The 56729-nt window shown below is 65.0% G+C and carries 53 protein-coding genes (1 of these 53 running past the window's edge); 26 read left to right on the top strand and 27 right to left on the bottom strand.

The window, feature by feature from the left end:
* Positions 1-191, top strand: partial view of a hypothetical protein gene (locus HZB53_07070; protein ID MBI5877394.1) — the final stretch only. The gene continues 466 nt to the left of window position 1, outside the view; the window shows 191 of its 657 coding nt (coding positions 467-657); its start codon lies off the left edge, out of view; it ends in the stop codon at positions 189-191.
* Between the two features lies 1 nt (position 192).
* Positions 193-891 (top strand): DUF333 domain-containing protein, encoded by a 699-nt coding sequence (locus HZB53_07065; protein MBI5877393.1) that lies wholly within the window; start codon positions 193-195, stop codon positions 889-891.
* A gap of 210 nt (positions 892-1101) precedes the next feature.
* On the opposite strand, the gene HZB53_07060 is transcribed toward HZB53_07065, so the two are convergent.
* The 3 genes from HZB53_07060 to HZB53_07050 form a co-directional block, all read right to left on the bottom strand.
* Positions 1102-2052, bottom strand: coding sequence for a glycosyltransferase family 2 protein (locus HZB53_07060; protein MBI5877392.1), 951 nt, complete (start codon positions 2050-2052; stop codon positions 1102-1104).
* A 253-nt stretch (positions 2053-2305) separates the two neighbouring features.
* A complete protein-coding gene (gene rfbD, locus HZB53_07055; GenBank protein MBI5877391.1) occupies positions 2306-3127 on the bottom strand; it encodes a dTDP-4-dehydrorhamnose reductase in 822 nt (273 codons plus the stop codon).
* 4 nt (positions 3128-3131) lie between these two features.
* Positions 3132-4952, bottom strand: coding sequence for an alkaline phosphatase family protein (locus HZB53_07050; GenBank protein ID MBI5877390.1), 1821 nt, complete (start codon positions 4950-4952; stop codon positions 3132-3134).
* 173 nt (positions 4953-5125) lie between these two features.
* Between HZB53_07050 and HZB53_07045 the strand changes: the two genes are divergently transcribed.
* The 6 genes from HZB53_07045 to HZB53_07020 all read left to right on the top strand — a co-directional run bounded on the left by HZB53_07045 (position 5126) and on the right by HZB53_07020 (position 11796).
* Positions 5126-6487, top strand: coding sequence for a DUF2029 domain-containing protein (locus HZB53_07045; GenBank protein MBI5877389.1), 1362 nt, complete (start codon positions 5126-5128; stop codon positions 6485-6487).
* Positions 6484-8538, top strand: coding sequence for a hypothetical protein (locus tag HZB53_07040; protein MBI5877388.1), 2055 nt, complete (start codon positions 6484-6486; stop codon positions 8536-8538). Before HZB53_07045 ends, HZB53_07040 begins: the two co-directional genes overlap by 4 nt.
* Before the next feature lie 76 nt (positions 8539-8614).
* The gene (locus HZB53_07035; GenBank protein ID MBI5877387.1) at positions 8615-8878 is read left to right on the top strand and encodes a hypothetical protein; all 264 of its coding nucleotides are present in this window, start codon (positions 8615-8617) and stop codon (positions 8876-8878) included.
* 169 nt (positions 8879-9047) lie between these two features.
* Positions 9048-9302: a hypothetical protein gene (locus HZB53_07030; protein ID MBI5877386.1), complete on the top strand. Its 255-nt coding sequence runs from the start codon at positions 9048-9050 to the stop codon at positions 9300-9302.
* 15 nt (positions 9303-9317) lie between these two features.
* Entirely contained in the window at positions 9318-10658 is a 1341-nt protein-coding gene (locus HZB53_07025; GenBank protein MBI5877385.1) for a S8 family peptidase, read from the top strand.
* 124 nt (positions 10659-10782) lie between these two features.
* On the top strand, positions 10783-11796 hold the full coding sequence (locus tag HZB53_07020) for an ornithine cyclodeaminase family protein (protein ID MBI5877384.1): 1014 nt from the start codon (positions 10783-10785) through the stop codon (positions 11794-11796).
* A 283-nt stretch (positions 11797-12079) separates the two neighbouring features.
* Here the strand turns inward: HZB53_07020 and HZB53_07015 are convergent, their stop codons facing one another.
* A complete protein-coding gene (locus HZB53_07015) occupies positions 12080-12346 on the bottom strand; it encodes a hypothetical protein (protein MBI5877383.1) in 267 nt (88 codons plus the stop codon).
* Between the two features lie 957 nt (positions 12347-13303).
* Here HZB53_07015 and HZB53_07010 point away from each other — a divergent pair.
* Positions 13304-14311: a hypothetical protein gene (locus tag HZB53_07010; GenBank protein MBI5877382.1), complete on the top strand. Its 1008-nt coding sequence runs from the start codon at positions 13304-13306 to the stop codon at positions 14309-14311.
* A gap of 10 nt (positions 14312-14321) precedes the next feature.
* Here HZB53_07010 and HZB53_07005 read toward each other — a convergent pair whose 3' ends face one another.
* From HZB53_07005 to HZB53_06985, 5 genes are all read right to left on the bottom strand, one after another.
* Positions 14322-15008 (bottom strand): hypothetical protein, encoded by a 687-nt coding sequence (locus HZB53_07005; protein MBI5877381.1) that lies wholly within the window; start codon positions 15006-15008, stop codon positions 14322-14324.
* An 89-nt stretch (positions 15009-15097) separates the two neighbouring features.
* Positions 15098-15436: an immunity 53 family protein gene (locus HZB53_07000; GenBank protein MBI5877380.1), complete on the bottom strand. Its 339-nt coding sequence runs from the start codon at positions 15434-15436 to the stop codon at positions 15098-15100.
* Between the two features lie 6 nt (positions 15437-15442).
* Positions 15443-17368 carry a hypothetical protein gene (locus tag HZB53_06995; protein ID MBI5877379.1) on the bottom strand — a complete coding sequence of 642 codons (1926 nt, stop codon included), beginning with the start codon at positions 17366-17368 and terminating at the stop codon, positions 15443-15445.
* Between the two features lie 290 nt (positions 17369-17658).
* Positions 17659-18429 carry a type III pantothenate kinase gene (locus HZB53_06990; protein MBI5877378.1) on the bottom strand — a complete coding sequence of 257 codons (771 nt, stop codon included), beginning with the start codon at positions 18427-18429 and terminating at the stop codon, positions 17659-17661.
* Positions 18430-18483: 54 nt separating this feature from the next.
* Positions 18484-19170, bottom strand: a complete 687-nt coding sequence (locus HZB53_06985; protein ID MBI5877377.1) for an RraA family protein — start codon at positions 19168-19170, stop codon at positions 18484-18486.
* 517 nt (positions 19171-19687) lie between these two features.
* Between HZB53_06985 and HZB53_06980 the strand changes: the two genes are divergently transcribed.
* Positions 19688-20692 carry a hypothetical protein gene (locus HZB53_06980; protein ID MBI5877376.1) on the top strand — a complete coding sequence of 335 codons (1005 nt, stop codon included), beginning with the start codon at positions 19688-19690 and terminating at the stop codon, positions 20690-20692.
* 19 nt (positions 20693-20711) lie between these two features.
* Here HZB53_06980 and HZB53_06975 read toward each other — a convergent pair whose 3' ends face one another.
* The 6 genes from HZB53_06975 to ggt form a co-directional block, all read right to left on the bottom strand.
* On the bottom strand, positions 20712-20918 hold the full coding sequence (locus HZB53_06975) for a type II toxin-antitoxin system MqsA family antitoxin (GenBank protein MBI5877375.1): 207 nt from the start codon (positions 20916-20918) through the stop codon (positions 20712-20714).
* Positions 20919-20944: 26 nt separating this feature from the next.
* Positions 20945-21229: a DUF4258 domain-containing protein gene (locus HZB53_06970; protein MBI5877374.1), complete on the bottom strand. Its 285-nt coding sequence runs from the start codon at positions 21227-21229 to the stop codon at positions 20945-20947.
* A gap of 105 nt (positions 21230-21334) precedes the next feature.
* Positions 21335-21784 (bottom strand): type II toxin-antitoxin system VapC family toxin, encoded by a 450-nt coding sequence (locus HZB53_06965; GenBank protein MBI5877373.1) that lies wholly within the window; start codon positions 21782-21784, stop codon positions 21335-21337.
* Complete coding sequence (locus tag HZB53_06960) at positions 21781-22035, bottom strand: hypothetical protein (protein MBI5877372.1); 255 nt, start codon at positions 22033-22035, stop codon at positions 21781-21783. Before HZB53_06960 ends, HZB53_06965 begins: the two co-directional genes overlap by 4 nt.
* Before the next feature lie 162 nt (positions 22036-22197).
* Positions 22198-23745: an aldehyde dehydrogenase family protein gene (locus tag HZB53_06955; GenBank protein MBI5877371.1), complete on the bottom strand. Its 1548-nt coding sequence runs from the start codon at positions 23743-23745 to the stop codon at positions 22198-22200.
* A gap of 396 nt (positions 23746-24141) precedes the next feature.
* Positions 24142-25770, bottom strand: a complete 1629-nt coding sequence (gene ggt, locus HZB53_06950; GenBank protein ID MBI5877370.1) for a gamma-glutamyltransferase — start codon at positions 25768-25770, stop codon at positions 24142-24144.
* A gap of 186 nt (positions 25771-25956) precedes the next feature.
* Between ggt and mtnN the strand changes: the two genes are divergently transcribed.
* The 3 genes from mtnN (at position 25957) to HZB53_06935 (ending at position 28065) form a co-directional block, all read left to right on the top strand.
* Positions 25957-26673 carry a 5'-methylthioadenosine/S-adenosylhomocysteine nucleosidase gene (gene mtnN / locus HZB53_06945; GenBank protein ID MBI5877369.1) on the top strand — a complete coding sequence of 239 codons (717 nt, stop codon included), beginning with the start codon at positions 25957-25959 and terminating at the stop codon, positions 26671-26673.
* A gap of 162 nt (positions 26674-26835) precedes the next feature.
* The gene (locus HZB53_06940) at positions 26836-27237 is read left to right on the top strand and encodes a RidA family protein (GenBank protein ID MBI5877368.1); all 402 of its coding nucleotides are present in this window, start codon (positions 26836-26838) and stop codon (positions 27235-27237) included.
* Between the two features lie 132 nt (positions 27238-27369).
* Positions 27370-28065 (top strand): VIT1/CCC1 transporter family protein, encoded by a 696-nt coding sequence (locus HZB53_06935; protein ID MBI5877367.1) that lies wholly within the window; start codon positions 27370-27372, stop codon positions 28063-28065.
* Between the two features lie 277 nt (positions 28066-28342).
* Here HZB53_06935 and HZB53_06930 read toward each other — a convergent pair whose 3' ends face one another.
* The 8 genes from HZB53_06930 to HZB53_06895 form a co-directional block, all read right to left on the bottom strand.
* Positions 28343-29284 (bottom strand): hypothetical protein, encoded by a 942-nt coding sequence (locus HZB53_06930; GenBank protein MBI5877366.1) that lies wholly within the window; start codon positions 29282-29284, stop codon positions 28343-28345.
* A 319-nt stretch (positions 29285-29603) separates the two neighbouring features.
* Positions 29604-30962 (bottom strand): class II fructose-bisphosphate aldolase, encoded by a 1359-nt coding sequence (locus tag HZB53_06925; GenBank protein ID MBI5877365.1) that lies wholly within the window; start codon positions 30960-30962, stop codon positions 29604-29606.
* A 339-nt stretch (positions 30963-31301) separates the two neighbouring features.
* Complete coding sequence (locus HZB53_06920) at positions 31302-31994, bottom strand: lactate utilization protein (protein ID MBI5877364.1); 693 nt, start codon at positions 31992-31994, stop codon at positions 31302-31304.
* Between the two features lie 7 nt (positions 31995-32001).
* Positions 32002-33372 (bottom strand): iron-sulfur cluster-binding protein, encoded by a 1371-nt coding sequence (locus HZB53_06915; protein ID MBI5877363.1) that lies wholly within the window; start codon positions 33370-33372, stop codon positions 32002-32004.
* A gap of 4 nt (positions 33373-33376) precedes the next feature.
* A complete protein-coding gene (locus tag HZB53_06910; GenBank protein MBI5877362.1) occupies positions 33377-34111 on the bottom strand; it encodes a (Fe-S)-binding protein in 735 nt (244 codons plus the stop codon).
* 140 nt (positions 34112-34251) lie between these two features.
* The gene (gene opgC, locus HZB53_06905) at positions 34252-35400 is read right to left on the bottom strand and encodes an OpgC domain-containing protein (protein ID MBI5877361.1); all 1149 of its coding nucleotides are present in this window, start codon (positions 35398-35400) and stop codon (positions 34252-34254) included.
* Between the two features lie 43 nt (positions 35401-35443).
* The gene (gene xylB / locus HZB53_06900) at positions 35444-36961 is read right to left on the bottom strand and encodes a xylulokinase (GenBank protein MBI5877360.1); all 1518 of its coding nucleotides are present in this window, start codon (positions 36959-36961) and stop codon (positions 35444-35446) included.
* A gap of 3 nt (positions 36962-36964) precedes the next feature.
* Entirely contained in the window at positions 36965-37504 is a 540-nt protein-coding gene (locus tag HZB53_06895) for a D-lyxose/D-mannose family sugar isomerase (GenBank protein MBI5877359.1), read from the bottom strand.
* A gap of 637 nt (positions 37505-38141) precedes the next feature.
* On the opposite strand from HZB53_06895, the gene HZB53_06890 reads away from it, so the two are divergent.
* The 3 genes from HZB53_06890 to HZB53_06880 all read left to right on the top strand — a co-directional run bounded on the left by HZB53_06890 (position 38142) and on the right by HZB53_06880 (position 40224).
* Complete coding sequence (locus tag HZB53_06890) at positions 38142-38819, top strand: helix-turn-helix domain-containing protein (protein ID MBI5877358.1); 678 nt, start codon at positions 38142-38144, stop codon at positions 38817-38819.
* A gap of 18 nt (positions 38820-38837) precedes the next feature.
* Positions 38838-39641: a hypothetical protein gene (locus HZB53_06885; GenBank protein ID MBI5877357.1), complete on the top strand. Its 804-nt coding sequence runs from the start codon at positions 38838-38840 to the stop codon at positions 39639-39641.
* 187 nt (positions 39642-39828) lie between these two features.
* Positions 39829-40224 (top strand): hypothetical protein, encoded by a 396-nt coding sequence (locus HZB53_06880; GenBank protein MBI5877356.1) that lies wholly within the window; start codon positions 39829-39831, stop codon positions 40222-40224.
* Positions 40225-40359: 135 nt separating this feature from the next.
* Here the strand turns inward: HZB53_06880 and HZB53_06875 are convergent, their stop codons facing one another.
* Genes HZB53_06875 through HZB53_06865 form a run of 3 tightly spaced genes read right to left on the bottom strand, consistent with a single transcriptional unit; the run spans position 40360 to position 45152 of the window.
* A complete protein-coding gene (locus tag HZB53_06875) occupies positions 40360-42492 on the bottom strand; it encodes a DUF2029 domain-containing protein (protein ID MBI5877355.1) in 2133 nt (710 codons plus the stop codon).
* A 16-nt stretch (positions 42493-42508) separates the two neighbouring features.
* Positions 42509-43231, bottom strand: a complete 723-nt coding sequence (locus tag HZB53_06870; GenBank protein MBI5877354.1) for a polyprenol monophosphomannose synthase — start codon at positions 43229-43231, stop codon at positions 42509-42511.
* Complete coding sequence (locus HZB53_06865) at positions 43224-45152, bottom strand: DUF2029 domain-containing protein (protein ID MBI5877353.1); 1929 nt, start codon at positions 45150-45152, stop codon at positions 43224-43226. The genes HZB53_06870 and HZB53_06865 overlap by 8 nt, the downstream gene beginning before the upstream one ends.
* Before the next feature lie 447 nt (positions 45153-45599).
* Between HZB53_06865 and HZB53_06860 the strand changes: the two genes are divergently transcribed.
* Complete coding sequence (locus tag HZB53_06860; GenBank protein MBI5877352.1) at positions 45600-46325, top strand: hypothetical protein; 726 nt, start codon at positions 45600-45602, stop codon at positions 46323-46325.
* Between the two features lie 10 nt (positions 46326-46335).
* On the opposite strand, the gene HZB53_06855 is transcribed toward HZB53_06860, so the two are convergent.
* On the bottom strand, positions 46336-48330 hold the full coding sequence (locus HZB53_06855; protein ID MBI5877351.1) for a hypothetical protein: 1995 nt from the start codon (positions 48328-48330) through the stop codon (positions 46336-46338).
* 268 nt (positions 48331-48598) lie between these two features.
* Between HZB53_06855 and HZB53_06850 the strand changes: the two genes are divergently transcribed.
* From HZB53_06850 to HZB53_06810, 9 genes are all read left to right on the top strand, one after another.
* Positions 48599-49612, top strand: coding sequence for a Gfo/Idh/MocA family oxidoreductase (locus HZB53_06850; protein MBI5877350.1), 1014 nt, complete (start codon positions 48599-48601; stop codon positions 49610-49612).
* 37 nt (positions 49613-49649) lie between these two features.
* The gene (locus HZB53_06845) at positions 49650-50270 is read left to right on the top strand and encodes a transferase (GenBank protein MBI5877349.1); all 621 of its coding nucleotides are present in this window, start codon (positions 49650-49652) and stop codon (positions 50268-50270) included.
* On the top strand, positions 50251-51351 hold the full coding sequence (locus HZB53_06840; protein MBI5877348.1) for a DegT/DnrJ/EryC1/StrS family aminotransferase: 1101 nt from the start codon (positions 50251-50253) through the stop codon (positions 51349-51351). The genes HZB53_06845 and HZB53_06840 overlap by 20 nt, the downstream gene beginning before the upstream one ends.
* A gap of 82 nt (positions 51352-51433) precedes the next feature.
* A complete protein-coding gene (locus HZB53_06835) occupies positions 51434-52441 on the top strand; it encodes an NAD-dependent epimerase/dehydratase family protein (protein ID MBI5877347.1) in 1008 nt (335 codons plus the stop codon).
* A 75-nt stretch (positions 52442-52516) separates the two neighbouring features.
* The gene (locus tag HZB53_06830; GenBank protein ID MBI5877346.1) at positions 52517-53599 is read left to right on the top strand and encodes a DegT/DnrJ/EryC1/StrS family aminotransferase; all 1083 of its coding nucleotides are present in this window, start codon (positions 52517-52519) and stop codon (positions 53597-53599) included.
* 148 nt (positions 53600-53747) lie between these two features.
* Positions 53748-54347: an isoprenylcysteine carboxylmethyltransferase family protein gene (locus HZB53_06825; protein ID MBI5877345.1), complete on the top strand. Its 600-nt coding sequence runs from the start codon at positions 53748-53750 to the stop codon at positions 54345-54347.
* A gap of 376 nt (positions 54348-54723) precedes the next feature.
* Positions 54724-55485, top strand: a complete 762-nt coding sequence (locus HZB53_06820) for a TIGR04255 family protein (GenBank protein MBI5877344.1) — start codon at positions 54724-54726, stop codon at positions 55483-55485.
* Positions 55482-55883 carry a hypothetical protein gene (locus HZB53_06815; protein MBI5877343.1) on the top strand — a complete coding sequence of 134 codons (402 nt, stop codon included), beginning with the start codon at positions 55482-55484 and terminating at the stop codon, positions 55881-55883. The genes HZB53_06820 and HZB53_06815 overlap by 4 nt, the downstream gene beginning before the upstream one ends.
* Positions 55880-56338, top strand: coding sequence for a nucleic acid-binding protein (locus tag HZB53_06810; GenBank protein ID MBI5877342.1), 459 nt, complete (start codon positions 55880-55882; stop codon positions 56336-56338). The genes HZB53_06815 and HZB53_06810 overlap by 4 nt, the downstream gene beginning before the upstream one ends.
* Positions 56339-56729 lie beyond the last annotated feature (391 nt).

The following is a 56729-nucleotide window of genomic DNA, read 5'->3' as shown; positions in this document are numbered from 1 at the left end:
GCTACCTGGGCGTGTTTCTCGGTATCGCGGGTATCCTCACGATGATTCCCGCTTTAGCAGAGATCATGTTTATGATTTTCGGGCCGGGTATGATGGTATGGTCTGCTTGGGTGGGAATCGTCATGCTGCGCCGCAGCGCCGCCGTGCCGGCGCAGCAAGCGAATACGTTCGTGCCGCGTCACAGCACTTGACATGGGCAAATCCACGGGAAATCGAAGAAAAATAGAGTTTTCAAGAATCAGGAACAACAGAAAGAAAGAAAAAATGAAAAGGATCTTTACATTCACAATCATTTTGATGGCGCTGACAGCCTGCACAGCGCCCCAGACGCAGTCGGCACCCGATGCTGCTGCAACGGACATGCCTCAAGCGTCTATGCCGAATCCTGCCTCGGTCTATTGCATACAGAAAGGGAACACACTCGAATTTCGCACTGCTGCCGATGGCAGCCAAAACGGAATATGTGTTTTTCCGGATGGCAGCACCTGTGACGAGTGGGCCTATTACCGGGGAGAGTGTGGCCGGGCAGCACAAAAAAGCCCAACACCTGCCTTTGCCGTTGTCCCAACCGCAATACCAAGTGGTGGCGGCACAGGAGGAAGTATCCCAGGCAGTTTCGTGACACCCGGTACGCCAGAGAAGATAGCTGACTGGTGGGGGATCATCAAGAGCAACAAGCCTGGCGCACAGTTTGATGACTGTTTCGAGCGGAGGGACTTGGGACGGGTGATCTCCTTTGGCATTGACTCCATGGACCCGGCGATAAGGTCCCAGATCCAGGCGCAGCGCGATAGCGGCAGGATCGTTCATCTATATGGCACACTACTCAGCAATGTGCCTGACTGCAACGGTTCGCAGATACAGGTGGATCGCCTCGAGGTTAAAGAGTAGATAACATTCACAATAAGGGTTGAGGGCGAGACATCCTATGGCGTAGAACAACAAAACCTGACATAGCGCCGAACCCTACCGCTATTTCTCTGGGCTGCACAATAGCAGGGCAGAGACATTCCACCTGCCAGGGCGATGAGATTCCGCATTAAGCAGATGCCATGTGGCGAGTAGCAGACCCTTCGGGTTTTCAAAAACCCGAAGGGTCTCTTATGTTAGCAGGCTGTCGATGTACCCGTCGTCCACGACGCGCGCGGCCTGAATCGCTTTGCGCTTGGCCAACATGCCCCGCAGGCCGCGCAGGCCATCCCATTGGCCGCGCAGGCGCGCGCGCGCGGCCTCGCCGCGCCATGCCAGCAATGCATCACGCGCGATGCGCAGTTGCGCGGCGATGATCCGCCCGCGGTACTTGCGCCACAGGCTATCCGGCAGGTTCTTCGCCAGCACCCAGAGCACGTTACGCCCAACGTAGTAGCTCGCCAGCTTGCCGCCGCCGGTCGCGCTCAGCTTGTGATAGACGATGGCGCGCGGCGCGTAGACGCAGCGGTAGCCTGCCAGTTGCGCGCGCCAGCCGAGATCGACATCCTCGCAGTACGCGATCAGATCGTCGTCGAACAGACCGATGCGGTCGAGCACCGTCTTGCGGTAGGCGGCCGCGCCGCCGCACGCCGCGAACACGAAGCGGTCGTTGTCGTATTGGCCCGCATCGGTTTCCCACACACCCCGGTTCACCGGCAGGCCGTCGCGTCCGAAGCTGTCGCCGGCGTTGTGCAGGGTGTCGCGCCGGTCGAACAGCCGCATTTTCGAGGCCGCCATGCCGGCCTGCGGCTCGCCGTCCAGCGCGCCGACCAGTTCGGCCAGCCAGTTTGGCTCGGCCTCAGTGTCGTTGTTCAGCAGGATGATGATCTCGCCGCGCGCCGCGCGGATGCCGCTGTTGACCGCGCCGACGAAGACTTCGTTGCGCGGCAGGGCGACGACGCGCACTGCCGGGAATTCGCGAGCTACAAACCCCACCGATTCGTCGGTCGAGCCATTGTCGACGAGAATCGTCTCGAACGACGGCGCGCCAGCCTGCGCGCGCAGCGACGCGAGGCAGACCGGCAAATGCGCCATGCCGTTGTATGACGGGATGATGATGGATGCGCGCGGGTTGCCGCTCATAGAACAAGCGCGTGGATAGTCACACCACGCTCGATTTTGTCTGTCCTGAAGCACCTTCGCTCAAGAGCCCCAGGCAATCGGTCGTCATTCCGGCGTGGTTTTGGCCGGAATCCACCAGCAGGCGCTACTTGCCTCTGGCCGATTGTCTGACATGGGCGTGGATTCCGGCTAACTACGTGCCGGAATGACGGTTTGGTTGGCGCGTGGGATTTTGGCCCCACCCGGAGTGTTTTAGCTGACACACTGCACATAGTTAAGCCGCCAACGCCTCGTGTAGCGCCGCGCGCCACGGGCGCAGCACGATGCCGAGCGCGGCGGCGCGCGTGTTCGCCAGCACGCCGTAGGCGGGCGGCCTCGCGGCACGCGGGAACGAATCGACCGGGTCGAGCGGGTAGTCCGGGCGGCCATCCTCGCCGAGGATCGCGCGCGCGAAGTCGTAGCGGCTGACCGCGCCCTCGTTGACAAGGTGATAGATACCGTACTGCGGGTGCCGCAACAGTTGCACGATCGCGGCGGCGAGGTCAGGCGCGTAGGTCGGGCAGCCGTGCTCGTTGGTGACGATGCTCAGGCGCGGCCGCTCGTCGGCCAGTTGCCGGATGCGGTTGACGAAGTTGCGCCGCCCGCGCGCGTACACCCACGAGGTGCGAGCGATGTAGTGGCGCGGCGCGATGGCGGCGACGTGCCGCTCCCCGGCCAGCTTGGTGCGCCCGTAGACGCTCAACGGGTTCGTCGCGTCGTCTTCGAGGTACGGCGCACCTTTCAGACCGTCGAACACGTATTCGGTGCTGACGTAGACCAGCGCGGCGTTCAACTCAGCGCAGGCCAGCGCAACGTGCTTCGCGCCCAGCGCATTGGCGCGCTCGGCGGCGGCCGGGTCGCGCTCGCAGCCGTCCACATCGGTCATCGCGGCCGCGTGAACGACCGCCTCGGGAAAGAGCGCAATCAGCGCGGCGGTCGCGCTCGGATCGCCGGTGTCGAGCGTGGCATGGTCGAGTGCGAGCACCGTGTGGCCGCGCAGTGCGGACTGCAGGGCCACGCCAAGCTGTCCACCAGCGCCGGTAATCGCGATACGCATAGAATTATGGGGTGTCGGGCCGCTGGCGCAGGCGCGTGCCGATCCGCTGGATCCACGACAGCCGCGCGATGCGATGCACGATAATCAGCGAAAGCCAGTACACCAGCGCGATCGCGACGGCCACCGGCGCAGCCAGCAGGGCCATGGCCGCGATGGCCGCCAGGCCAAACACGAACGTGAACATCCAGCCGACGTCGCCAATGTACCAATCCGTGTTCAGGCCGTTGAGATAGTAGCCGTACAGCGCGGGCACGGCCAGGAAGAAGACGGCGATCGCGGCCGCGCTGATCAGCGCCACGGCGACGCGCGTGCGCGACGGCTTCGGGTCGCGCCAGTGCAGGATGATGACCAGCAGGCCGCCGAACGCAAGGGCTGCCGCGCCGCGTTCGGCGAAGCCGCGCAGGAACAGCGGGATCGCCTGCACGTCACTGAACGAGTACGCGTGCCCGGCCTGCAAGTATAGAAAATGCTGGACCGTCACCATGCCGAGCGCGATCAGCCCGGCGCCGGCCAGCGGCAGGCCGCGCCGCCACCAGAAGATGACCAGCGGCACGAAGGCAAGCACCAGCACAAGCGGCAGCCGCGCCACGCGCTCCCGCCCGATGCGCGCCGTCTGCGCCACGTCGATGTCGTGCTGGATCTGCACGACGTTCAGGCTGGCCAGATCGTAGGTACTGCCGTAGTTCTTGACCTCAAACGACGAGCGCGCCACGAGCGCATCGTTCAGCGCGTTGTCGCTCAACTGGCCGCCGATGGTCGCCAGGTACGCCGCGCCGAAGTCACGCTGCTGCTGGGCGAGCGCCAGCGCCTTGGCGGCTCGTTGCGCGTCCGTGATGTCGAGCGCGCCGAACAGCACGGACCCCTGCGACGCGTTGGGGATGCTGCCGCCGGCTAGCGCGGCCAGTGTCGGTGCAATATCGCTCTGGCGTATCGCGCCAAGCTCGCCGGGTTTGATGCGCGCGCCGGTCAGCACCAGCGGCACGCGCGCCGCGGCCGGCTCGCCGCCACCATGGCCGCCCGCGTCGGTGTAGCCATGGCCGGTCGTGACGGCAATCGCCGTCTGGCGCAGGTTCAGTTCGGCCGCCAGCGCGCCGAGCAGTTGGTCGGTCTGTAGCGCCGCGCGCCGGTAGGCGTCGCTGGTCGCGCCGTCCGACTGCGCCACCTGTGCGGGCAGAGCGTAATGCACCAGCAGGAAGTTGGGGGCGAAATTGCGCAGGAAGCCGATGGCGGCGTCGTTGGCCCGCTGGTCGGCCACGGCCAGGTCGGCTTCGCTTGAAAAGTACGATTCACTGAGCGATTGCACTGACACGAGCGGCTGCCAGTCCGGGCGCGCAGCGATGGCCGTGTTCAGATTGGCGCGGTGCACGGTGACGAACAGCGACTCGGGCGCGGGGGCGCGCGCTCGCTCGGCGGCGGGGTCCAGCAGCGGCGCGTCGTTGATGTCGGGCTCCGCGCCGGTGACGAGTGTGGTCCAGGCGGGGCGCGTGAACGGGAACGGCACAATCACGCTGGCCGACGCGCCCGCGCGCCGCAGCCGCTGCAGCACGGGCATCTCCGCCGCCACATCCTCGCGCAGCCCATCGATCACAACGAGCACCACTTGCGGCACGACCGCATCGCCGGACTCGCCGGGGGCCGGGTACTTGGCCAGCGGCGAGCGGTACCCCGCCAGGCTGTCGTACCAGCGCACCAGCAGATACGCCGGCGCCAGCCCCGCCGCGATGATCAGCACGGAGGCGAGCAGCAGCGGCGCCACGCGCCGCAACAGCCCCATGTTGGACTCGCGGAAGCGCCGGTAGAACGATTTGGCAAGCGGATCGGGCATAGCTAAGCGATTATAGCATACGGTTTGTAATTCAAATCCCAAGCCCCAAGCACCAAATCCCAATTTGGAACTCCCAACTCCCAACTTCCAAATCCCAATAACACGCGCGCCAACCCCACGCCGGCAGTTGGTTGTTGGGAGTTTGGGATTTGTGATGCGGTATAATCGCAGGCATGAACCTCCGACGGCTCGACGTGCTCCTGCTCGTGGTGCTCGTCACCGCGCGTGTCCGCATCGACACGCTGGCCGACATGAGCGCGCCGCGCCCGGTCGAGACGATCCGGCAGATCGGCTGGCTGGCCGGGCTGCTTTCGCCCGGCGCGTGGAAACTGCTGGAAGACTGGCTGACCGATCCGCTCTCGCTGCTGCTGATCTCCGTCACGTTCACGCTCGTGCTGGCCCACGTCGTCGTTGATCTGTTCCAGCCGGCCGGCGACGCGCCCGCGCCGCGCGTTTTTCGCGCCAAGCTGGCGCTCGTTTTCGCCATTATCGGCACGACGGTCATTGTGCAGTCGCTTTACCTCGTCGGCCTGCGCCATGTGACCGGACCGGCCGCCTACACGCACGACGGCGGCGTGATCCAGACCGAGGAGACGATCAAGTTCATCCTGCAAGGGAAAAACCCGTACGTCGAGGACTACACCAAGACGCCGATGGCCGAGTGGGGGCTGGACCTGCGGACCGCGCTCTATCACTACCCGTATCTGCCGTGGACGTTCCTGTTCTCGACGCCATTTTACTTACTGTCGAATGTGCTCATCGGCTGGTATGACCAGCGCTTTGTGTACCTGCTGCTGTTCGTCGTCATGTTGGCGCTGGCATCGCGCCTCTCGGCGCACCCCACGGCGCGACTGGTGCTGGTGATGACGCTGGGCTTGAACCCGATCATGGGCAGCGACGTGATCTTCGGGCAGAACGACTCGTTTGTGCTGTTCTGGCTGGTCGCCACGCTGTTCGCGCTGACGCGGCGTCACCGCCTGGCGACCCCGGCGGCGCTCGTGCTGTTCGCGCTGGCCTGCGCCTCCAAGCCGACCGCATGGTTCTTCGCACCGTTCATATTCCTCTATATTTGGCGGCGCGACGCGGCCGCTAGCCCCGCCTCGTGGCGCGCGCTCATCGTGCGCTGGCTCCCGTTCATCGTGCCGTTCGTCGTGATCGTGCTGCCATTCGTGCTCTGGGATCCGGCGAACTTCTACGATGATGTGTGGGCGTGGAGCGCGGGCACGTCGCCAACGGCGTATCAGATTCGCGGGTGGGGCCTGTCGAACTTCGTGCTGGCGCTCAATCTGGTGCCGTCGCGGCTGGCCTACTTCCCGTTCTGGGCGCCGGAGTTGCTCATCTGCGCGCCGCTGCTGGCAGTGACGGCGTGGCGGCAGTGGCGCGAAAACACGCTGGCGAATATCGCCTGGCACAGCGCGGTCCTGCTGTTCGCCTTCGCCTACACCTCGCGCTTCCTGAACGAGAACTACCTCGGCTTCATCGTCGGCCTGCTGGCGCTCGGTCTGTGCGCCGCGGAGCCCTCTGCGCGCGAATGAACCGCTCGCCCGTGCGCCGCCATGCCGCCGTGCTGGGCGGTTACCTCGCTTTGGCGCTGCTGCTCACCTGGCCGACGGCCGCTAACTTTGCCAGCGCCATCCCCGGCGATGGCTTCGACGGCCTGCAGAACTACTGGAACCTCTGGTGGGTGCGCCGCGCGCTGCTCGACCTGCAAACGTCGCCGTTCTTCACGACCGAGCTGTTCTATCCGACTGGCGCGAGCCTGCTATTTCACACGCTCAACATCCTCAACGGCCTGTGGGCGCTGCCGGTGCAGCTGCTCGGCGGGCTGGTTGTCGCGTACAACACAGTCGTCATCGCCACGTTCGTGTTGTGCGGCTATGGCGCGTACTTGCTGGCGCGCGACACGCTTCGACGCGCGTCCATCGACAGTGCGGCGCTCGATCGGGCCGCGTTCCTCGCCGGGTTCATCTTCGCGTTCGCGCCGGTGCGCATGGCGCACCTGCTGGGACACATGCAGGTGCTATCGAGCGAGTGGCTGCCGTTCTTCGCGCTGGCGTTCCTGCGCATGGAGCGCCGGCCGGAGCCGCTCGGGCGGCGCGCGATCCTGCCTGCGCTGTTCCTGGCGCTCAACGCGCTGTGCGACTGGTACTTCGCGCTCTACGCGCTGATCTTTGCCGGATTGGTCGTCGCCTGGCGCTGGGGCGTGTTGTGGCGCACGCATTACCGCACGCTTCGCCGTTATCTGTCCCCACTGCTCGACGCGGCCGCGACCGTCGGCCTGTTTGCGCTCTTGCTGTCGCCCTTGCTCGCGCCGATGCTGCGCGAGGCGTCTACGGCATCCTATCTGCGCCCACCGTTCGACGAGACGATCATGCTCTCGGCCGACCTGCTGGCGTTCGTCACGCCGAGCGAGTTCCATCCGTTGTGGGGCGAGGCGGCGCGCACGATCGCCGATCAGTTCACGAGCAGCGCGTCGGAGCGGACGGTCTTTGCCGGGTACACCGTGCTCGCGCTCGCCGCGCTCGGCATTTGGCGTCTGCGTTCGCGCCGGGTGGCATTCTGGCTGGCAGCGGCAGTGGCCTTTTTCCTGCTGGCGCTCGGTCCGGTCCTGCACATTCTCGGCGTGGTGCCGGTCGACCTGCCGCTGCCGTATGCGTGGCTGTACGCGCTCGTGCCGCTGGTGCGCATCACGCGCTCGGTCAGCCGCTACGACATCATGCTGATGCTGGCGCTCGGGCAACTGGCGGCGGCCGGGTTCGTCGCCGTGCCCGCGTTGGCGCGGCGCGGCGGCTTTGCGCTTGCGCTCGGGCTAATCGCGTTCGAGTTCCTGGCCGCGCCCTACCCGCAGTGGCCGATCGAGACGCCGGCGTTCTACGCGCAGATCGCACAGGAGCAGGGCGCGTTCGCCTTGCTGGAACTGCCAATCAACTGGGACCGGCCTGACCCACTGGTGTACCAGACGGTGCACGCCCGGCCACTAATCACGGCGTACACCTCGCGTGCCAACCCGCTATCGATCGCCGAGAAGATGCCGGTGCTGAACCGCCTGCGCACGCTGGAGCCGGATATCCTGGTCTACGACGCGCGCGCCATCGGGCTGAGCGTACTGTCCGATCTCGGCGTGCGCTACGTCATCAATCACCCACTGACGATGGGCGAGGGCGACGAGCGCACCGTCACCAATCAGACGCTGCGCGATCTGTTCGGCGCGCGGACGCCGCTGGTCAACGAGCCGAACCTGGCCGTCTATCGCGTCGAGCCACCGTCGCCGCATCAGCCGTACGTCGCGCTCGGCGACGGCTGGGGCGATGTGACACAGGCCGCTGGAAAGCCGCAGCGGATCGTCAGCGAACGTGCCACGTTGCGCGTAGCGATGCGCGATCCGCAGCCGCGCACCGTGCGCCTCACGCTGCGCGCGCAGGCGCAGGCGGCACAGGTACGCATCAGCGGCGGCGCTGCGCCGCTCACGGCCACCGTCGACCCGGAGGCTGTCATGCTCGACGCGCCGGTCACCGCCGCCGGCGAGATCGTCATCGAGACAGATGCGCCGGTGGTTGTGACGGCGATTGAGATGCGCTGGTCGTGAAGGGAAGCGAGACTGCTTTGATGCACGATGCGGGTTAGTCAAACCTCAATCGCAAAGGTCTGCCAGGAGCGAAGACATGCACATTGTTCTTGGTGCAGTAATCGCTGTGGGTATTTCGATTCTGTTCCGTCGCCAGATTATCGGATTCGTCGAATGGCAAAAGAGCACATACATCGATGCGTATTGGCCAGACGGCTCTCCTCCCGAACTCATCTCTATCTGGCTTGAATCACGCATGTACCAAGCAGTTGGATTTGTAATAGTCGTCACGCTGCTAACGATCATCACTGTCGGCATAATATCGATATGTTGGACAGCACTGACTACGCCATTTGTCTAGCCCCGCATGTAGGCACTGCCGGGCGGCGGCACCGAGGCGGCGACCACCGACACGCAACGCACCGTGACAACCTGAGGTTCGCGCGGTTGGTTTGGGATTTGGGGCTTGGGATTTGAGTTTTGGTAGTTATCCGCCCGTTTGTGCTAACATAAGGGCATCGGAGGCGCTTATGACCGTCATTGATGCGTCGTTCGCCAGAAAACTGAAAGCCGATCCGCGCGCGCGTCATCGCGCCATCGTGCGCACCGCGCCGCCGGCCGCCGACCACACGCCTGACTGCGAGCGGCTCGGCCTGCGCGTGGTGCGCGTCTCCACGCTGATCAGCGCCATCACGATCGAGGGCGTGGCGCAAGTCGTGCTGGCGCTGGAGCGCGAAGCGTGGGTCGTGCGGGTCGAAGAGGACAAAGCCGTCCACACCATGTAACGGGGAGGAATCGCCATGAACGAAGCCAAGCTGGGCCCGGAACTGCGCGCGCAGTATGATATGATGTCGGTCGCCGCGCAGGCCGACGTGCCAGTCATCGTCAAGTACCGCGCGCCGGTTGCCGGTGTCGGCGTGGTGCGCACACTGCGCTTGCCGTCCGACGAGGAGTTTGGCGTGGCGCGGCACTACAGCGTCATCGCCGCCGTGGCCGGGCGCGCCACGCGCGCGCAGATCGGCGCGCTGACCGACGATCCGAACGTCGAGATGGTCTGGTACGACTCGCCGGTGCACGTCATGCTCGACGCGTCGGTGCCGCTGATCGGCGCGCCGAAGCTCTGGCAGAACGGCTTCACGGGTACGGGCATCAAGATCTGCATCGTCGACACCGGCATCGACCCGGACCATCCCGACTTCGCGGGACGGATCGCCGACCTGCACGACTTCACCGGCGAGGGCGTGCGCGACGGCCACGGCCACGGCACGCACGTTGCCAGCACGGCGGCCGGCTCCGGCGCGGCGTCGAACGGCAAGTACAAGGGTGTCGCGCCGGAGGCAACGATCCTCGTCGCCAAGGTGCTCGCCGCCAACGGTTCCGGCTCGACGAGCGACGTGATGGCCGGCGTCGAGTGGGCGGTCCAGCACGGCGCGAACGTCATCAGCCTGTCGCTCGGCTCCGATGGAGCGTCGGACGGCAGCGATGCGTTGTCGCAGACGTGCGACGCGGCGATGCAGATGGGGCACGTCGTCTGCGTGGCGGCCGGCAACGCCGGGCCGGGCGCGGGCACGGTCGGCTCGCCGGGCAGCGCCAAGCTGGCGATCTCGATCGGCGCGACCGACGATCTCGACGCGGTGGCCTCGTTCTCGTCGCGCGGGCCGACCGCCGACGGGCGCGTCAAGCCTGACATCTGCTTCCCCGGTGTGCGCATCGTGGCCGCGCGCGCCAAAGGCACCAGCATGGGCCGCGTGGTGGACGACAACTACACGGAAGCGTCGGGCACCAGCATGGCGACGCCGCACGCGTCCGGTGCGTCGGCCCTGCTCTTGCAGGCGCATCCCGGCGCGACGCCGGCGCAGATCAAGACGGCGCTGATGCAGACGGCGAAGAATATCGGGCTGGACAAGAATACGATGGGCGCGGGCCGCGCGCAGTTGGAGCAGGCCAACTCGGCGCTGACCCCGCCGACTCCGGCGCCAACACCCGAACCGCCGCCGCCCACCCCAACACCGCCGCCTACCCCAACGCCGCCTCCGCCGGCACCGACGCCGGAGCCGCCGCCCGGAGACGGCAAGAAGGGCTGCATGCCGGCTCTGTTGATGCTGCCGATGCTGTTGCTGACGGCGTTCAAGCGGCAGTAGCGCACACCACACAGAACTTGACACGGGCGTTCAAGTGAACGCCCGTCTTGCGTTTCACCACCGAGACTCCGAGGCACAAAGAAGAATTGCTCTCTGTGCCTCTGGGGTTGTGATCGAGGCCCGTATGAAAATCCTGACGCGTTCCGATTTGCAAAAATGTCTCAGCATGCGCGACGCCATCGAGGCGATGCGCGAAGCGTTCGCGCAGGTCACGAGCGGCGCGGCGAACGTGCCGCTGCGCGTGGGACTGCCCGCCGGTGACGGCGTCAGCCTGTTCATGCCGGCGCATCTGCGCGACTCGCACGCGATGGGGCTGAAGATCGTGTCGGTGCATACCGGCAACGGCGCGCGCGGCCTGCCGACCATTCTGGCGCTCGTCGCGCTGGTGGATACTGAGACCGGCGCGCCGCTGGCGCTGATGGAGGGCGCGTACCTGACCTCCATGCGCACGGCGGCCGGCTCCGGCCTGGCGACGGAGTACCTGGCGCGGCCGGATGCGAGCATCGCCGCAATCATCGGCGCGGGCGCGCAGGGCCGCGCGCATGCGCTGGCGATGTGCACCGTGCGCCCGATCAAGGAGTTGCGCGTGCTGGACAGCTATGCGCCGAGCGCGCAGGCGCTGGCGGTGGAAGTGCGCGCGCAATCCGGCGTGACGGTCCGCATCGTATCGTCGGCGCAGGAAGCGGTCGCCGGCGCTGACATCATCTGCTGCTGCACCACCTCCCCGACGCCGGTCTTCGACGGGCGCGACCTGAAGCCGGGCGCGCACATCAACGCGATCGGCGCGTACACGCCGGACACGCGCGAAACCGACGACGAGACGATGCGGCGCGTCAGTCGCATCGTGGTCGATTCGCGCGCAACGGTGGCGCACGAGGCCGGCGACCTGGTGATCCCGATCAAGAACGGCGTCATTCGGGAGATTGACATCACCGCCGAACTGGGCGAACTGGTGCTGGGGCAGAAAAGCGGCCGCCCTTCGACCGGTTCGACAAGCTCACCGACCGGCTCAGGGCGCGACGAGATCACGCTCTTCAAAGCGGTCGGCAACGCGGCGCAGGACGTCGCCGCCGCGACGGCGGCCCTCAACGCCGCGCTGCGTATGGGGCTAGGCGTTGAGGTGGATTTGCAGGGGTGAGCGTAGGTCGCAAAGGAAAGCGATCGCCCCGCATAGAATTTGCCATGCGGGGCGTTGTGTTTCTTGCGCTAGACGCTGGCGCGGAGATGGACGTGGGTTGCTCCTTATCGCACCTAATCCTCAGTCACTTTCAGTCGGGGTCGAGCGCGATTGTCTCCGCCGTTCCTCTGTCTGACACAGAACACATGTACTACGGTTTCTCCCGTATGTCAATTGGTAACGAGGCTATTGGCTACCTCGCGCATGGTGCAATATTTCGGTGGATTCCCGCGTGCGATATCGTTCATCCGTGCTTCTCGTAACTTTTGATCAGCTTGCTTCGCGGCGAATTACACCGTCCCAGGTTGTTTAGGCCAGTTAGTTTCTTGACCAGTTTCCCGATGCGTTTGTTTACCACATCTTGCCCTTTTTCTTTCACAGCTGACTTGTACAGTCGCAATTGGCTTGGGTTGGTCTCAATGGCGACAAATACCTGATCTGTGACATCGATAGGGTATCGTCCCCGAAACGTACGCAGGTTGTAGTCAACTACGCCTATCAGCTCGTCCATGTTTGTCTCCTCAATCTGTGTATTGCTGTGACCTCGCGATTTCTCGAGTAACCATTTGACTACTAAGCTCGCCGTGCTAGATGAGCGTTTCAGTTTTGCTCTCCTTTCCCTGGACCTGCCATTTTTGTCGCTCTGACCGGTTAGGATAGGGCCTCACGGTCGTGCGCCCTGTCGGTCGTCCCATTCGTGTCGATTCGCGTCATCCGCGGGTCGCCTGCCACAAAAGGCGAAGTTCCCGCCCGTCCTCGCACTTGAGACTCGTATTGTACACCCCCCATACTGGCCTAATTCTCCAATGTTCCTCTCACGCCCAAATAGTCAAGTGCACACATCCTCGATCAACTCTGCGCAGTGTGGGCACTTTCTGACACCCGTCTCGCCGGGTCATTCCCTCTCCAATGCCGCATAATCCGACTTGGCCAGCAACGCGGGCAGTCTCGAACCTTCGATCGCACACAGGAGTAATATCTTGGTGGAATTGTAGGCTCCGCGAGTGCGCCTGTCAATCATTCGACAGCCCGCGAATTTACCCGGGAACTGTCGGTACGCTCCAGTCCGTCATGCCGGCATGTAGTTAGCCGGCATCCATATCCGCCTGTGGCAAGCGTGCAGGCCGTGGATGCGCTGCCTGGATTCCGGCTTGCGCCGGAATGACGGCTCCTCCGTGGTGAATGAATCCGATTTGACCACCCGCCGGGCCCGTGCTAAACTGAAGCTAATCTTACGAAAGGAGGCGCACGAGATGCAAACGGTCACTGTTCACATGAACGTCGAATCCATGTTGTTTGCGCGTGCGCCTGAAACCGGCTCGTAAGCGGACTCCGTATCCGTCCGCACTGACGACCACAGGCGCGCGCCGCCCTGTGGTTTTTTTGCGCCTGAACGCCGAGCCACGGGGTACTACCTGCCGTGGCTTTTGCATTTTGACGCGCCCGTCAGGGCGAAAGGATTCCCGCGTTGAGTATCCCGCTTGAACAACCGGACGCCCCGGAACCGTTGAACAACAGCGCCGCTGCCGCGCCCGAATCTACCGACGATTCGTATGCCGACTACGAGGCGTTGTACGGCGAGCAGCCGCCGCGCATCGCCACCGCGAAGCAGACGCGCGCCCGCGCGGTGACCAGCCGCCGCCGCGCTGAGCTGAAGGCCGGGCTGGGCGACACGCGCCGCGACAACGAAATCGTTTTTACCTTCAAGGCGGCGCGCTTCGAGGAAACGTGGCTGATCGGCTACCTGAAGACGTTCTACGATGACCAGTTGATCACGGACGTCCTGCACGAGGTCAAAGGCGGCAAGGAGGCGACGGTCTACTGCTGCCGCGCGCACCCGCGCACCGGCGCCGATCTGCTGGCCGTGAAAGTCTATCGCCCGCGCAAGCTGCGCAACCTGCGCAACGACGCGCAGTATCGCGAGGGGCGCAAGGTGCTGGACGATGCGGGCAAAGAGGTGCTCGCGACGCGCGAACAACGCGCCATGGCAAAGAAAACGCGCTTCGGGCAGGAACTGCGGCACGGTTCCTGGCTGGGGCATGAGTACGAGACGCTGCGCCGCTTGCACGCGGCGGGCGCCGACGTGCCGCGCCCGGTCGCGCAGAGCGACAACGCGATCCTGATGGAGTACGTCGGCGCAGAGAGCGATCCGGCGCCCGCCCTGCACCAGGTGCGCCTGGGGCCTGACGAGGCGCGGCCGCTGTTCCGGCGGATCATGCGCAACATCGGCACCATGCTCGCCTGCGAGCGCATTCACGGCGACCTGTCGGCCTACAACGTGCTCTACTGGGGCGGCGACCTGCGCATCATCGACTTCCCGCAAGCGGTCAATCCGTACGAGAATCCGTCGGCGTACACGCTACTGGCGCGGGACGTGACGCGCATCTGCCAGTACTTCGCGCGCTACGGCATCCAGGCCGATGCGCCGAGCCTGGCGCGCAAGCTGTGGACGGAGCAAGTAGCGGCTAGTCGCTAGCTGCTAGTTGCTAGTACGGCGGATCGGCCGGGCCGGTGTACCCGCACAGCCCGACGCGCGGCGAGTTGACGAGTTCGATCGGCTCGCCATAGTTGTCGTGCGGGTGCTCGCGTATGTGCCGCGCGCACATGACGTTCCAGAGGTTATACTCGGCGACGCACTCCATGCACAGGTGCGTCGCCGGTTGGTCGCACTCCGAGCAAATCGACTCCGGCATCTGGTTGCGCGCCATCAACGCAATCGGGTGTCGCGAGGCGGGGCGCCCCTCGCGCGTTTCGAGCGACTTGATCAGCGTGACCGACTCCGTGCCGAAGTCGTAGATGTGCGTCAGCTTCACGCCCGGCCGCAACACCTCGTCTATGCGCCGACGTTTGGCAATTTCGTCGCCTGTCCAGCCGCCGACCGAAAACTGGCTCATGTGGCCGCAGCACTCCAGCCAGATCGCCCGCAAGTAGCCATCCAGATCCTCGAGGTGTGCCGAGCCGCGCATTTCCAGATCAAGCCAGAACATGGTCAGGCCGTCGGCCTCCACGCGCAGATGATATAGCGTCTCGCGCGGGAGCTTGCCGCGCTCGGCTTTCTGTATCGCCGCCTGGCGATCGGCGCATTTCTTGAGGTGCGCATTGATAGCCGATTTGGCGACCAGCGTGCCGCAGTACGAACAAACGCCTTTGGACATCGGTTTTCGTTCCACCACGAGGCCTCCGCAGCGGCGTGTTCACACGCCGATTACGATATGGTCGGCGTCTGGTTGCGTAGGGGCGGGTCTTTGACCTGTCCAGCGGGTCAGAGACCCGCCCCTACGCCAGCCGCCACATCCGTGCTTTCGCGAAACGGCTTTAGGTCTGTGCCCAATCCAGAAAGATACGCAGCAGCCCATCCAGTCGATGCGCCCGCGGCGCGGAACTGCGCGTCCTGCACCGCGCAGTGCATCCATTCGGTCCCGCCGGCCCGGGCATCGATTGCGTCAAACCGGCAATCGATTAGCGCTGTGCCGGCCAGGTCAATCGTCACGAGCCAGCCGGGATTGTCGAGCGACTGGATCGTCACGCCGTAGTGATGCTCCCACTCGCCGTCACAGCAGTTCCGGTACCAGTCCTGCAACCCCGCCAGCGCGCCTGTCATCGGGGGTTACTTGCGTCGCCGCTTGACGGGCCGTCGCTTGATCGTCTTTGACTGCGCCATGAGCCATGCCACCGCGCCGTGTGCGCGCCTCCAATAGTTCAGGTGATCGGTGACATAGTAGACCGCCTCGCTCTCGTCGCCCAGTCCGATATAGGGCGGGTGCGCAACCGGCACGCGCTTCGCGCCGGTCAGGTACGGCACCACGTGCGGGTTCGCCTTGATCGCCGCCTTGAGCGCGTTGACGGCCGCCGGGCCGTCGCCATTGCGCTTGAACGCCTGCAGCGCGCGCGTGTAGAGCCAGTTGGCGGTTGGTTGCTCGGCGTAGGCGTCAAGCAGGGCGTCGACATCGTCGTCGCGCTGCATGATCATCAGCAGGTTGAGCAGGATGTCGCGCACACCCTGATTGTCGTTCGGGTTCAACCGCAACATCTCACGCATCTCGGCCACGGCTTCGTCGAATCGGTGCAGCCGTTCGAGCGAGGTGGCGACGCCCAGCCGGGCGCGCATATACGGCCGCGTCTCGAAGACCAGCCAGAAATGGCCGACGTCCTCCGCAAACGTCTCGGGGCCGAGCGCGCGCTCGCCGGCCGCCACGCCGGCCCGGTAATACTCCAGCGCCTTCTCCACCGTCGGCGCTTCTTCCTCCGCCAGCAGCACGTACGCATCGGCGCAATCGGGCGACAGCGCCAGCGCATCGTGCGTCAGCGCGATGCGTCTGGCGGGGTTGCGCTCCTCGAACGCACGGTACATCAAGCCCTGCGCCTCATCCAGCTTGTCGTTCTTGCCGCGACGCGCCGGATCCATACCGCTGACCAGCGCCGCCATGCTGCCCTCCATCGCGCGGCGGTCGAAGCTTGGCATGTCGTCGTCCTCGTCGAGCGGATACTCGTCAAGCTGGGCCGGCCGTTCTTCCAGGCGCAGGTCCCCGGCGGGGTACTTCACGACGACGTCGACATTGCCGCTGTGCGTCTTCACGTTGATCGTCGCCTCGACCGGGAGATAGTCGCCGTGCCCGTCCGGTTTGAGGTGCGCGCGCGCAAATGCCGGCATGGCGCGCAATGCCGCCTCGAACCAGCGCAGATCGCCGGCCGACGGGCGCGTGACCTCGCCCTTGTTGTTGATAATGATCGCCACCGGATAGGCGTTGGCCCCGGCCACCTTCCAGCGATGGCGCCGGATCGCCTCCACGTCGCCCGGCAGCGCATCGCGCTTGTTGTCGTACGTCAGTGACAGGGCGCCCTCCTCCGGCATGCGCTCGACCGGCGGACTGTCGCTGTTGAACTGCATCATCAGGTCGTCCCAGCGGCGGTAGACGGCCAGGCCATATTCAACGCCGCCCTGCCCCATGGTCAACACGTAGCGGAAATCCGGTTCGGCCGAATGGCGTACCGCCAGAACCTGATGATTGCTGAGATGGACCCACGGCGCGCCGCGGTAGTAATCGGCCGCCGCATCGAAGAAGCCGGCTAGCAACTCCGGTGCTGCGCCCTTGACCGAGGTGATGGGCGGCACGGTACCCGGCCCGTGCATACTCGACTCCAGCATTTCGAGCATCTCGATGATTTCGGGCGGTACCGGCATCTCCGCGATCTCACAGTGCAGGTCTTCGTCACGCGAAAACAGTTCGAGGCTGCGTATGACCGCATCATCGGCGCCGATCAGTACGCTCGGGCAGGACGGCCCCATGCCGGGCGCCGCAGGCGCCCGCATTGCCTTGCCGACGGCGGACCCAATGTCTGACCCTACCGGGGCATGGTCGATCAGGTCGCTGCTCAAGATCATGCCGCTGTCATGGCTGACGACGAAGACCACATAGGGCGTCGACGGTTTGCCGTTGGCGCCCTTGATCGTCACGTCCAGGCGGTGCACCCCGACGAACCATTCATCGTCGCTGCGCGGCAGGCTGCTGAGGGATTGGGGTGTGCGGGGCATGATAGCTCCTTGCTAGTGTGAATGGACATCTACCACAACGAGACCTGGCGCGGAGGCGGAGGCAGCGCGTCCGGCGCATGCGCCCGGATCGCCGCCGCCACTTCGTCAAGCTCAGGGTTTTCCGGATCGATACGCTTTGCGCCACCGGCCAGCAATTGCGCGCGGTCACGCTGCCCAAACCTGGTGTCGAGGAAAGCGCAAGTCATTGAGACTGACCACTCCATTCGTTTTCGATAATACGGGCAACGACAAGCCATTGACCGTTCACTTGTCTCTCCATTGACTACTGGCTACTTGTTCCGATTCCGCTCCCACAGCAGCCGCAGGCCGAGCAGGGTCAGGTCGGGATCGACACGCTCGATGACCGGCGTCTGCGCGGCGATCAGGCCGGCCAGCCCGCCGGTCGCAATCACGCGCACGTTCCCGCCAAGTTCGCGCCGGATGCGCTCGGTCAACCCTTCGACGATGCCGACGTAGCCGTACAGGATGCCAACGCGCATCGCCGCATCGGTGCTCTTGCCGATCGCAGTCGGCGGGAACGTCAACTCGATGCGGTGCAGGCGCGCGGCGCGCGAGGCGAGCGCCTCAGCCGAGATGCCGACGCCGGGCGCGATGGCGCCGCCGATGTAGTCGCCGTCGGCGTTCACCACGTCCCAGGTCGTCGCCGTGCCGAAGTCGATCACGATGGCGGGCGCGCCGTAGAGCGCCTTGGCCGCCACGGCGTTCACGATGCGGTCGGCGCCGACCTCGCGCGGGTTGTCGGTCAGCACGCGCAGGCCGAGGTCGATGTCTACGCTGACGATCAGCGGGTCAATCTCCCAGTAGCGCTTGGCCAGGTCGCGGAAGACCGGCGTCAACGCCGGCACCACCGACGAGACGGCGCAGTCGGCGATCTGCTCGATGCGATAGCCGCGCCGCGCCAGGAACTCGTAGATCGTCACGGCGTACTCGTCGGCCGTACGGCGCGGATCGGTCGCCGCGCGCCACGAGTCGCGCAACTGCGTGCCGTCGTACAGGCCCAGCACGATGTTGGTGTTGCCGATGTCAACGGTCAGTAGCATGACAGGCTCCAGCTAGTCGCTAGCAGCTAGTTGCTAGTCACTAGTCGCTAGCTGCTAGTACCCCCGCATCTCCTTGTAGGCTGCCTCGAGCTTCGCCATCGTGAAGTGCGGGTCCTGCGCCGCATTGATGACGAATCGCTCCTTGCGGTCGAACTCGGCCGTGGCCGCCGCGACCTTGTGCGCGATCTCCTGCGGGATCTGCACGATGCCGTGCTGGTCAGCGTGGAACGGGTCGCCCGGGCGCACGAGCATGCCGCCAACATTGATCGGGATGGCCCATTCGCGCAGGTGCACATAGGCGTGCGAGACGAGCGTCGTGCGGGCGAAGAAGTGAAAGCCGAGTGCGCGCACTTCGGTCAGATCGCGCACGCCACCGTTCGTGATCGTGCCGACACAGCCCAACGCGCGGTGAACGCTGGCATTGACCTCGCCCCAGTACGAGCCGACCGGCACGTCGTCCTCGTCCTCGATGACCAGAATCTTGGGGCCAGGCGCGGCCTGCAACTGCCGGCGATACTCCCAGACGTCGGGCGTCTTCTTGGCCTCAAACGACGCGCGGATGCGCGCGGTGAAGGCGTAGCCGACCATCGGCGGCATCTCGGGGAACATGCACTTGATGTCGTACGCCATGAAGCCGATGTTGCGCGGCCGGATGTTGAACGTCTCAATGGCGTTGGCAATGCTGCACGACGAGAATTTCTTCAATTCCTCGATTTCGGCGGGAGAAAGCAGATCTGGCATCGATAACCTCCGGAGGCGAAAGAGTGAGCGTCTACGATACAGAGCGATTCTAGCACAGCGGGCAGGGCGGCACAAGTGCCTGCGGGACAACGGACACGGCAACTGACAGGCGGACACGACGTACGCGCAACCCCGTCATTCCGGCGGAAGTTGGTGATGCGCCAGGGACGCACACTCGCGCATGGAAATGGCCGTGTCGGTGTAGGGACGGGTCTTTGACCCGTCCGGTTGGCCAGGTCAAAGACCTGGCCCTACGCCTAGAGTTGCCAATTTCCATGGGAGCCGGAATCCAGGCAGGCGCAACCACGTCTTACGCGCTTGCCACATGCAAATCTGGATAGCCGCCGCGCACAGGACTAACTACTTGCCGGCATGATGGACTTGTGAGGTCCGACGGCGGGCCGGCATTCCCAGTACCTGAGCGCCCAATTGACAACCGCGCCCGCCCGCCCGATAATTCAAGCATCTACGCCAACCGGCGCGGACGGATCATTAACCCGCCTGTGTAGGAGGACCGATGAGCGAGAATCTACCCAATCGTGACGAACTGGAGCGCCGCATTGCCGCGCGCCTGGCGCAGTTGGACGCCGAGTCGCTGCGGCGGCTCGACGCCATCAGCGAGTATGCCGCCGACCGCGCGCGCCCCTTGCCGCTGCCGGTCGGCGGCGCCACCGCCGAAGCGCTCCCGCCGGCCAATGGCGGCGTCTCGCGCCGGCAGTTCCTGGTCGGCATCGGCGCGGGCGGCATGGTTATCGCTGGCACGGCTGCCGGCGGCGCGCTGATCGGCTCTGCGCTCGCCAGCCCCGAAGCCGACAAGCTCAGGGACATGCTGAAGCTGCGCGCGCTGGTCGCGCTCTACGAGGAGCTCGAAAAAGCCGGCCTCGATACGATTGTCGCGGCGGCCTTGCAGGCGGTCGGCGCGTCGCTCGACCTGACGAAGAACGTCGCCGGGGCGGTCAGCGCCGGCATCAAGGCGGTGGACACCGCCGTCGCGAACTTCGAGCGACTCTTCCCACTGGCGCGGCAGGCCGTGCGGCTGGTCGAGGGGTTGGTCAGCGCGCTGGCCAAAGCGGTGCGCGACGTGCAGCAGGCGCTCAACGACGTGACCGGCACGGTGCGCCCGGTCACCGATTCGATCGGCGCGTTCTTCAGCGACCTGCTGGACAAGATACCGTTCGGCGTCGGCGCGAACGTCAAGATGCTGATCAACAATCTCGTCGTGCTGGTGACATCGCTGCCGGCGTTCATCGAGAACATCAATACGCAGTTGATTGCGCCGCTGCGCACTGAGTGGTTCAGCGACGACGACACGAAGGGGCTGAAGGGCAACCTGCTGGAACCAGTGCGCAAGAACCTGCTGCTACCGGCGGACGCACTGGTGACGCAGACCGGGAAGGTGGCGGACGACTGGCAGAAGACGGTGACGCCGATCAACCGGGCGCTGGCCCAGCGCGCTGACGTGCGCAAGCAGATTGTGGATGTGCAGGAAGGTCGCCTGCCGACGCCGGTGCCGACGCGCTAGCGCCGGCGCAACCGGAGCATCAGGACGACGCGGCCGGGGCAAACAGGCGAATATCCATCTGCGCGCCGGTGCGCACTAGCTCCTCGGCGCTGTCCAGCAACTGAGTGGCGACGGCTTCGGAGACATACGCTTCGCCGCAGCGGGGGCAGATCTGCGCCGGCACCGCCTTGAACACAAACTGAAGGCTATCGCGTTCCAGCCTGACCGTGGCGGATCCACTCTGCAATTCCGCCCCTTCGCAGACAGCGCATCTCATACCACGCGCCGCCGGAACTGGTCGGCCCATTGCGCGGGGTCCGGCTCGTAAGCGGTGATGCCGATCACCGCATCCTGCGCGGCATCGAACGCCGCCACGACGTGTACCGGGCGTTTCGCGATCCACCCCAAAATCAACTGGCTCGGATAGAGCGTGTCGGCCGAATAATCCTCAATCGGTTTGCCGTGCTCCACGACGGTCCGCACGTCGGCGGTGGTGATGCCGCGCTCAAACATTCGCTCGACCGCGTGCACGCGATACGTTATCTGGCCGACTTTCATGTGCTGTGTCAAACCCTCTCGCATGTCTCGCAACAACCTGCCGCGTCCGAATAGTAGTCGCGGCGCCCGGCTGTCGGGCGGCGGTACGTCGCCGGCAACGAAGAGTTAGCCCGGTTCGAGGTCGTCAAGCACGAGCACGTTGATTTCCGTCACGCGCTTGAGACGCGCGTCGTTTGTGAAGAAGGCATCGCAGCCGGCACTGAGCGCAACGGCCATCTGATATGCGTCGGTCAGCGAGAGGTTGTAGTGCGCTCGAAATTCAGCTGCCTTTTCAGCGATCGTCGCGTCGATCATTCGGAAGTGCATATTGGCATTGGCAGCGATCAGGTCCCTAAATTCCTGCAATAGCTCAATGTTGTTAGCGCGGAATGGCGCGACGAGGCATTCTGAAAGCGTGATGGGCGAAGTGACAGCCAGCAATTCACCGGCGTCAATGCGATCAAATACGGGCACAACGCGCGGCAGATACAGTGCATTCTCTTCGACATAGTAGACGATGGGCGGCGTATCCAGGAACAGCCGCGAAACTGTCTGAATCCGCTGCGATACATTCACGGTTCGCGCCTCAATGACCGCTCTCGTTCTTCGTCAGCTTCCTGCCGTGTGCGCGAGATGTAAGCTTGTGCGTCCTCGCCAAAAAGCGATGGTCGAGCGGCGCCACGAATAGTTCGCCATTTCCGCCGCGGATGTTCCACCGCTGCGCTATGGCGCGCCTTCTCGACCAGCCGCTCTGCCAAAGCGATCAGTTCGTCCGCAGTCAGGCTATCGGCCTGCTTGAGCAGGCTCTCGAACAATTGCTGGCTCATGGTCTCTGCCTCCTCAATCTGATCCCCAGACGATTTTGCGGCAAATATCCGGCTGGCGCAAATGGAGGCGACGAGCTTCCCTGGGATGACGCGTCCCCAAACAGCAGGCGCACGCCGTGTGTGGCGTGCGCCCGATTCGTGTTCCGGCCCTCCCGTCGTCCGCTACTTCTTCCGCTTCGGCTTCGCCGCCGGCGCGGCGCTGGCCGCGATCTTCACTTCGTCGATCTGCGCTTTCTGCAGCGCGCCGCTGTAGTCCACGTAGATCGACTTCCACTCCGTGAACGTGTCGATAACCGCCATCGGGCCACCCTCGCGGTGACCGTTGCCGGTCGCCTTCGTGCCGCCGAACGGCAGGTGCGTCTCCGCGCCGATCGTCGGCGCGTTGATGTAGACGATGCCGGTGTAGAGGTCGCGCATCGCCGCGAACGCCTGGTTGATGTCGCGCGTGTAGATCGACGACGATAAGCCGTACTCGACCTCGTTCGCGATCTCGATCGCCTCGGCCAGCGTCTTGATTGGCACGACCGTCAGCACCGGCCCGAAGATCTCCTCGCAGGCGATCCGCATGCGCCGGTTGGCGTCGGCGAAGATGGTCGGCGCGATGAAGTTGCCCCTCTTATGCTTGTCGGCCGTCAGCGCATGGCCGCCGGTCAGCAGGCGCGCGCCTTCGGCCTTGCCGATCTCGATGTACTCCAGGATCTTGACCTGCGCCTCGGCGTTGATGATCGGCCCGACCTGCACCGACTCGTCCAGGCCATCGCCGATCTTGAGCGCGCGCGCCCGCGCGACGAGCATGGCGAGGAACTTGTCGTACACGCCCTCCTGCACCAGCAGGCGCGAGGTGGCGGTGCAACGCTGGCCGCTGGTGCCGAACGCGCCCCACAGCACGCCCTCGACCGCCAGGTCCAGGTCGGCATCGTCCATGATGATGATCGGGTTCTTGCCGCCCATCTCCAGCGAGATGCGCTTGTTCATGCGCCCGCCGATCTCGCCGATGCGCGTGCCGACCGCCGTCGAGCCGGTGAACGAGATCATGTTGACGAGCGGGTGCTCCACGAGCGGCGCGCCGGCGTTCGGCCCATCGCCGCTGACCAGGTTGATCACGCCCGGCGGGATGCCGCACTCGGCCAGCAGCTTCACGAAGTTGACCGCCGTGAGCGGCGTGTCCTCGCCCGGCTTCCAGACGACCGTGTTGCCGCAGACCAGCGACGGGATGATCTTCCACGACGGCACGGCCATCGGGAAGTTCCACGGCGTGATGACACCGATCACCCCGACCGGCACGCGCACGCACATGGCGAATTTGTTCGGCATCTCCGACGGGGTCGTGAGACCGTACAGGCGGCGGCCTTCGCCCGCGATCAGGTACGACATGTCGATCGCTTCCTGCACATCGCCGCGCGCCTCATTGATGACCTTGCCCATCTCGCGGGTCAGGTCGCGTGCAAACGCTTCCTTATGCTCCATCAGCCGCTGGGCGAAGGTGTAGATCAGTTCGGCGCGGCGCGGGGCCGGGAACGCGCTCCAGGCCGGATAGGCGGCGCGGGCGGCCTGCACGGCCGCGTCGATGTCTTCCGCGCCCGAATCGGGGAAGCGGCCGATCACCGCGCCGGTCGCGGGGTTGCGGTTCTCGTATGTGCGGCCCGACCGGGCCGGCACCCATTTGCCGTTAATGAAGTTCTTGTAAATCAGCGCTCTGCTGGGGCTCATTCAAGTCCTTTCTTCACAGCATTTCTATCCGCGAATAACGCGAATCTAGACGAATTGATCGGCTTTTCATTCGCGGTAAGCGTTCAGTCCAGTTTGTCATTGCGAGCGGTTTTTGCGAAGCAATCTCCGCCCGTGTTGGGTGAGAACGCTGCAGTGAGATTGCTTCGTCGCAGTCAAAGACCCGTCCCACCATTGGCAGGACTATTCTCATGCGCGGGGTGTGCGCCCCCGGCGCATCACCAACTTTCGCCGGCATGACGGCTTGGCCGCCAGCCGCGCCCAAGTTTCTGGGGCCACAACATGGCGGCCCCACCATGATATTCTCGCAATGACGCCTGAATGGTTACCATTCGCGAAGATTCGCGTTATTCGCGGATAACGGTTTTGACTCTGCCACTACCACCCGACCGCGCAACCGTCGGAGCGCGGCTCGCTGCCGGCCAGGATCGCGCCGCTCTCGCGGTCGACGGCGACCACCTGCCCGCGCCCGAATGCCGGGCTCCACCATGGGCTGACGGTCAGTTTGTGACCGCGCGCGGTCAGTTCGGCGCGCACGGGCTCCGGCACGCCGGGCTCGATGCCCGCCGCCGCGCCGTCGTCCACGCGGAAACGCGGCACGTCGAGCGACTCCTGTACGTTGAGGCCGAAGTCGGCGAGATTGCACATGACCTGCATGTGTCCCTGCGGCTGCATGAAGCCGCCCATCACGCCAAACGAGATGACACGGTACGGGAGCGCATCGTCGAGCGGCACAGCCATGGCCGGGATGATCGTGTGATAGGGGCGCTTGGCCGGCGCGATGACGTTGCGGTGCGTCGAATCCAGCACGAACAAAGCGCCACGGTTCTGCAGGGCGATGCCGGTGTCGCCCGCCACCAGGCCCGAGCCGATGCCCATGTAGTTCGAGCAGATGAACGAGCAAGCGTTGCCCCAGCGGTCGGCGACCGAGTGGTACTCGGTGCTGCTGCCGGCCGGCGGCTTGCCCGGCAGGTTCTCCGGCGCGGCGCGCTTCATGTCGATCAGCTTGCGGCGCTCGTCGGCGTAGGCGGCCGAGAGCAGGCCGGCGATCGGCACATCGGCCATGCGCGGGTCGGCGATGTATTTCTTGGCATCGGCGAAGGCGATCTTCATCGCCTCCATCAGCACGTGCAGGTAGTCGGCGCTCAGGTGACCGAGCGCCTTCAGGTCGAAGCCCTTGACGAGGTTGAGCGCCATCAGCGCCGCGATGCCCTGCCCGTTCGGCGGGCATTCGTAGACGCGATAGCCGCCGTAATCGGCCGTGATCGGCTCGTCCCAGGTGCTCGTGTGGTCGATGAAGTCCTGCAAGGTGAACAGGCCGCCGTTCTCGTCCGAGCAGTTGACGATCTTCTCGGCGATCTCGCCCAGGTAGTAGGCGTCGCGGCCCTGGTCGGCGATCATGCGCAGCGAGCGCGCCAGATTCGGGTTGCGGAAGAGTTCACCGGCGCGCGGCGCGCGGCCGTTCGGCCAGTACGTCTTCACGGCATCGGCGCAGTTCTTGATGCGCTCGCCAACGCCCAGCCAGGCTTTGGCCGTCATTTCCTGCACGGGGAAGCCCTCGCTGGCCAATTCGATCGCCGGCTGCAGCACCTGCCCGAGCGACATTGTGCCGTGCCCGTTCAGCAGCGTCGCCCAGCCGTCCACCGCGCCGGGGACCGTTACGGCGAGGATGCCCAACTGCGGCATCTTGTCATGCCCGTGATCGCGGTACCACTTCGCGGTCGCCTTCTGCGGCGCGCGGCCGCTGCCGTTCAGCGCGGTGACCTTGCGCGTCTCGGCGACGTAGTTGAGCGAGAACATGTCGCCGCCGATGCCGTTGGTCATCGGCTCGGTGACGTTCATCGCGGCGCTGGCGGCGACCGCCGCGTCGAACGCATTGCCACCCTGCATCAGGATGCGCAGGCCGGCCATCGAAGCCAGCGGCTGGGTGGTCGAAACGATGCCGTTCCTGGACATCACGATCGAGCGCCGTGACGGGAAGCGCTCGCCGGAAAGCGGTGTGTTCATGGCTGCCTTTACTTGGAAGTGGAGTGGGTGCGCCCAGCGGGGATCGCCGCGCCGACCCATCTTACTAAGGATTAGAGCGCGAGGCAAGTTCCCTCGCCTGCGACGCCGCTTTTGCGTCGCGGGCGAGGGTTAGGGAGAGGGCAGGCTGTGCGTTTCGCCGCTTGTGAGCAAGATTGAAATGCCTCTATGCTACAATGGCAGTATGCGATTACCCCGGATGCGGCGATGACGCTGGCGCTCGTCGCCGCCATGGCAATTGAACTGGAACCGGCGCGCAAAGCGGCGCGCGCGGTCGAGGACAGCCGCCCGCTCGGCCAGGCAGTCTATTGCGGGCGCATCGGTGCGCACGACGTGGTGCTGGCCGAGACCGGCATGGGCAAGGTGCGCGCGGCCGCCGTGACGCAGGCGCTGATCGAGCGCTACGGCATATCGCGGCTGATCATGTTCGGGTCGGCCGGCGCAGTGAACCCGAAGCACGACGTCGGCACGATCATCGTCGGCCGGCAGTTGATCCAGCACGATTTCAGCCTGTTCTCGGGGCGCGCGATGCTCGGCTGGGGGCGCGACTGGGTGCCCGCCGACAAGCGGTTGAGCGCGCAGTTGCTGGCGGCCGGCAAGCGGCTTGGCCTGCCGGTGGCGCCCGGCCGGATCGTCACCGGCGACCAGCCGGTCGCGCACGACGAGACACGCCAGCGGCTGTGGTCCGAGTTCCGCGCGGACTGCGTCGAGATGGAAGGCGCGGCCGTCGCCATGGTCTGCCACCTGAACGGCGTGCCGTTCGCCATCGCGCGCGGGCTGACCGACCGCGCCGACGCGCAGGCGGTGCGCGCGTTCCGCCGCCGCATCCGCGACGTGTCGAAGCAGGTTGCCGGGCTGGCTGTCGAGTGCGTGCGCGGCTTGTAAAGCATCATCCGCGAAGGCACACGAAGGAACACAAAACACCAATCCGCGAATAATGCGAATCGACGCGAATATGGCTTTACCGGCATTGAATATGTGCCAGCAACCACGTGAACAATTCGTGTTCCTTCGTGTCACTTCGTGGACAACTTGATTCTGGAGGCCATGATGCCCAACACGTTCATCAACCCGGACGGCCTGTCGGCGCCAAACGGCTACACGCACGTCGTCACGTCCACCGGCCGCCGCACGATCCACATCTCGGGACAGGTCGCATTCGACCGCAGCGGGCAGATCGTCGGCGCGGGCGACCTGCGCGCTCAGACGGTGCAGGCGTTCGAGAACCTGCGCGTCGCACTGGCCGCCGCCGGCGCAACGTTCAACGACATCGTGAAGATGACGACATTCATCGTCAACTACAAGGCTGAGGTTCGCCCGCTGCTGCGCGAGGTGCGCATGAGCTACCTGAACGCCGCGCAGCCGCCGGCGCACACGCTGGTCGGCGTGCAGGCGCTGGCGCTGCCCGAGATTATGATCGAGGTCGAGGCGACCGCCGTCCTGGATTGACTGCGTCCGCGCCAGACGTAACAGACATAAAGCAAACCCACCACAAAGTCACAAAGACACAGAGATTGATTGGTTGTTGCCTTTGTGCCTTGGTGTCTTTGTGGTGGGATCTTGATTTTCAAAGGCCCAACCATGCCGCAGACGCCCCACGTCGAGAAACACTTCACCGGCAACGAGATGATCCGCGACATCGTGATCGGCATGTCCGACGGGCTGACCGTGCCGTTCGCGCTGGCGGCCGGCCTCTCCGGCGCGACCGACCAGACGACCATCATCGTGACGGCCGGGCTGGCCGAGATGGCTGCCGGAGCGATTGCCATGGGGCTGGGCGGCTACCTGGCTGCGCGCAGCGACACGGAGCACTACGACAGCGAGCAACGGCGGGAAGAGCGTGAAATCGTCGAGAAGCCGGATGCCGAAGTTGCCGAGGTGCGCGACATCCTGCACGGGCTGGGCGTGCCGGCCGCCGCCGGCGAGACGGTCGTCGAGGCGTTGAAGCAGAACCCGAAGGCGTGGGTGGAGTTCATGATGAAACTGGAACTCGGGTTGGAGAAGCCCGACCCGAAGCGCGCGCCGATCAGCGCGTTTACCATCGGCGGCTCGTACGTCGCGGGCGGCATGATCCCGCTGCTGCCGTATTTCTTCAGCGCCAGCGCCAGCGGCGCGCTGATCTATTCGGTGGTGTTGACCTTGATCGCGCTCGCGCTGTTCGGCGCGTTCAAGGGATACTTCACCGGCGTGCAGCCGATCCGCAGCGCCATCCAGACCGTGATCGTCGGCGGGCTGGCCGCCGCGGCAGCGTTCGGGATCGCGCGCGCGATCAGCTAGGGCAGATTGCAGAATGATTGGGCACGGCCGTGTATGGCTACACCTGATGGCGTAGGGACAGGTCTCTGACCTGTCCTGCGCGGGCGTTCACAGATCAGACCCTACGTGGCTTGGGCACGTGAACGGGTATGCTCCATGTTTCTGCAAACCGCTCTAACCGGCTATCGTGTGGCCGCGACCGGTGGTTGCGCGATCCACAAACCAAAAGCCCCGACCGGGTCAGTACCGGTCGGGGCTGTGTCACTGCCGCTTGCGGCAGTGACGGCTCGTTGGAGCGTTACTTCATTACGCTGCCGTCCGGCGCGACGACGTACCAGACCGTGCCAACGGCCTGGCCGGTGGTGTCACCCGGGTTAATGTCCTTGGCATAGTAGTACAGCGGCATGCCCTTGTACGTCATCTGCATGGTCCCGTCTTTGCGCGGGGTTGTGCCGATCAGCGACGCCGTGACGCCGGCCTGGACTGCCGGCTGGCCGAGCACCAGCAGCGGCGGCCAGGCCTGTTCGCACTTGTCGGTGCAAACGCTGGTGTCCTTGGTGTCCTTCGTGTACATGTACAGTGTGCGGCCCGCTTCATCCGCCAGGAACTGGCCCAGTTTGTCGTTCTTGATCACCTGAAGCCCGGACGGCTTGATGATGTTGCCTTCACCCGACACTACCCACCAGACCTTGCCAACGGCCTGCCCCTTGGTCGGCTCGGCGGTCGAATCCTGCGCGTAGTAGTAGATCGGCCAGCCGTTATACGTCAACTGCATCGTCCCGTCTTTACGCTGCGTGGCGCCAACCAGCGCCTCGTTGACGCCCTCTTTAACGGTCGGCTTGCCAAGCGGCACGACGACCGGCCACGCCTGCGCGCACTTGTCATAGCAGTTGCTGACGTTGAGCGTATCCTTAGTGTACATATACAGCGTGTGGCCGTCGCCATCGGCCAGGAACTTGCCGAGCTGCGCGTTCTGCATGAGTTGCAGCGTGACCGCCTTCGGCGCCGGCGGCGGCGTGGTAGGCGCCGCGGTAGCCGCGGCGGTCGGCACAACCGCTGCAACCGTTGGCGGCACGGCAGTCGGTGGCACAGCGGTCGGTACAACCGGCACGGCGGTCGGCGCTGTGGCCGGCGCGGTGGTCGGGGCCGGTGTTGCAGCGGCGCCACAGGCCGCCAAAGACATCACAACGACCACACCGAGTATGGCCATGACGAAACGATGGATACGCTTGTGTTGCATATTCTGATTCCTCCCCCTGATTGAGACGCAGATAGACATTTGGGCGATCCTGGGGATCGCGACACATTCAGCGCTATGGACGCATTGAGCCGTTGTGCGTTCTGCGGATGGCACGCAACTCATGCGAAAGTCGGTCCTGCGCGCGCTTTCAATTGACTATACGAGTGCATGGCGCTGCCGGATGATTAGAGGATGATGAGAGAAGAACCGGCGGACGCGACAAAAGAAATAGCCGCTCACCTCTGCGCGGCCGGGCAAGGAAAAGCCCCGGCCCGGTCGTGCGGGTCGGGGCGTATTCGTCGCTGAAGGTTGCGCTGTCTCAGTCGGCCAGGCCCTTGACGTCGTCCTTGGCCGTGGCGGCCGCGGCGGTCTGCGGCTCGGCGCGGTGCATCTCGACCGTCTTCACCAGTTGCTGCACCATATCGTAGCTGTTGCCGACGTTCAGCTTCTGGAACAGGAACTCGAACTTCTGCTGGAGCGCCCCGCAGATCGACTCCTTCACGTTCGGCGGCAGCGCCCACAGCCGCTGCTTGAACGCGCCGATCGAGTTCTTGCGCGCCTTGTAGTAGAACTGCTCGGCGGTATCCTTCGCGCCGCGCTGGTCGGCCGCATTGGCGTCGAGCCACGCGTACATCTCCCGCTTCAGATCGGCCGGGAAGACCGGCGAGTCGAACATCATGTTCTGGAACTCGGTCGCCAGGTGCACCTCGCAGGCGCCCTCGGCCGGGAAGTTGCCGAACGCCTCGGCGGGCAGCGTGGACGCGCCGTGCTGCACCGCGCCGGCCATGCCGTACGCCTCGCGCGCGACCTGGCTCAGCTTGCGCAGCGTGGCGAAGTCGATCGCGACCTGCGCCAGCGTGCCGTCCGGCAGGACGACGCCGCCGTGCGACGTGCCAGTCTGGATCGAGATCTTGCTCATGCCAGCCAAGCCTGCCGTCGCGGCTTTGTAGCCGTCGGTGAACGCGCGCAGTTCCTCTTCGGTCGAGTTCTGCTTGCCGACCTCGCCGATCTCGCCGCCGATGGAAACGTGCAGTTGGGACGGCTCGATGCTGCGGATGGTGCGCGCGAACTCGGCGCACGTCTCGTAGTTCAACCGCTGCTGCTCCGCGACGGTGGGCTGCTTCAGGTCGACCAGCGTCGAGCTATCGATGTCGATGTTGTAGAAGCCGGCCGCGACCGCCTCGGTCGTCAGATCGCGCAGGGCCTGCAGTTCCTTCTCGCGCTCGGCGCCGCCCGCCGCGAACTTCTTGCCGTTGATCTGGAAGTGGTCGCCCTGGATGAATACCGGGCCTTTGTAGCCTTCCTTGATCGCCGCGCCGAGGACCGAGCTGACGTACTCCGCCGGACGTTGGCTCGTATAGCCGATTTCGCTGCGGGCGATCTCGAAGAGCATCGCGCCGACATTCAGCTTGAGCGCGGCGCGGAACACGGCGCGCGCCACGTCATAGGTCATCACGCGAATGTTCATGGCGGGCACGGTGAAGCTGGCGGGCGCGCGCCCGGCCCCGCGCGCCATATACAGGTCGTGGATCGACCACGGCCGCACACCTTCGTACTGCGCCAGTTCCCAGACCAGCCACTGGCAGCGCGGCCGCTCGGTGGCGTCGCCGAAATTGGCCAGCCAGACGAGTTGATCCACGTCCTTCCTGGTCACGTGATACATCGGATCGTTGTACATGGGTAAGTCCTCCAGAAATTAAGGCGCAGCACGCCCGTATTCAAATTCATTATCCGCGAATAACGCGAATCTGCACGAATAAATACGGCTGGCTTGCGCCTCGAAGTCCTTATACTAATTCAATCCGTTCATGCCCGATTCTTGTCATGCCGAGCGCGACGGTCGGACCTGCGGCCCAGCGCACGCTCCGCGCGCGAGGCATCTATAATGCAACACTTCAGATGTTTCGCGCGCGTGGCGCACTCACAAGTCAATGGTCTTGCCTTCGCGCTCAACATGACACCTTTAGACACGGTCGAGTTGAAACAGCGCTATTCGCGTTATTCGCGGATACCTATTCTATCCGCCCACACATATGACGTGCACTTCCTTCGGCCCGTGCACGCCCTTGGTCAGCGTTTGCTCGACGTCGGCGGTCTTCGACGGGCCGGTATGCAACGAAATGTTGCTCGGCAGGCGGCCGTCGCCATCGAGCCGCGCCAGCCGCAGCAGCTTCAGCGCGTCGGCCAGTTCCGGGACCAGTTGCCCGGCGTCGATGATCGCGATGTGCGTGATCGGGGCGAGGCCGGTCAGGCGGCCGTGCCGCTCGTGGTGCACCAGCAGCAGCGTGCCGGTCTGCGCGATGGCAACCTCGCATGCCGTCAGGCCGATATCGGCGGCCACGGTCGCCGCGCGGATCTGCGCGCGGTCAAGCCCGGCGCTCTGCTCCGAGCGCGTAACGCCGATACCCGCGCCGGCCAGCGCAGCGCAGGCGGCATCCAGCGCCGGATGGCTCCAGGCGACAGCCGTCCGGGCACTGTGCGCCTGCGCAATCTCCAGCGCGATGGCGGCCGCCTCGGCAGCGTCGCGGGCGGGCCGGAATACGCCGCCGGCCCCTTCCAGTGCAGCGCGGAACTGCGCGACCAGCGCGGCTTGCTGCGCAGGCAACCCGGCGTGGAACTCAGCAACCCAGCGCGCGGCGTCGGCGCGCTCGAAGCGGGGCGAGACCGTTGGGGCGGATTTGAAGCGCGCGAGAAAATCGCTCTGTTTCACCGGCGGCTCACTCCTTCCAGCGCTCGCGGAAAGTGCGCGTCGCGATCGGCGGGAAGTCGCGCCCGTGCGTCCAGCGGTTGATGAGCGGCGGCCCGCCCTGGATGCGGCCATCGCGCACGAACAGCTTCAGGCCGATGCGCCCGAAGAACACGCCGAGCCTGTACAGCAGCGGAGTGGTCATGCCGATGCGCGTCAGCCGGAACAGCAGCGCTTCTATGCGGCTGTGCGGCACGCGCTGCCGCCATGCCACCAGCATGCGCGGGATGTCGATCATGACCGGGCAGGCGTCGCGGCACGCTCCGCACAGCGACGAGGCGTGCGCCAGATCGCCGAAATCGCTCAGACCACCCAGCCCCGGCATCAGCACCGCGCCCATCGGGCCGGAGTAGCACGCGCCGTACGCGTGGCCGCTGGTCGCCTTGTAGACCGGGCAGACGTTCAGGCACGCCCCGCAACGGATGCAGTTCAGCATCTCCTGGAACTCGCCGCCGTAGAACGTCGAGCGGCCGTTGTCCATGATGACCAAATGAAACTGCTCCGGGCCGTCCACATCGTCCGCGCGGCGCGGACCGGAGAGCATCGACACATAGACTGAGATCGCCTGGCCGGTCGCGCTGCGCGTCAACAGGCTCAGCAGCACGGCGAGGTCGTCGTGCGTCGGGAGCACCTTGTCGGCGCCCATCACGGCGACGTGGACGCGCGGCGCGGAGCTGCACATGCGCCCGTTGCCCTCGTTGGTGACCAGCACGATCGAGCCGGTCTCGGCCACCGCGAAGTTCGCGCCCGTGATGCCCATCTCCGCGCTCAGGAACTTCTCGCGCAGTTCGGCGCGCGCGAAGTTGTTGATCGCGATGGCGTCGGCCTCGATCGGCCGCCCGGCCACTTTCGTGATGACCTCGGCGATCTGTTCCTTGTTCTTGTGCACGATCGGCGCGATGATGTGCGATGGCGGCTCGTGCGCCTGCTGGGCGATATACTCGCCGAGGTCGGTCTCGACGGTCTCGATGGCGGACGCCTCGAGCGCGTGATTCAGCTCGATCTCTTCGGTCGCCATGCTCTTGGATTTGACGATCCGGCGCACGCCCTCGCGCTTCGCGATGTCGAGGATGATCGCGCGCGCCTCGGCCGCGTCGCCTGCCCAGTGCACCACACCGCCGTTGCGCTCGACGTTCGCGGCCAACTGAGTCAGGTGCGCGCCGATATGCGTGACCGTCTCGTCGCGGATCGCCTTGCCGCGCTGCCGCAGCGCCAGCGGGTCGCCGGCCGCCGCCAGCGCCGTCACGCGCGCGTTGGCGAAGTAGTTCATGCCGCGCTTGAGGTTCTTCTGCAAGACGATATCGTTGAGCGCGATGTGCGCGCGATGCTCGAAGGTCGTCATGGCGTTATCCCTGCGCGTCCCCGGCCAGTACCTGCGCGATGTGCATGACGCGCATCGCCTCGCCGCGCCGCGCGATACCGCCGGCCATGTGCATCATACAGCCCGGGTCGGCCGTCACGACGATTTGCGCGCCGGACTGCTGCGCCGTCTCGATCTTCTTGGCCATGATCGCCTCGGAGAGTTCCGGCAGGCGCACGCTGAACGAGCCGCCGAAGCCGCAGCACTCGTCGGACCATGGCATCTCGATCAGTTCGGCGCCCTTGACGCCGGCCAGCGCCTGGCGCGGCTCCCGCTTCAGCCCCAGTCCGCGGCACATGTGGCAGGAGTCGTGATAGGTCAGCTTGCCGCTGAACGTCGAGTCATACACGGTCACATTGAGCACGTTGGCGAGGTATTCCGTCAGCTCGTAGCATTTGGCGGCAAAGGCGCGCGCCTCGGCGGCTTCCTGCGGGTCGTCGAACAGGTGCGGGTACTGCTCGCGGATCATGTCGGTGCACGAGCCGGATGGCAGCACGACCGCCTCGGCGTCCTTGAAGGTGCGAATCGTGTGACGCGCCACCGCCGCGGCATCGGCGCGGAAGCCGGAGTTGAAGACCGGTTGCCCGCAGCAGATCTGGTCTTGCGGGAAGCGCACCTCGACGCCGTGCGCGCGCAGGACGTTGACGGTGGCCTCGCCGACTTCGGGGTAGAACAAGTCCACAAGGCAGGTAACGAACAAGGCGACGCGATGTGCGGCCATAGACATCCGTTTCAGCAGGGGTGTAAACGCGCCCGCTGCGCGTATGCCGCGATTATAGCACAGTTGGGGCGGCCCGGCTCGCGGAATGCGCGCAAAGACCTCGCGGGTTTGCTAAACCCGCGAGGTCTGCAAACCGTGTGTCAGCGCGGGATGATCTTGAACAGCACGCGATTCTGGATGGCGAGCCGGGTCAGCAACACCGCGACGATCTGCAGCACCGAGTTGAGCGCAACATTGCCGCCGGGGTCGCCGGTCAGCCAGGGAAGCACCGTATAGAACACGATCAGCCAGAAGATATGCAGGGTATAGCTGTACAGCGAGTTTTCACCGAGCGGGTTCAGCAGCCAGCCAGCCATTTTGTGCAACGGTTTCCAGAAGAGCGTCAGGGTCAGATACATGAGCGGGAAAATGATCGCCGCCGATACCAGCCGGCCGACCCCGAGACGCCCCTTGTCAAACAGAGCCACGGCCAGCGGGTCGTCCGGATTCACCTGCGGGAAGATATAGAGCAGCAGGCCGAACGCCGCCCACAGCGCCAGGTACATCGGCCAGCGCGGCCGGTCGTTGAACCACGCGCTCGCTTCCTCGCGGTGATAGCCGAGCGCCAGCGCGCCGATGAACAGAAGCTGCCACGCGGCGATGTGGAAGATCCAGTTCCCCTCGATCTGCCACGGGAAGCGGTCCATCACCTCCGGCGCCACCTGGTACGCGCCCCAGATGCCGAGCGACAGTCCGAGCAGCGGCGCGGTTGACTTGCACTGCAGGAATGCCAGTCCGAGCGGCGCGATTACCAACAGTTGCGTGTAGAGCAGCGGGATATCGGCGAAGACAAAGGTGCGCTGCAGCGTGATGATGGAGATGATCAGCCGCCACGGGTCTTCGCCGATCGTGTACCACGACGCAAATGGCAGGTTCAGCCAGAAGATGCCGGCGACGAACAGGATCGTCAGCGGCACGGTCAGCGTGTAGAGCGTCCAGGCGCGCGCCAGCGCCTTGCGCGCCGCCGCCCGCCAGCCCTGCTTGCGCATCAGGTCGCCATACACGATGCCGACCAGCAGGCCGCTGATGAAGACGAAGCCTTCGGCGGCGGAGACGAAGAACGAGTTGCCGCCGGTCAGCGGGTGAAACCACGAGGCGCTGCCGAGGTGATCGACGATCATCGCGAAGACGGCGAAACCGCGCAGGTAGTCAAGCCGCAGATCGCGCCCGCGCCCGCCGGGGTAATACCAGTGATCGACGAGCCACCACCACGCGCGTGCGCGCGTGGTCAGGTAGTTCAGTGCGTGCATGATTATCGCTCGTGTCCGATGACGGCGGGCCGGGGCAAACTACTCAGGCGAGCCGGCCAATCGTCTTGAACGTCCCGGCCAGCGCGGGGTACAGTGAGCGGTATACGGGATAGGCGGCGGCGTAGACGGGCACAGCCGGCCCCGGCTCGACCGTTGCGGTCGTGCGCACGGTCGCCGCGCAGGCCGCATCGACATCGGCGTAGACGCCCGCGCCCACGCCGGCCAGCAGCGCCGCGCCGTAGGCCGCGCCCTCGGTGGTGTTGACGGTCGTGATCGGCGCGTCGAACACGTCGGCCAGCAGTTGCCGCCAGAGCGTGCTGCGCGCGCCGCCGCCCGACGCGCGCACCTCGCGCACCGGCAGACCGGAGGCCAGCAGCAGTTCCAGCGCATCGCGCAGGCCGAAGGTGACGCCTTCCAGCAGCGCGCGGATCAGGTGCGCCTTGCCGTGGCGCAGCGTCAGCCCGATATACGCGCCGCGCGCATCCGGGTCGGCATACGGCGTGCGCTCCCCCGACAGATACGGCAGGAAGAACAATCCTTCACTACCGGCGGGCGCCTGCGCGGCAAGCGCGGTCAGCAGGTCGTATGCGTCGGCGCCGGTCGCGGCGGCCTGCGCGCGCTCGCCCGCGCCCAGCGTGTCTCGGAACCAGCGGAACGAGCCGGCCGCAGACAGCATCACACCCATCAGGTGCCAGCGACCCGGCACGGCATGGCAGAACGCATGCAGGCGGCCCTCCGGCGCGACGGCGAACTGCTCCGTCGCGGCGAACACGACGCCCGATGTGCCGAGCGTGACAGACACGACGCCCGCGCGCACGATGCCGCTGCCGATCGCCTGCGCGGCCTGATCACCCGCGCCGCCGACGACCGGCGTGCCAGCCATCAAACCGCTTTCAGCGGCCGCCGCGGCGCTGATGCGCGCGCAGACCGCCGGCGATTCGAACGCGTCGGGCAGCCAGCCGCGCGGGATGTCGAGCGCGGCCAGCATCTCCGCCGACCAGTCGCGCCGGCGGACGTCGAACAGCGCCGTGCCCGACGCGTCGGCCACATCGGTCGCCAGCGCACCCGTCAGCCGGTAGCGCACATAGTCTTTGGGTAGCAACACGTGCGCAATGCGCGCATAGACGTCCGGTTCGTGCTCGCGCACCCAGACGATCTTCGGGGCGGTGAAGCCGGGCAGCACCGGGTTGGCGATCAGGTCGAGCAGGCGTTGCGCGCCGATCTGCCGCGTGATCGCTTCGCACTGCGGCCCGCTGCGCTGGTCGTTCCACATGATGCACGGGCGCAGCGCGTCGCCGCGCGCATCGAGCAGCACCAGGCCGTGCATCTGTCCCGTCAGCCCGACACCGGCGACCGCCGATGTATCGCGCCCGTCGAGCACGCGGCGAATCGCGGCGATTGTCGCGCGCCACCAACCGGCAGGCGACTGCTCGGCCCAGAGCGGCTCAGGCGTGTCGAACGCGTAGCTCTCGGTGGCCGATGCGACCACAACGCCATGCGCATCAATCAACAGCGCTTTAGCGCCGGTCGTGCCGACATCGATGCCGAGCAGCATGGTCATCGCTCAACCCACGCGCCGGATATCCGGATCGGTGAAGATATCAAACTCGTCACGGCTGCGCGTCGAGAACTCGGAGACGATCGCTCCCTGGGGACCGGCCTGGAACCAGTGCAGTGTATTGGGCGGGATCGTGTACTGCTCACCCGGACGCAGCACGACTTCGTGCCAGACTGTGTAATGTGGTGCGCGATTCTTCGGCGGCTTCGCTTTGGGCCGGGCGGCCGGCGTGCCTGCGACGTACAGGTAGGCAGTGCCCCAGCGGCAGCGGAACGTCTCTTCCTTGCCAGGGTCGTTGAACTGCGGCAGCGGCGGATGGCGGTGCTCCGGGAAGTTCTGGCGCGGGAGTAGCACCAGTTCTTTTGAACAGCAGCGCTCGGTATTGATGTAGACGACGAGCGATAGCCCGATCTCATCGAAGCGGCCGAGGCCCACATCGGTCGCCTCGATATGTGCGGCTTCGTCGCGCGTCAAAACAATGCCGGCCTGTTTGAGGGCGGCGGCCGTGCGCTTGCGCGCGGCGCTCAGTTGTTTGGGCGTGAGCATGGCGTACCTCGCAGAGTATTGGCGTCAGCGCGATTATAACAAGAGACGCCGCCAGGACGAAAGCGCCGGCGGGCGACACCAGCAATTCTCAATTTGGCTTTGGACGGGTACTTTTCAATGCCGCTTGCGATGCGCTGGCCCGCCGAAGAAGTGGCGCTGCCCTCCCCCCGACCCCCTCCCAACGAAGTTGGGCCGCGAGATTCATAGGGGAGGTGCGCGGCGGCGCAGCCGCCGCGCACCTCCCCGTTAGCTTTTCCCCTTCTCCCCCGCGCGCGCGGGGGAGAAGGGGCAGGGGATGAGGGGGCATAGTGGCAGCCGACTCCAAAATGAGAATTGCTGGGGCGACACACCCCAACCGGCTTGCCGCACGCGCTTGGCCGTTGCATCGCGAACAGCGCATTGTGCGCCATGGGCTATCACGCCTGTGAAGCGTTGAGCACTTTCCGCACCGTCTGAAGCAGCGAGACGGGTTTGGAGTTGCCAGCAATAACTGCCCTGTGATGATCACCGGCGCAGATCGGCTGATTAGTACAAACCGCCCCCGATTCACAAGCCATCTTTGCGAAAACAGCGCATCGTTCCTATAATGTCTGCTAATGTTGGCGCTTATCAAAAAGGGCTGGCCTGCCAGAAAAATATGCCACACTCATCAAAATCCAAGGAGCCTGAATGGTTAAGCCTGCAGCGTGCTAGTCGGATGCTGGGCGTTCACCCGGCGACCTTGCGCCTGTGGGCGGATCAAGGCAAGATTCGCGCGGCACGCACGGCCGGCGGCCACCGGCGCTTTTCGATTCAGGACGTGCAGGCGTTTGCGGCGCGCAAGAATACCGAGTCCAGCAGCAGCGCGCAGATGATCATGCATTCCACGCTGGGCCGCACGCGCATCGAAGTGACGGACGGGCACGCCAGCGACCAGACGTGGTACCGCCAGTTCGATGAAGCGGCGCGCGAGCAGCAGCGCGAGATGGGCCGGCGGCTGCTCGGTCTGATGATGCAGCACTTGAACGCTGCCGGCTCGGCGGACGACAGCCAGGCGCCGCGCGCGCATATTCTGCGCGATGCGCAGAAGCTGGGCGGCGAGTACGGGCAGGCGGCGTCGCGCCAGGGGCTCTCGCTCAGCGACGCCATGCGCGCATTCCTGTTCTTTCGTGATTTCATGCTGGAAAGCGTAGTGCAGATGCGCGAGATCGCCGCGGGCGGCGCTCCCGACGCCACCGTCACCACGTATCGCGTCATCAACGGCTTTGCCAATGAAGTACTGATATCGATGGTCGCGGCATTTCAGAGCGCCGCAGTGCCGGGTTCCAACGCATAGACTGACGAGGCTGCTTGCATGACCATTAACCAGATTCTGCCGTTCATCACGTCGGCCCTCATGGGCGTCTTCGCCGTGTGGGTGCTGTCGAAGTGGGCACAGCGCCAAGCCATGCACAATCTGATGTGGGGCATCGGCCTGGCCATGTTTGCAATCGCCTCGTTCTCGGAAGCGTTGCTGGGGCTGGCATACAACGATCTGGCGTTTCGACTGTGGTACCTGTGCGGTGCGGTGCTTTCGGCGGCCTGGATCGGCCAGGGCACGGTGTTCCTGATGCTGGGCCGGGTGTGGGGCCTGCGCACGCTCGTCCTGCTGGTGCTTGGCAGCCTGGTCGCGCTCGGCATCCTAGTCACGACGCCGCTCGATCCGGCGCATTTCAACCCGGCGCGGCCGGTCAGCGACCAGTATTCGACGCGCGAGATTGGCCCGAACGACAAGGCGCCGGCCGGCGCGACGACCACCCAGATCACCTACCAGGGCAAGCAGATCACGGTCGTGCCGGGGCTGGTGCCGCTCGGCGCGCCGCTGCGCCTGACGACGCCGATCTTTAACATCTACGGCTCCATCGCGCTGATCGGCGGCGCGCTGTACTCCGTCTGGCAGTTCTGGCGGCAGCGGCAGATGGGCAACCGCATGGTCGGCAACCTGCTGATTGCGGCGGGCGCCATGGCCATTGCATCGGCCAGCACCCTTGCACGCCTGGGGCTGGGCGACTTCCTCTTCATCGGCGAGTTTGTCGCCGCCGTGATTATGTTCACCGGATTCGTCGTGTCCGCGCGGCGCGATGCGCCGGCTGCCGCCACGGCGCCTGCACACTCGTAACCTTCAACTCGACTTTGCAACACGGCCCTCGGCCACCCGACCGAGGGTGTTTTTATTGGCGGCGGCCAGTTGGCCGCGTTTGCTATCGGCGGTACGATAGCTTCTGCTCTGGAGCCACCCCGCCATGCGTCGCGCCATGCGCGGGTAACGACCACCATCGCAGGTCAATTTGCACAGGGAGGATAGCATGGCAGAACACGCTCACCCGCACCAGGTGCTCCTGAACCAACTCCGGCAGGAGTACGCCGAGATCTTCACGCAGTCTGCGCAGGGAGTGTACGTCTACATGGACGACCCGCATTGGATTGGCAACGACCGCCTCGCCGCCATGTTGGGGTATGCGTCGGCGCAGGAGCTTCACGACGCCACGGCCAACAGTTCGTTCCTCGATACGCTGGTTGCCCCCGAAAGCCGGCAGCGCGTCGTCGAAAACTATCAGAACGTTGTCAACAAGAAAGTCGGCGCCGACATCCGCGTGACCATGAAGAAGAAAGATGGCGCCACCTTCCAGATCAAAGCCATCTTCGTGCCGATCATGTACCAGGGCACGCTGATGGCGCTGCACTTCCTGAGTCCCGCCTAGCACGACTCGGCTCCAGATCCGCGCCGTGCCGACCGGCGCCCCATCGAAGCGCGACCGACAGCGCGGCACTGCACGAACAGGGCGCATCCTACTTTGCAGGATGCGCCCTGTTTTCCAGGTCGCCTATGGTGTGTTTCACGCAGGCTTGCGCGCACCCCTCAACGCACTCAGCATGTCGATTGTCATCCAGCCAAACAGCGCGGTTTGCACAGCCGCATTGATCAGCCGGGGCGCGGCCAGCCCCGGGCCGCCGTAGATCTCCTCGCCGGGAAAGCCGAACGCCTGCACCAGCGCCGGGTCGTGGAGCGCCATGTTGGCCAGCGCCGTGAGCGCCAGCGCCCCGTACAGCCGCCACGATGCGCGCCCGCCCGCGCACGCCAGCGCCAGCGGCGCAAACAGCGGCAACGCATGGTTTTCGTGAATCTGCGACAGCAGCATAAAGAACGCCAGCGACTGGTAGGCGGCCGCCAAGTCCAGTGACGCGCGGTTGCGCCACGTCACCGCAACCGACAGCAGGGTCGCCAGCCCGAACAACGCAAAGCCCCAGATGCGGAACGGTACGCCTGCAAGCCCGTTGGTGTCCGGCTGCCAGCCCTGCCCGGCCGTGAGCAGCCACCAGAGATTGTGCGCGTTGACCGACAGGTACGGGTGATACTGCGCCGTCTGTGTGTACTGCGCAATCACGCCGCCGAGCATGCCGGCCGCGAGGAACGGCGCGACGACCACAAGCCAGGCCAGCAGGCCGGCCGCCGCGAAACGCAGCAGACCGCGATCGCGCCAGGCATTGAGTGCAGGCAGCGGCGCAATCGCCAGTGCCTGCGGCTTGGTCGTCAGCGCCAGCGACAGCGCCGCGCCGGCCCAGCCCGGCCAGCGGCGCGCCGAGGCCATGACTGCGAGCAGCATCCAGAGCGCGTGGATCGCCGCCGTCTGCCCCCAGTACGCCGAGTCGAAGATCAGCGCGGGGTTGAACAAATACAGCGTAACCGGCAGCCACCAGCGACGGTCATCCGCGCGAAATGTCGCGCGCAGGATAAGCGCGCCGGCGACCAGGTCGGCCAGCAGCGTGGGCCAGCGCATGAGAAAGCGCAGCAGCGCCGGATCGTTGAGCCAGGTCGGGGGGAAGAGCGGTGAGAACAGTTCGCGGTACAGCCAGCCGACGACGGCAAACGGATACAGCAAGAACGGCGGCGTGTTCGGCGGAGGCACCTCGCCAAGAGTAATGTACGCTGAATGAATGCCGTAGGTAACGGTCTTCCAGGCCAGCGACAGGTAAATTTCGACATCGCCCTCGTAGCCGCGTCCGAGGCCGAGCACAAGCCGCACCAGCGCGGCGGCAGCGAACAGGAGCAGCGCAAATCGCCAGCGGTGCGAGCCCAGCGCCGCACGCGGCGCGATCCACCCCACGAGCCCGGCGGCCAGGCCCAACGCGAGCGCCGCGAGCCACGCCAGCGACAGCCACCACCCTGCCGCTGCCCGGTCGGCCAGCACAGCGACGGCAACGACGGCCCATACCAATGTGGCGAACCATAGGAAGGGCCCCGAAAGCTGAAGCACACGTTCTGTCATTGCGAGGAGCGCCGTTTGCGACGAAGCAATCTCATCACCCTGGAGAATCAGATTGCTTCGTCGGCCAAAACCGCCTCCGCGCCTCCCTATGCCACGCGCCGGAGGCGCGTCGGCGCGGTTTCGCCGCGCGGCATAGGGCAATGACGGCGTGGCGGCCGCACTGGCGATCGTGAACGCACCGGCCAGCGACAATGCCATCAACAGCAGCTTGAGCGACGGCAGCGCGAAGCCGCCCTGGGGCTCCAGCCAGAGATCGAAGACGCGCACGCCGAGTTCACGCGGGTCATTGGTAGGCGTGAACGTCTGCGACTCGATATCGATGCGCGCATCGCCGTTCACGCCCAATTGTCCCGGCGCGATGTCGAAGGCGTATTCGCGCTCGGCGTTCGCTGCGATGGCCGACACGGCCGGCGCGCCGTTGAGCGAGATTGTGAGCGACGGGCCTGCACTGGCGCCCGGGCGCGACCCGCTCAGGCGAATTGCACCGTGCCACGCTTGGTTGCCGCCGCCCAGCCCGCTCAACCAGATCGTGGAGTGCGCCTGCGTCCAGCGGTAGCCGCGCTCGGCGTCGTAGAAGTTGGCGAGGAACGGCGCGGCGTCTTCCGCGCCGACGGCCAACTCGACGCGCCGCGGCGACTGAAACGCCGCCGCGAACGCGATCAGCGCAACACAGAAGAGGATGAACGGCAGGCGGCGCAGCATGTCCGCACGGGCGCGCTCAGCGCACCCGCCCCAGCAGATTGCGCCACCAGAGCTTGACGACCGAGGTGGGATACTCGACCAGCACCTTCAGGTTCGCCTTGGACTGGCCGAGCCGCCGGTTGACGAACGTGATGGGGATTTCCTTGAACGTGAAGCCGTGCTTCTGGCACTTCAGCAGCGTCTCGACGCCGACCGAGTAGGCGCGCGCGACGTAGTGCTCGAGGTCGATCGTCTCCAGCGCCTTGCGCCGGTAGCACTTGTACCCGCCGCTGGCGTCGTGTACGTGCACGCCGAGCACGAACCAGTTGACGAGGTTGATGACGCGACTGAAGAGGACATTGCGCGGCGTGCAGTTGACCTGCTTCCCACCCGGCACGTAGCGCGAGCCGATCGCCACGTCGGCCTCGCTTGCCGCCGCGACCAGTGCAGGCAGGTGCGCCGGGTCGTGCGAAAAGTCGGCGTCCATCTCGACGACCAGTGACACGTCGGGTCGGGCCAGCGCGAACTTGAAGCCCGCGATGCCGGCGCTGGCGCGCCCGCGCTCAGTGCGGCGATGCAGCGGATGAATGCGCGGCTCGCGGGCGGCGAATGCGTCGACCAGCGCGCCGGTGCCGTCCGGCGAGTTGTCGTCCACGACGACAATCTCCGCGTCGAGCGGCTGCGCCAGGATCTGCGTGATGAGCGCCTCGATATTGTCGCGCTCGTTGTAGGTTGGCACCATCACCATCACCTTAGGCATCGGCGTCCTTTCGCACCTGCATCCAGATCAGCCCGCCCCACAACAGCAACATGCCATACAGCTTATACGATTGCGCCAGCACCAGCGGCCAGGCGTCGAAATCGCCGCTGCGAAAGATCTCCTGGTTGGCCGGCGCGGTCAGCGCAACCGCCGCGCCCCACAGCAGCAGCAGGCCGCGCGAGCGTGTCGCAAGGGCGTAGGATAACACAACGGCCAACGGCAGCAAAGCCTGCGTTTCGTAATGCATCCATGAGGTCGGCAGGACGAGCAGCATCAGCACGATCGTCGCCGCGAACTGCGCGGCGTCGCGCTGATGGGACGTGCCGCCGCGCCGTTTGAGCGCGCTGAAGCCCATGACGCCGAGCGTGACGGCAACAAGCGCGCCGCTGACGGCGTACGACGGCCACTTCAACACATCGGCCTGGCCGGGCGCCGGCGCGTCGTTCCACAGCACCCCGTTCAACCGGTAAATGAAGCCGCCCACCGATTGGTTCTCCGGATTGCCGGTGTTCTCGCCGCCGCGCCCCGGCAACACCTCGGTAACGTAGCGCACATAGAGACCCGGCGGCGCGAGCAGCGCCGAAAGCGCGACGATCGCCACCGTGGCGAGCGCCATGCCGATCAGACCGCGCCAGCGCGCACGCAGTAGGAAGAACAGGCCGAGTGCGAGCGGGTGGAGCTTCGTCAGGCCCGCCACCGCAACGGCCGCGCCGGCGCGCACCAGTCCGCCGCGCTGCGCCCACACCAGCGCAACCAGCAGCAGCGCAAGTATCAGCACATCCAGCTGACCACCGGAGAGCGTGTCAATCACCGGCCGGTAGTTGAAGGCGGCCAGCAGGAAGGCATAGAAGCCGGGCGAACGCCACGCCAACCCGAAGGCGCGCAGCAAGCCGATCACGACCGCCACGTACAGCAGCATGTTCAGCGCGGCCCATGCCACGATCGCGCCGTGCAGGCCGAGCGGCAGGAACAGCGCCAGTGCCTGTGCGAACGCCGGCGGGTAGACGTACGAGTGCGCGTAGAGCGGGTTCTCGCGCACGATTGTGTAGTCGTACGGATCGAGTCCCGCCGCCAGCTTTTGCGCCGCCTCGAACATCGTCGTCACGTCGGTAAAGCGGCTGGTGCGCAGGAGGTCGAGACAGGTCGCGGCATAGTTCACCAGCGACAGGCCGACAGCCAACGCAGCGAGCGTCTCGCGCCAGCCGGTGCGCTGCCGGATGCGCGATCCGGCATATACCGTGAGCGCCGCCCATGCCGCAACCGGCGACCACACGGCGACCCACACACGCACAAGCGCCACGGCCAGCGCGAACGCGACGACAACCGCGCCGCCCGCCAGCCATGCGGCGAGCGGGTTGGCGAGTCTGGTGACGTGCGCCACGCCATACACCCCCCACGCGGCCAGCACGCACCAGAGCAACACCCATGCCGGCGGCCACAGCATGCCGCCCGCCGGCGACAGCTGCACGCCATACAGCGCCGCGCCGAGCGTGCGCAAATCGCTGGCTGGCACAAACGTTTCCGACGCGAGCGTGATCTCGACATCGCCGTCAGCGCCGATAGCTTCCGGTGGCAGGTCAAGCACGATGTCCTGCACGGCGCGTGTGGTCTGGAACTCGCCAAGCGACACACCATTGACGGCGACATGGACAACCGGTGTTGGAATGCCGGCCGGGCGCGGCCCGCTCAATGCCAGCGTCAGCCGGTACACCCCGCGCCCGATCCCGGCGAAGCGGATGTGTGTCTGCGCTTCAGTCCAGCGAAACTCGCGGCCGTTGCTGCGCTCCGGCGCGTGCAGACCGTCGAACGCAACGCCCGGCGTCGCCAGATCGTACACGGCGGGCTGGCGGTAATACGCCGGGAAGAGCGCGACGACAGCGAGCAGCGCCAGCCCGAGCGCTAGGCGCAATCGGGCAGCCATTGAGGTTAGATCAGCGCGCGACATGACAGGTTCCGGGCGCGCGCCGGGAAATTTCAAATTGGGGGCGAACCAGCACCTGAGCACTACAAGACGTCACTCCCGCGAAGGCGGGGGTCCAGGGGCAACACCTCTGGATGCCCGCGCTGGTCAGCGGCTTCCCGCCGCTGACCGTTAAGCGTCCGCTGGCGGGTAGCCAGCGGACAACGGGCATGACGTGTTGTTGTCCAAGCGTTTCTGCCAACTTCGCCCCGGAACTGAAATACACCTGCGCGCCGGTGGTGTTTGCCGGCAGGCGCATTTGCGCCGTACAATAGTGAGCGATAATCGGCAGGCAGTTCATATGAGGCTCGCTCGCTGCGGTCCACAGCACACCGCGAGAGGGAGCCACGCCATTATACGCTCAACGGCTGTCCCGGATGCAATCGGCCGGCCCGCGAAGGCATGTGCATGTCCACCATTCCATCCCGCACTGATCGTTTCGGCATGGCCAGCGTCCTGCTGTTGGCGCTGATCGTCTTCGCGTCCGCGTCCCAAGTACCATGGAGCGCCGGGTGGACACATGCGCGCGTGATGCTGACGGGGTTCCACGATCTTGAGGGCGTGCGCAGCGGGCGGCCATACCGCTGGACCGATAAAGAAGCCACGGCCTGGTTCCCCAGCACGGGCATCCAGGCACGCATGCTGCACGTTACATGGAACAGCCCGCGCCCGGGTGGGACGCCGCTGCCCACCGTGCGCGTGTCAGCCAACGGGCGGCTGCTTCAAACGTACACCGTGGGGGGCGGTGTGCAGACGGTGGCGATCGACATACCGCCCGACGTTCTCTGCCCATTGGGCGACCTAATGTTGGCGATCGATGCCGATACGTTCAGCACGCCGAGCGACCTGCGCACACTGGGTATCGCCATCTACGACATGCGGCTCGACCAACCGATAAACTTTGCGCCAGCATTGCCCGCGGCACTTCCCACGTTCTGGGGGTTGGCTGTGACCGGTCTGCTCTATGCGACGGCGCGCACACGCTCATCGCCGCGCATGGCATGGCTGGCATCAACAGCCGTCGCCATCCTGATCGGTGCGGGGTTTGCGGTTGACCGGCTGATAACGGGCGGCGTGCTGCCGTGGTTGGTGCTCGCCACCGCGCTCGTGTTCGTGCTGACGCACCGCGACTGACGGCACGACCTCACGCTTTGCGCAGCCACCATGCCCACAGCATGAGCACGCCTGTCTGCACGAGCGACAGCGCGATGCTCAGCGGGAACCATACGGCCTGCGCGATTGGAACGGCGGCGTATAGCGGTACCATCAGCGTCTGGTCGATCATGGCGTTGTTGAGGAACCCGCTGACCGCCAACACCCCGCTCAGCCACCACGCGCGCCGGTCGTGCGCCGCCAGCACGGCCAGCAGCGGGAACGTCGGGAACAGGTAGTTCTCGTGGATTTCCGTGGGCAGCACGAAGAACGCCAGCCCTACGAAGCCGGCAATCAGCGCCAGCCCGCCCGCCGAGCGCGTTCGCCAGGTGCGCCATGCGATCCAGCCATACGCCAGGCCAAAGAAGAGCGCCAGGCTGACGACGCGATACGATAGCGGCCCAATCAGCGGCAGCGTGTCGTTGACGTTCCACGCATCGCCCCAGCCGGCCAGCCACCAGATGTTGAACGCGTTGGCCGATATGCGCGGGCCGTGTCCGATCGTGGTCGAGACCGTGTGCATCAAATCGGGCAGCGTGCCGGCCAGCGCAAACGGCGCGAGCACGAGCGCCGACACGACCGCGCCGGCGGCCAACGTGCGCACGATCGGACGCCGCGCGGCGCGGCCGCGCCCCAACTGGCAGAGCATGCACAGCGCCAGAAACGGCGCGAACGCCGATGACTGCGGCTTGGTCAGCACGGCTAGCGCCGTGCCGATACCGAGGCCGAGCGGGTTGCGGGTCAGCAGGCCGACAACTGCCAGCGTCACATAGAACGCGTAGATTGGGTCGCCAAACTGGCCGTTGTACGCCGAGATATAGATGATCGCCGGATTCAGCGCAACCGCCGCGCCCGCCCACCACGCCACGCGCGCATCGCGCTGCCGCGCCACATAGGCCATGACGAGCACCGTGATCGCCATGTCGTACACGATGGTCGGCATCTTGATCAGGTAGTTGAGCGTCAGGCTGCCCGCGTACAGGTCGGGCGAGACAAAAGCCCGGTAGATCAGGCCAACGATCCAGAGATGGACGTGATGGAACGGCGGGTACGCGCCATACACGGGATCAAGCCCGTAGATCTGATCGATGCCGTAGCGGGTCGCCTGATCGAGCATCGCCTTGAAGGCGATGAAGTTGGACTCGTCGCCCGGTGCGGTGGCGATCAGCATGCGCAGCGCGAAGGCAACGAGGAAAAGCGCGGACGCGCGGCGATACGCGCGCAAGTCGCCCGCGAAGCGCCCCAGTCGTGCGGCGGCCTCGGTGGCCGCAAACGCGACGAGCAGCGTGAACAGCACGCGTGCGCTCGGCGGGGCCGCGACCACCCGCGCCGCAAAGAAGGCGAACACGGCGGCGACGATCAGGCTTAGATCGACGATGCGGGCGACACGCTCCGGCACCGCCAGCCGCCGCTGCCAGGCCGCGACGAGCACACTGCCGGCCGCCAGTGTCAGCGCGATCGGCACGGCGGGCGGGAACGGCGGCGCGCCCAACGGGAGCACATCGAGGCGGCTGACCATCACGCCGAGCTCACGGCCATCGTTGGGCGCGGAGTACGGCGTCGTCGCGAGCGTCACGTGCAGGTTGCCGCCGGCACCGGTCACGCCGGCATCCAGGTCGAACGCATACTCGGACGGCGTCGGGCCGATCTCCAGCGTCGCCAGCGGCTCGTCATTGACGCGCACGATGACCGGCACCGGAGCGGAACTGAACGAGCGCGGCGCCGCCAGCCGCAGGACCAACCGCACCGGCTGGCCGGGGAAGAGGTTAGGGAAGCGCGCATCAGCACGCCCCTCCGTCCAGCGATAGACGTTGGCGCCCTTGCCTTCCGGCGCATGAAAGCCTTCGAGCAGCGTGTCGTCGCTATGCACGGCAATAGCGATGCGGTATGGCTCAGTCTTCTGGTAGGCGAGCGTCATCGCCGCCAGGGCAATGAAGACGAGGGCGAGCAGCCAGCGAAGCGAGGCGGTGCGGGTAGTTTCAGGCACGGTAAGCGGGATTATCCACGAAGGAACACGAAGAAGCACCAAGCAAACAAAATGCGCTGAACTAGTTCATAGACCGCGAAGGTTTTGTTCGCGTTCATTCGCGTTATTCGCGGATAAGGGCTCTTGTCCACGAAGGAACACAAAGAAACACGAAGTTCTTTTGAGCTTCCTCTTTGTGTTCCTTCGTGTCTCTTCGTGGATAATTCTTTCGGCCTTACGCGCATGACCGTTGGTAGATTGGGTTAATATATGCTACACTTTTCACGCTATGGCAGATCGGACTAACATCGCGCTCATCGGGTGCGGCTACTGGGGCCCGAACCTCGCGCGCAACTTCAACCAGCTTAAAACCGCGCGACTGGCCGCGCTGTGCGACGCCGATATCGCCCGTGCGCGCGAACTGGCCGTATTCTATGCGCAAGCCCAGGCGGTCGCAAATGTGGATGCCGTGCTGGCCGACCCGGCCATCGACGGCGTCGCCATCGCCACGCCCGCCCGCACCCACTACGCGCTGGCGAAGCAGGCGCTGCTGGCTGGCAAGCACGTGCTCGTCGAGAAACCGCTGGCCATGAGCAGCGCCGAGGCGGCCGAACTGGCGGAGCTGGCGACCGCGCGCGGGCGCACGCTGATGGTCGGTCACACGTTCGAGTACAACCCGGCCGTCTGGAAGATGAAGGAACTGGTCGCCGCCGGCCAGATCGGGCAGGTCTACTACATTTACGCCAACCGCGTCAACCTCGGGCGCGTGCAGAGCGACATCAACGCGCTGTGGAGCATCGCGCCGCATGACGTGTCGATCGTGCTGCACCTGCTGGAGACGATGCCGCTGGAGGTGAGCGCGCGCGGCGCGTCTTACCTGCACAACGGCGTCGAGGACGTCATCTTCATGGTCATGACGTTCCCGGGCGGCATCATGGCGCACGTGCACGCCTCGTGGCTGGACCCCGGCAAGGTGCGGCGCATGACCGTCGTCGGCAGCGACAAGATGATCGTGTACGACGACGTGGACAACGAGGGCAAGATCAAGATTTACGACAAAGGCGCCTACCGCAAGGGCGACCCGAACTACGGCGAGTACCAGGTGCGGGTGCACAGCGGCGACATCCACATCCCGAAGATCGACATGACCGAGCCGCTGGCCAACGAATGCGCGCACTTCGTCGACTGCATCCGCAGCGGCAAGCCGCCGCGCACCGACGGCGCGAACGGGCTGCGCACCGTGCGCGTGCTCGAAGCGGCCCAGCACTCGCTGGAACGCAACGGCGAGGCGGTGCGCTTGTAGGGGTGACGCTGGCCGTCGCCCGTTCCCTCCCCATTGAATGACAACCTACCATCTGTACCCTAATGTTATCCTCGGCGCTGGCGCTATCGTCGGCGACTATGTCGTGATCGGCGAGCCGCCGCGCGGGCGCGAGCAGGGCGAGCTGCCGACGCTGATCGGCGCGCGTGCGAACATCCGCTCGCACACGGTCATCTACGCGGGCAACCTGATCGGCGACGGCTTCCAGACCGGCCACGGCGCGCTCATCCGCGAGGAGAATGAGATCGGCGACGATGTCAGCATCGGCTCGCACACGATTGTCGAGCACCACGTCGTCATCAAGCGCGGTGTGCGCCTGCATTCCGGGGTGTTCGTGCCGGAGTACTCCATCCTCGAAGAAGAGTGCTGGCTGGGACCGCATGTGGTCGTGACCAACGCCCGCTACCCGCGCTCGCCGAACGTCAAAGAGGAGCTGCGCGGCGCGCACATCATGGCGCGCGCCAAGATCGGCGCGAACGCCACGCTGCTGCCCGGCATCACGATCGGCGCGGATGCGCTGGTCGGCGCGGGCGCGGTCGTGGTGGATGACGTGCCGCCGGGCGCGGTCGTGGCCGGCAATCCGGCCCGCATCGTGAAATGGATCAAGGACATTGACGCGTATGAGCATCCCGCTGGTTGACCTCAAGGCGCAGTACGCCTCCATCAAGCCGGAGATCGACGACGCCATCGCGCGCGTGATCGCCAAGACGCAGTTCATCCAGGGCGAGGAAGTGCGCGCGTTCGAGCGCGAGTTCGCGGCGTTCTGCAAGGCGAAGCACAGCATCGGCATGGCCTCCGGCACGGCGGCGATCCACCTGGCGCTGATGCTGGCCGGCGTGGAACACGGCGACGAGGTCATCACGACCACGATGACGTTCACCGCCAGCGCCGAGCCGATCGTGTATATGGGCGCGAAGCCGGTCCTGCTCGACATCGACCCGCGCACGTACAACCTCGATCCGCGCAAGCTGGAAGCGGCGATCACGCCGCGCACCAAGGTCATCATGCCGGTGCACCTGTACGGGCAGCCGGCGGAAATGGACGAGATTCTCGCCATTGCGAAGAAGCACAACCTGTTTGTGCTGGAAGACGCGGCGCAGGCGCACGGCGCGGAGTACCGCGGCACGCGCATCGGCAACCTGGGCCACGCGGCGATCTTCTCGTTCTACCCGGGCAAGAACCTCGGCGCGTACGGCGACGCCGGCGCGATCGTGACCAATGACGACGAGTTCGCCGCCCGCGCGCGCATGATGGCCGACCACGGCCGCACCGAGAAGTACACGCACGCCAAGATCGGCTTCGGCTACCGGCTCGACTCGCTGCAGGCGGCGATCCTGCGCGCCAAGCTGCCGCACCTCGAAGCGTGGAACGACGCGCGGCGCGCGCATGTGCGCCGCTACAATGAACTGCTCGCCGGGCTGGACCTCGTCACGCCGTACGAGCCGGAGTATGTGCGCGCGGTCTATCACATCTACGCCGTGCGGCTCGCCCGCCGCGATGAGGTGGCGAAGCAGTTGAAGGCGAAGGGGGTCGAGACCGGCATCCACTACCCGATCCCGCTGCACATGCAACCGGCCTACGCGCACCTCGGGTACAAAGAAGGCGATTTCCCGGTGGCCGAGGAACTGGCGCGCACCGAGCTTTCGCTGCCGATGTATTCCGAGATGACCGAGGCGCAGATGCAGACCGTCGTGGATGCGTTGAAAGATGTTTTGATGTAGGGGCGAAGCATTTTGCGCATTGGCGTGCCATTCTGCCGTTGCTGTCGGCGCAAACTGCTTCGCCCCTACCATGCCCCCAACCATGACCACACGCACCGCATGGCGCGGCAAGCGCGTCCTGATCACCGGCGGGCTCGGCTTCATCGGCAGCAACCTCGCGCACCGGCTTGTCGGGCTGGGCGCTGACGTCGCACTGGTGGACAGCCTGCACCCGGAGTGCGGTGGCAACTGGGCAAATCTCGCCGGTATCCGCCCCCGCGTACGCGCCGAGACGTTCGACCTGGCCGAGATGGAGAAGCTGGCGTGGATGGTGGCCGGACGCGACGCCATCTTCAACCTCGCCGGCAACGTCAGTCATATCGACTCGATGCGCGCGCCGCTGGACGACGAGCGCGCCAACGTCACGGCGCACATCGCCCTGCTGGAGACGGTACGCGCGATCAACCCGGCTGCGAAGATCGTGTACGCCGGGACGCGGCAAGTGTACGGCAAGCCGCAGTATCTGCCGGTCGACGAGAAGCACCCGGCGCACCCGACCGACGTGAACGGCGCGCACAAACTGGCCGCCGAGCACCTGCACCTCGTCTACGCGCGCGCCCACGGCCTGCACGCGACTATCCTGCGGCTCACGAACACGTACGGCCCGCGCATGCTGATGCGCCACAATCGGCAGGGGTTCATCGCGTGGTTCGTGCGCCAGGCGCTGGACGGCGAAACGATCAAGCTGTTCGGCGGCGGCGGGCAGACGCGCGACCTCGACTACGTCGACGATGTCGTGAATGCGTTCCTGCTGGCAGCCGCGGGCGAGCAGACCAGCGGCGAGGTATACAACCTCGGCGGCGGCGAGCCGGTCACGCTCAAGGCGATTGCGCAACTGCTGTGCGAACTCTGCCCGCAGGCGAAGCTCCGCAGCGTGCCGTTCCCGGCGGAGAAGAAGGCGATCGACATTGGCGACTACCGCGCCGACGCGAGTAAGTTCCGCGCCGCCACCGGTTGGCGCGCGAAGACGCCGCTGCGCACCGGCCTGGAGCGGATGGTGGCATACTACACGAAACACAAGGCCGATTACTGGGGAGAATGTGAACAGTGAGCAGTAGCAGACCCTACTGTTCACCGTTCACTGTTCACTCTGTTCTGACTACCGGCTACTGACATCTGACTACTAATGATCCCCTTTCTCGACCTCAAAGCGCAGTACGCCGCGATCCAGCCCGAAATCGATGCGGCGATTCGCGACGTGTTCGCATCCGGCCGCTATATCCTCGGCACACAGGTCGAGGCGTTCGAGCGCGAGTTTGCCGCGTACTGTGGCGCGAAGCACGGCGTTGGCGTCGGGTCAGGCACCGAGGCGATCCATATCGCCCTGCTCGCCTGCGGCATCGGCCCCGGCGACGAAGTCATCACGGTGCCGAATACGGCGATCGCGACGATCGCCGCAATCGAGCAGACCGGTGCGCGGCCGGTGCTGGCCGACGTGGACGCTACACGCTCGCTCGACCCGATGGCGTTCGAGGCCGCGATCACGGCGCGCACGCGCGCGGTTGTGCCGGTGCACCTGTACGGGGCGCCCGCCGACCTCGATCCGATCAGTGCTATCGCGCGGCGGCACAACCTGCGCGTCATCGAAGACGCGGCGCAGGCGCACGGTGCGACCTATAACGGGCGGCGCGTCGGCGGCATCGGTGACCTCGGCTGCTTCTCGTTCTACCCGACGAAGAACCTCGGCGCGTACGGCGACGGCGGGCTGATCACAACGAACGATGATGCGCTGGCCGACCGGCTGCGGTTGTTGCGCCAGTACGGCTGGCGCACGCGCGACCACAGTGTCCTGCGCGGGCTCAACTCGCGGCTCGACGAGATGCAGGCGGCGATCCTGCGCGTCAAGCTGCGCCACCTCGACGCGTGGAACGCACGCCGCCGCGCCCTGGCTGCCGCATACGACCGCGCCCTGCCCGACACGATCGTGAAGCCGCCGCGCCCGGCCGGACGCGAAGCGGTCTATCACCTCTATGTGATTGAGTCGCCGCAGCGTGACGCGCTGCGCGCGCACCTCAAGGCGCGCGGCATCGAGACGCTGATCCACTATCCAATCCCGGCGCACCAGCAGGAAGCATACACGGACATGGACTGGGGCGCGTTCCCCGTTTCCGAGCAACTGGCCGGACGCATCTTCTCCCTGCCGCTCTACCCGGAGATGGATGAGGCGGTCATCGGGCAGGTCGCGGAGGCGATACGAGCGTTTAAGTGATTGTGAAATGCGAGCAGTGCAAGACCAAACCCTCAGCCGCGGAACATAGCGAAGAATACCCAATCGAATACCCCCGCTATTCTGCATGTTTCGTTCTTGAGATTGCCGCGTGCTGCCAGGGACAGGCGGCGGAGGATATAGAGAACAAATGGACACGGAACTGCTCTTTCGGGCGATGTTCGCGTTCATCTTCGCGGCGATGATAATTGTCTCCGGCTACTATCGCCGCAAGGCGCGCGCCGAGGGCGGCACCATCCCCCGCCGCGCTGAAGGCGGGCTGGCACTGCTCCTGCGTCTCTGCCTGGCGGTGCCGCTCCTGTTTGTCATACTGCTGTACGTGTTTGCGCCGAGCTGGCTGGACTGGGCGAGACTTTCCCTGCCCCTCTGGGCGCGCTGGGCGGCGGCTTTCGCCGGCTTCGCCTGCCTCCCGCTGATCGTGTGGGTCTTCCGCAGCATCGGCAAGAACATCTCCGAGACCGTGCTCACCAAACAGACGCACCAACTGGTGACCATTGGCCCCTACCGCTGGATCCGCCACCCGCTCTACACCTTCGCATTGCTGGCGCTCTTCGCGCTGAGTGCACTGGCAGATAGCGGGCTCCTGCTTGGCCTGGCATTGGTCGGGGTCGTCGCCTTCCGCTTCGTGGTCATCCCGAAGGAGGAGGCCAACCTGATCAAGGTGTTCGGCCCGGCATACGAAGCCTACCGCCGGACGACTGGCGCGATGCTGCCGCGGCTGAGGCCGTAGGCACAGGCAGGAAGCCGGTCTTGGGTGCGTACCCGTCTCCGAGCAGCTGACCAGGCGCTTCTTCTCGCTACCGCTGTAGACGGAGATGGATGAGGTGGCCGTTGAGCAGTTGGCGGAGGCCATGCGAGAATCCAGGATATCTCCACGCTTGTTTCAAGCCAACCGCTCTGCTTGCACAGCAACATTGCCTCGAAGCCCGCGCACTAGTATAATCGCGTCGATACTTTGTGAAGGGAGGCGCATCCTAGCACGAGAAGCAAGCGTGCAATAGCTAGTGCGACTTGACGCTCGATCAAGAAATGCAAGGCCGGCGAACGCGGATGCCGTATCTCTTCTTTGGTTGTGTCATGTCGTATAATGAATAGCAGGGGGCATTATGAACACAGCAAATCCGCATCCTACATTCACTAATCCCACGATACAGGAAGCATTGTGCGAGATACACTTCCGCCTGCCAGAAAATGTGGAATGGAAACCGACGCTATTCGGAGAGGTATTCAAGCAAATCCAGCAAGACTTTCCGGAGTTAGAGCCTCTTATGCAAGTTGGATTTCGTTTCCAGGTCGGCGCGAAAGGCGTAGGGCAAGAAGTATCTCAACCGCAACCGCGAATGCGTTATCGGCATGCAAACCGCAACCTCTTGCTGCAGTTGTCAGCGACTATTCTCACGGTCAATGTTCTGCCACGCTATGACGGTTGGGATCAAATGAGTCGAGATGTTCTAGACGGATGGGAACGGGTGAGCCGCATCGTATCACCGGCGATGATCACGCGGGTAGGTCTGAGATACATTAATCGCATCGAGCGCAGTGGTCCGGGTCAAACATTAGGCGACTGGCTGAAAGCAAACGACTATGTGCCCGGGGCCATCTTGTCGTCAATGTCTGGCTTCTTTGCACGCGTCGAAGCTTCACCAGAGACTAATAGACGCCTAGTAGTCACGGTTGGTGAGATAGCGAGATCAGACCAATCGGGTGCCGATATCATACTTGACTTAGATTCCATCATCGAGAAGGAGATGAGTCCGACAGTAGACACTATTGCCCCAATAATCAATGTACTGCACGATGCTATTTGGCAAGTGTTCGCTACCTCAATGACTCCGAAACTAGAGCAATTGCTAACTGGAGACAAATGAGCGTAGCAACCATCTATGCCGACAATTCGGCATCAAGCCCTTTGAATACGTGGCTGTACCACCTGCTGAGTTCCGTTAGTCCCACGCCCGAGGCGCAGACATTTGATGTAGCCGATAGCGGAACCGCCTTGTTTGACGAGCGGTACAGTCGTCAGTTACATCAGCGAATCTCGCCTGAAGATGAATGGGTCATATCATCTGAAACTATCAACCGCGCCCGAAAAATGCGTGGTGAAATCTCAAGAGATATGACAACAGAATCCATTGATTTTGACGCCGCTATCCGCCTCCTTCGGTTGTGGCAAGAGGGTGATGAAAACGAACAGCGTGATACTTGGGAATTCCTGCAACTGTCTCTGGATCAGGATCGTCTCTCTGATCGAAAACTTTTTCCATGAGCCTAATCGTTTTCCTTGACGCAGGCCCATTGGGTATGGTTACTAATCCGCGTGCTGGGTCGGATAATGAGGCTTGCGCCAGGTGGCTGGAAGCATTGTTGACAAGGCGCATCCACGTAGTAGTCCCCGAAATTGCAGACTACGAAGTGCGCCGCGAATTGATGCGCGCCCGAAAAAGCGCGGGCATCAAGCGGCTAGATGATCTAAAGCGCGTGATCGCCTATCAGGGGTTGACAACACCTATTATGCTTCTGGCGGCTCAGCTTTGGGCCGAAGCACGCCAGCGCGGGCTCCCAACTGCCGATGATCGAGTGCTAGATGCCGATGTTATTTTGGCGGCACAAGCGCGGCTCGCTCCTATCGCGAACGAAGATGACCAAGTCGTGGTTGCGACGACGAATGTCAGGCATTTAGAAAGGTTTGTTCTGGCACAACTTTGGAAAGATGTCCATTGACCACCTTTCGATGCGGCAATTCGTTCACCAAGAGCAGCATGCCAAATTGACGGCGAGTGCACTTGTTGGACATAGTGAGAGAGCGGTTAGCGCTCACACCACCGTACCATCGATTTGGCTTCAGTTCTGACTGCATTCATGTTGTGGCGAAAGTGAGTTCACGCCGCAGATGCCCCATTCTGAAACATGTCCATGATGTAGCCCGCCACTTCACTCCCGCTTTCCCGCCATTCTGCGGTAAACTGATAGGCTCAGTAGATCCAAAATTCATAAGCGCGGGGCGACGGTAGCGTGAATGACGTTGACGACGCCATAGATCGCTTCCAGTTCGCGCCGGATGAACCGGAGAAAGCGTGTCAGTTGGAAGCGCTTGGTATCGAGCCAACGCCGA

The sequence above is a fragment of the Chloroflexota bacterium genome (assembly GCA_016235055.1).
GTDB lineage: Bacteria > Chloroflexota > Anaerolineae > JACRMK01 > JACRMK01 > JACRMK01.
The sequence above is the reverse complement of the archived record's forward strand: the minus strand, read 5'-3'. Positions and strand labels throughout refer to the sequence as shown.

What these genes read in the sequence shown, in the direction of transcription:
- HZB53_06825 (MBI5877345.1), top strand. Translation starts at nt 53,748, where the DNA reads ATGGACACGGAACTGCTCTTTCGGGCGATGTTCGCGTTCATCTTCGCG.
- mtnN (MBI5877369.1), top strand. Translation starts at nt 25,957, where the DNA reads ATGCTACAATGGCAGTATGCGATTACCCCGGATGCGGCGATGACGCTG.
- HZB53_06885 (MBI5877357.1), top strand. Translation starts at nt 38,838, where the DNA reads ATGACCATTAACCAGATTCTGCCGTTCATCACGTCGGCCCTCATGGGC.
- HZB53_07050 (MBI5877390.1), bottom strand. Translation starts at nt 4,952, where the DNA reads ATGCCCGATCCGCTTGCCAAATCGTTCTACCGGCGCTTCCGCGAGTCC.
- HZB53_06845 (MBI5877349.1), top strand. Translation starts at nt 49,650, where the DNA reads ATGACAACCTACCATCTGTACCCTAATGTTATCCTCGGCGCTGGCGCT.
- HZB53_06895 (MBI5877359.1), bottom strand. Translation starts at nt 37,504, where the DNA reads ATGCTCACGCCCAAACAACTGAGCGCCGCGCGCAAGCGCACGGCCGCC.
- HZB53_07000 (MBI5877380.1), bottom strand. Translation starts at nt 15,436, where the DNA reads ATGACAGGCGCGCTGGCGGGGTTGCAGGACTGGTACCGGAACTGCTGT.
- HZB53_06990 (MBI5877378.1), bottom strand. Translation starts at nt 18,429, where the DNA reads ATGCTACTGACCGTTGACATCGGCAACACCAACATCGTGCTGGGCCTG.
- HZB53_06970 (MBI5877374.1), bottom strand. Translation starts at nt 21,229, where the DNA reads ATGAAAGTCGGCCAGATAACGTATCGCGTGCACGCGGTCGAGCGAATG.
- HZB53_07040 (MBI5877388.1), top strand. Translation starts at nt 6,484, where the DNA reads ATGAACCGCTCGCCCGTGCGCCGCCATGCCGCCGTGCTGGGCGGTTAC.
- HZB53_06980 (MBI5877376.1), top strand. Translation starts at nt 19,688, where the DNA reads ATGAGCGAGAATCTACCCAATCGTGACGAACTGGAGCGCCGCATTGCC.
- HZB53_06835 (MBI5877347.1), top strand. Translation starts at nt 51,434, where the DNA reads ATGACCACACGCACCGCATGGCGCGGCAAGCGCGTCCTGATCACCGGC.
- HZB53_06995 (MBI5877379.1), bottom strand. Translation starts at nt 17,368, where the DNA reads ATGCCCCGCACACCCCAATCCCTCAGCAGCCTGCCGCGCAGCGACGAT.
- HZB53_06820 (MBI5877344.1), top strand. Translation starts at nt 54,724, where the DNA reads ATGAACACAGCAAATCCGCATCCTACATTCACTAATCCCACGATACAG.
- HZB53_06915 (MBI5877363.1), bottom strand. Translation starts at nt 33,372, where the DNA reads ATGACGACCTTCGAGCATCGCGCGCACATCGCGCTCAACGATATCGTC.
- HZB53_06955 (MBI5877371.1), bottom strand. Translation starts at nt 23,745, where the DNA reads ATGAGCCCCAGCAGAGCGCTGATTTACAAGAACTTCATTAACGGCAAA.
- HZB53_06830 (MBI5877346.1), top strand. Translation starts at nt 52,517, where the DNA reads ATGATCCCCTTTCTCGACCTCAAAGCGCAGTACGCCGCGATCCAGCCC.
- HZB53_06875 (MBI5877355.1), bottom strand. Translation starts at nt 42,492, where the DNA reads ATGCTGCGCCGCCTGCCGTTCATCCTCTTCTGTGTTGCGCTGATCGCG.
- HZB53_06940 (MBI5877368.1), top strand. Translation starts at nt 26,836, where the DNA reads ATGATGCCCAACACGTTCATCAACCCGGACGGCCTGTCGGCGCCAAAC.
- HZB53_07020 (MBI5877384.1), top strand. Translation starts at nt 10,783, where the DNA reads ATGAAAATCCTGACGCGTTCCGATTTGCAAAAATGTCTCAGCATGCGC.
- opgC (MBI5877361.1), bottom strand. Translation starts at nt 35,400, where the DNA reads ATGCACGCACTGAACTACCTGACCACGCGCGCACGCGCGTGGTGGTGG.
- HZB53_06880 (MBI5877356.1), top strand. Translation starts at nt 39,829, where the DNA reads ATGGCAGAACACGCTCACCCGCACCAGGTGCTCCTGAACCAACTCCGG.
- HZB53_06850 (MBI5877350.1), top strand. Translation starts at nt 48,599, where the DNA reads ATGGCAGATCGGACTAACATCGCGCTCATCGGGTGCGGCTACTGGGGC.
- HZB53_07035 (MBI5877387.1), top strand. Translation starts at nt 8,615, where the DNA reads ATGCACATTGTTCTTGGTGCAGTAATCGCTGTGGGTATTTCGATTCTG.
- HZB53_07015 (MBI5877383.1), bottom strand. Translation starts at nt 12,346, where the DNA reads ATGGACGAGCTGATAGGCGTAGTTGACTACAACCTGCGTACGTTTCGG.
- HZB53_06890 (MBI5877358.1), top strand. Translation starts at nt 38,142, where the DNA reads ATGCCACACTCATCAAAATCCAAGGAGCCTGAATGGTTAAGCCTGCAG.
- HZB53_07030 (MBI5877386.1), top strand. Translation starts at nt 9,048, where the DNA reads ATGACCGTCATTGATGCGTCGTTCGCCAGAAAACTGAAAGCCGATCCG.
- HZB53_07025 (MBI5877385.1), top strand. Translation starts at nt 9,318, where the DNA reads ATGAACGAAGCCAAGCTGGGCCCGGAACTGCGCGCGCAGTATGATATG.
- HZB53_07065 (MBI5877393.1), top strand. Translation starts at nt 193, where the DNA reads ATGGGCAAATCCACGGGAAATCGAAGAAAAATAGAGTTTTCAAGAATC.
- HZB53_06925 (MBI5877365.1), bottom strand. Translation starts at nt 30,962, where the DNA reads ATGTACAACGATCCGATGTATCACGTGACCAGGAAGGACGTGGATCAA.
- HZB53_07045 (MBI5877389.1), top strand. Translation starts at nt 5,126, where the DNA reads ATGAACCTCCGACGGCTCGACGTGCTCCTGCTCGTGGTGCTCGTCACC.
- HZB53_06840 (MBI5877348.1), top strand. Translation starts at nt 50,251, where the DNA reads ATGAGCATCCCGCTGGTTGACCTCAAGGCGCAGTACGCCTCCATCAAG.
- ggt (MBI5877370.1), bottom strand. Translation starts at nt 25,770, where the DNA reads ATGAACACACCGCTTTCCGGCGAGCGCTTCCCGTCACGGCGCTCGATC.
- HZB53_06930 (MBI5877366.1), bottom strand. Translation starts at nt 29,284, where the DNA reads ATGCAACACAAGCGTATCCATCGTTTCGTCATGGCCATACTCGGTGTG.
- HZB53_06810 (MBI5877342.1), top strand. Translation starts at nt 55,880, where the DNA reads ATGAGCCTAATCGTTTTCCTTGACGCAGGCCCATTGGGTATGGTTACT.
- rfbD (MBI5877391.1), bottom strand. Translation starts at nt 3,127, where the DNA reads ATGCGTATCGCGATTACCGGCGCTGGTGGACAGCTTGGCGTGGCCCTG.
- HZB53_06870 (MBI5877354.1), bottom strand. Translation starts at nt 43,231, where the DNA reads ATGCCTAAGGTGATGGTGATGGTGCCAACCTACAACGAGCGCGACAAT.
- HZB53_06910 (MBI5877362.1), bottom strand. Translation starts at nt 34,111, where the DNA reads ATGGCCGCACATCGCGTCGCCTTGTTCGTTACCTGCCTTGTGGACTTG.
- HZB53_06815 (MBI5877343.1), top strand. Translation starts at nt 55,482, where the DNA reads ATGAGCGTAGCAACCATCTATGCCGACAATTCGGCATCAAGCCCTTTG.
- HZB53_06865 (MBI5877353.1), bottom strand. Translation starts at nt 45,152, where the DNA reads ATGGCTGCCCGATTGCGCCTAGCGCTCGGGCTGGCGCTGCTCGCTGTC.
- HZB53_06860 (MBI5877352.1), top strand. Translation starts at nt 45,600, where the DNA reads ATGTCCACCATTCCATCCCGCACTGATCGTTTCGGCATGGCCAGCGTC.
- HZB53_06935 (MBI5877367.1), top strand. Translation starts at nt 27,370, where the DNA reads ATGCCGCAGACGCCCCACGTCGAGAAACACTTCACCGGCAACGAGATG.
- HZB53_06985 (MBI5877377.1), bottom strand. Translation starts at nt 19,170, where the DNA reads ATGCCAGATCTGCTTTCTCCCGCCGAAATCGAGGAATTGAAGAAATTC.
- HZB53_07060 (MBI5877392.1), bottom strand. Translation starts at nt 2,052, where the DNA reads ATGAGCGGCAACCCGCGCGCATCCATCATCATCCCGTCATACAACGGC.
- xylB (MBI5877360.1), bottom strand. Translation starts at nt 36,961, where the DNA reads ATGACCATGCTGCTCGGCATCGATGTCGGCACGACCGGCGCTAAAGCG.
- HZB53_06960 (MBI5877372.1), bottom strand. Translation starts at nt 22,035, where the DNA reads ATGAGCCAGCAATTGTTCGAGAGCCTGCTCAAGCAGGCCGATAGCCTG.